The 57,492-nt window shown below is 66.0% G+C and carries 52 protein-coding genes and 2 pseudogenes (2 of these 54 cut by a window edge); 38 read left to right on the top strand and 16 right to left on the bottom strand.

Going from position 1 to position 57,492, the window contains the following annotated elements:
• From A5750_RS02165 to A5750_RS02175, 3 genes are all read left to right on the top strand, one after another.
• A protein-coding gene (locus tag A5750_RS02165) for an alpha/beta hydrolase (protein ID WP_067260964.1) crosses the window boundary here: on the top strand, positions 1 to 964 show its 3' portion. It extends 5 nt beyond the left edge of the window; only the last 964 of its 969 coding nucleotides appear in the window; its start codon lies off the left edge, out of view; the stop codon is at positions 962 to 964.
• A gap of 95 nt (positions 965 to 1,059) precedes the next feature.
• Positions 1,060 to 2,202, top strand: coding sequence for an acyl-CoA dehydrogenase family protein (locus A5750_RS02170; protein ID WP_067260966.1), 1,143 nt, complete (start codon positions 1,060 to 1,062; stop codon positions 2,200 to 2,202).
• A complete protein-coding gene (locus A5750_RS02175) occupies positions 2,199 to 3,443 on the top strand; it encodes an acyl-CoA dehydrogenase family protein (RefSeq protein ID WP_067260968.1) in 1,245 nt (414 codons plus the stop codon). The genes A5750_RS02170 and A5750_RS02175 overlap by 4 nt, the downstream gene beginning before the upstream one ends.
• Here A5750_RS02175 and A5750_RS02180 read toward each other — a convergent pair.
• Complete coding sequence (locus A5750_RS02180; RefSeq protein ID WP_066957172.1) at positions 3,440 to 5,410, bottom strand: SpoIIE family protein phosphatase; 1,971 nt, start codon at positions 5,408 to 5,410, stop codon at positions 3,440 to 3,442. The two genes, A5750_RS02175 and A5750_RS02180, sit on opposite strands and share 4 nt — an antisense overlap.
• Before the next feature lie 208 nt (positions 5,411 to 5,618).
• On the opposite strand from A5750_RS02180, the gene A5750_RS02185 reads away from it, so the two are divergent.
• From A5750_RS02185 to A5750_RS02195, 3 genes are read left to right on the top strand one after another with little or no spacing between them, the layout of a single operon-like run.
• On the top strand, positions 5,619 to 6,119 hold the full coding sequence (locus A5750_RS02185; RefSeq protein WP_067260970.1) for an oxidoreductase: 501 nt from the start codon (positions 5,619 to 5,621) through the stop codon (positions 6,117 to 6,119).
• A gap of 13 nt (positions 6,120 to 6,132) precedes the next feature.
• Positions 6,133 to 7,623, top strand: coding sequence for a molybdopterin-dependent oxidoreductase (locus A5750_RS02190; protein ID WP_066957166.1), 1,491 nt, complete (start codon positions 6,133 to 6,135; stop codon positions 7,621 to 7,623).
• Position 7,624: 1 nt separating this feature from the next.
• Positions 7,625 to 7,957 (top strand): hypothetical protein, encoded by a 333-nt coding sequence (locus A5750_RS02195; RefSeq protein WP_231989101.1) that lies wholly within the window; start codon positions 7,625 to 7,627, stop codon positions 7,955 to 7,957.
• A 6-nt stretch (positions 7,958 to 7,963) separates the two neighbouring features.
• On the opposite strand, the gene A5750_RS02200 is transcribed toward A5750_RS02195, so the two are convergent.
• Positions 7,964 to 8,350, bottom strand: a complete 387-nt coding sequence (locus tag A5750_RS02200) for a hypothetical protein (RefSeq protein ID WP_066957163.1) — start codon at positions 8,348 to 8,350, stop codon at positions 7,964 to 7,966.
• 275 nt (positions 8,351 to 8,625) lie between these two features.
• On the opposite strand from A5750_RS02200, the gene A5750_RS02205 reads away from it, so the two are divergent.
• Together A5750_RS02205 and A5750_RS02210 are read left to right on the top strand one after the other, a co-directional pair.
• On the top strand, positions 8,626 to 9,837 hold the full coding sequence (locus A5750_RS02205; RefSeq protein WP_066957288.1) for a PPE family protein: 1,212 nt from the start codon (positions 8,626 to 8,628) through the stop codon (positions 9,835 to 9,837).
• Between the two features lie 73 nt (positions 9,838 to 9,910).
• Positions 9,911 to 11,290: a PPE family protein gene (locus A5750_RS02210; protein WP_066957161.1), complete on the top strand. Its 1,380-nt coding sequence runs from the start codon at positions 9,911 to 9,913 to the stop codon at positions 11,288 to 11,290.
• Between the two features lie 59 nt (positions 11,291 to 11,349).
• Here the strand turns inward: A5750_RS02210 and A5750_RS02215 are convergent, their stop codons facing one another.
• Positions 11,350 to 12,354, bottom strand: a complete 1,005-nt coding sequence (locus A5750_RS02215; RefSeq protein ID WP_066957158.1) for a tellurite resistance/C4-dicarboxylate transporter family protein — start codon at positions 12,352 to 12,354, stop codon at positions 11,350 to 11,352.
• A gap of 209 nt (positions 12,355 to 12,563) precedes the next feature.
• On the opposite strand from A5750_RS02215, the gene A5750_RS02220 reads away from it, so the two are divergent.
• The 4 genes from A5750_RS02220 to A5750_RS02235 all read left to right on the top strand — a co-directional run bounded on the left by A5750_RS02220 (position 12,564) and on the right by A5750_RS02235 (position 16,441).
• A complete protein-coding gene (locus tag A5750_RS02220; protein ID WP_066957155.1) occupies positions 12,564 to 13,754 on the top strand; it encodes a phosphatidylserine decarboxylase in 1,191 nt (396 codons plus the stop codon).
• Between the two features lie 103 nt (positions 13,755 to 13,857).
• A complete protein-coding gene (locus A5750_RS02225; RefSeq protein WP_066957284.1) occupies positions 13,858 to 15,213 on the top strand; it encodes a NarK/NasA family nitrate transporter in 1,356 nt (451 codons plus the stop codon).
• Positions 15,210 to 15,749, top strand: a complete 540-nt coding sequence (locus tag A5750_RS02230; RefSeq protein ID WP_231989102.1) for a DUF421 domain-containing protein — start codon at positions 15,210 to 15,212, stop codon at positions 15,747 to 15,749. Before A5750_RS02225 ends, A5750_RS02230 begins: the two co-directional genes overlap by 4 nt.
• Positions 15,750 to 15,859: 110 nt before the next feature.
• A complete protein-coding gene (locus A5750_RS02235) occupies positions 15,860 to 16,441 on the top strand; it encodes a DUF4396 domain-containing protein (RefSeq protein ID WP_231989103.1) in 582 nt (193 codons plus the stop codon).
• Positions 16,442 to 16,512: 71 nt separating this feature from the next.
• Here the strand turns inward: A5750_RS02235 and A5750_RS02240 are convergent, their stop codons facing one another.
• On the bottom strand, positions 16,513 to 17,718 hold the full coding sequence (locus A5750_RS02240) for an amidohydrolase family protein (protein WP_066957282.1): 1,206 nt from the start codon (positions 17,716 to 17,718) through the stop codon (positions 16,513 to 16,515).
• Positions 17,719 to 17,884: 166 nt separating this feature from the next.
• Positions 17,885 to 18,916, bottom strand: coding sequence for a hotdog fold thioesterase (locus tag A5750_RS02245; protein ID WP_066957149.1), 1,032 nt, complete (start codon positions 18,914 to 18,916; stop codon positions 17,885 to 17,887).
• 184 nt (positions 18,917 to 19,100) lie between these two features.
• Between A5750_RS02245 and A5750_RS02250 the strand changes: the two genes are divergently transcribed.
• Positions 19,101 to 19,958 carry an SDR family oxidoreductase gene (locus A5750_RS02250; protein WP_067260972.1) on the top strand — a complete coding sequence of 286 codons (858 nt, stop codon included), beginning with the start codon at positions 19,101 to 19,103 and terminating at the stop codon, positions 19,956 to 19,958.
• 28 nt (positions 19,959 to 19,986) lie between these two features.
• Here the strand turns inward: A5750_RS02250 and A5750_RS02255 are convergent, their stop codons facing one another.
• The gene (locus tag A5750_RS02255) at positions 19,987 to 21,429 is read right to left on the bottom strand and encodes an aldehyde dehydrogenase (RefSeq protein ID WP_082959020.1); all 1,443 of its coding nucleotides are present in this window, start codon (positions 21,427 to 21,429) and stop codon (positions 19,987 to 19,989) included.
• A gap of 168 nt (positions 21,430 to 21,597) precedes the next feature.
• Between A5750_RS02255 and A5750_RS02260 the strand changes: the two genes are divergently transcribed.
• The 12 genes and pseudogenes from A5750_RS02260 (at position 21,598) to A5750_RS02315 (ending at position 30,452) form a co-directional block, all read left to right on the top strand.
• Positions 21,598 to 22,866, top strand: a complete 1,269-nt coding sequence (locus A5750_RS02260; RefSeq protein ID WP_066958664.1) for an aromatic ring-hydroxylating dioxygenase subunit alpha — start codon at positions 21,598 to 21,600, stop codon at positions 22,864 to 22,866.
• The gene (locus tag A5750_RS02265) at positions 22,863 to 23,201 is read left to right on the top strand and encodes a hypothetical protein (RefSeq protein WP_197505329.1); all 339 of its coding nucleotides are present in this window, start codon (positions 22,863 to 22,865) and stop codon (positions 23,199 to 23,201) included. Before A5750_RS02260 ends, A5750_RS02265 begins: the two co-directional genes overlap by 4 nt.
• Entirely contained in the window at positions 23,198 to 24,460 is a 1,263-nt protein-coding gene (locus A5750_RS02270) for an amidohydrolase family protein (RefSeq protein WP_066958662.1), read from the top strand. Before A5750_RS02265 ends, A5750_RS02270 begins: the two co-directional genes overlap by 4 nt.
• Complete coding sequence (locus A5750_RS02275) at positions 24,444 to 24,896, top strand: MarR family winged helix-turn-helix transcriptional regulator (RefSeq protein WP_066958660.1); 453 nt, start codon at positions 24,444 to 24,446, stop codon at positions 24,894 to 24,896. Before A5750_RS02270 ends, A5750_RS02275 begins: the two co-directional genes overlap by 17 nt.
• A 123-nt stretch (positions 24,897 to 25,019) precedes the next feature.
• A pseudogene (locus A5750_RS02280) lies at positions 25,020 to 25,292 on the top strand (2Fe-2S iron-sulfur cluster-binding protein); the annotation flags it as partial.
• Positions 25,293 to 25,327: 35 nt separating this feature from the next.
• Complete coding sequence (locus A5750_RS02285; RefSeq protein WP_066958656.1) at positions 25,328 to 26,071, top strand: SDR family NAD(P)-dependent oxidoreductase; 744 nt, start codon at positions 25,328 to 25,330, stop codon at positions 26,069 to 26,071.
• A 19-nt stretch (positions 26,072 to 26,090) separates the two neighbouring features.
• Positions 26,091 to 27,353: an aromatic ring-hydroxylating dioxygenase subunit alpha gene (locus A5750_RS02290; protein ID WP_066958718.1), complete on the top strand. Its 1,263-nt coding sequence runs from the start codon at positions 26,091 to 26,093 to the stop codon at positions 27,351 to 27,353.
• 4 nt (positions 27,354 to 27,357) lie between these two features.
• Entirely contained in the window at positions 27,358 to 27,693 is a 336-nt protein-coding gene (locus tag A5750_RS02295; protein ID WP_066958654.1) for a hypothetical protein, read from the top strand.
• Positions 27,694 to 27,720: 27 nt separating this feature from the next.
• The gene (locus A5750_RS02300; RefSeq protein WP_067260974.1) at positions 27,721 to 28,566 is read left to right on the top strand and encodes a TauD/TfdA family dioxygenase; all 846 of its coding nucleotides are present in this window, start codon (positions 27,721 to 27,723) and stop codon (positions 28,564 to 28,566) included.
• 9 nt (positions 28,567 to 28,575) lie between these two features.
• Positions 28,576 to 29,121 (top strand): carboxymuconolactone decarboxylase family protein, encoded by a 546-nt coding sequence (locus A5750_RS02305; protein WP_067260976.1) that lies wholly within the window; start codon positions 28,576 to 28,578, stop codon positions 29,119 to 29,121.
• A gap of 38 nt (positions 29,122 to 29,159) precedes the next feature.
• A pseudogene (locus A5750_RS02310) lies at positions 29,160 to 29,977 on the top strand (emopamil-binding protein).
• 52 nt (positions 29,978 to 30,029) lie between these two features.
• Complete coding sequence (locus A5750_RS02315; RefSeq protein ID WP_231989104.1) at positions 30,030 to 30,452, top strand: hypothetical protein; 423 nt, start codon at positions 30,030 to 30,032, stop codon at positions 30,450 to 30,452.
• Positions 30,453 to 30,470: 18 nt separating this feature from the next.
• Here the strand turns inward: A5750_RS02315 and A5750_RS02320 are convergent, their stop codons facing one another.
• From A5750_RS02320 to A5750_RS02340, 5 genes are read right to left on the bottom strand one after another with little or no spacing between them, the layout of a single operon-like run.
• On the bottom strand, positions 30,471 to 31,967 hold the full coding sequence (locus A5750_RS02320) for a class I adenylate-forming enzyme family protein (protein ID WP_067260979.1): 1,497 nt from the start codon (positions 31,965 to 31,967) through the stop codon (positions 30,471 to 30,473).
• The gene (locus tag A5750_RS02325) at positions 31,964 to 32,899 is read right to left on the bottom strand and encodes an acyl-CoA dehydrogenase family protein (protein ID WP_067260981.1); all 936 of its coding nucleotides are present in this window, start codon (positions 32,897 to 32,899) and stop codon (positions 31,964 to 31,966) included. Before A5750_RS02325 ends, A5750_RS02320 begins: the two co-directional genes overlap by 4 nt.
• A complete protein-coding gene (locus A5750_RS02330; RefSeq protein WP_197505330.1) occupies positions 32,896 to 34,053 on the bottom strand; it encodes an acyl-CoA dehydrogenase family protein in 1,158 nt (385 codons plus the stop codon). The genes A5750_RS02325 and A5750_RS02330 overlap by 4 nt, the downstream gene beginning before the upstream one ends.
• Positions 34,050 to 35,147, bottom strand: coding sequence for an acyl-CoA dehydrogenase family protein (locus tag A5750_RS02335; RefSeq protein ID WP_066958644.1), 1,098 nt, complete (start codon positions 35,145 to 35,147; stop codon positions 34,050 to 34,052). The genes A5750_RS02330 and A5750_RS02335 overlap by 4 nt, the downstream gene beginning before the upstream one ends.
• Entirely contained in the window at positions 35,144 to 36,217 is a 1,074-nt protein-coding gene (locus A5750_RS02340; protein ID WP_066958641.1) for an acyl-CoA dehydrogenase family protein, read from the bottom strand. The genes A5750_RS02335 and A5750_RS02340 overlap by 4 nt, the downstream gene beginning before the upstream one ends.
• A 77-nt stretch (positions 36,218 to 36,294) precedes the next feature.
• On the opposite strand from A5750_RS02340, the gene A5750_RS02345 reads away from it, so the two are divergent.
• Entirely contained in the window at positions 36,295 to 37,152 is an 858-nt protein-coding gene (locus A5750_RS02345) for an LLM class flavin-dependent oxidoreductase (protein WP_067260984.1), read from the top strand.
• Between the two features lie 3 nt (positions 37,153 to 37,155).
• Here the strand turns inward: A5750_RS02345 and A5750_RS02350 are convergent, their stop codons facing one another.
• A complete protein-coding gene (locus A5750_RS02350) occupies positions 37,156 to 37,875 on the bottom strand; it encodes an SDR family oxidoreductase (RefSeq protein WP_066958637.1) in 720 nt (239 codons plus the stop codon).
• A gap of 10 nt (positions 37,876 to 37,885) precedes the next feature.
• Positions 37,886 to 38,707 carry a FadR/GntR family transcriptional regulator gene (locus tag A5750_RS02355; RefSeq protein ID WP_066958635.1) on the bottom strand — a complete coding sequence of 274 codons (822 nt, stop codon included), beginning with the start codon at positions 38,705 to 38,707 and terminating at the stop codon, positions 37,886 to 37,888.
• Between the two features lie 99 nt (positions 38,708 to 38,806).
• On the opposite strand from A5750_RS02355, the gene A5750_RS02360 reads away from it, so the two are divergent.
• Positions 38,807 to 41,191 (top strand): CoA transferase, encoded by a 2,385-nt coding sequence (locus tag A5750_RS02360; RefSeq protein ID WP_066958633.1) that lies wholly within the window; start codon positions 38,807 to 38,809, stop codon positions 41,189 to 41,191.
• A 17-nt stretch (positions 41,192 to 41,208) separates the two neighbouring features.
• Positions 41,209 to 41,400: a ferredoxin gene (locus A5750_RS02365; protein ID WP_046185638.1), complete on the top strand. Its 192-nt coding sequence runs from the start codon at positions 41,209 to 41,211 to the stop codon at positions 41,398 to 41,400.
• 60 nt (positions 41,401 to 41,460) lie between these two features.
• On the opposite strand, the gene A5750_RS02370 is transcribed toward A5750_RS02365, so the two are convergent.
• Positions 41,461 to 42,699, bottom strand: coding sequence for a cytochrome P450 (locus A5750_RS02370; RefSeq protein ID WP_066958631.1), 1,239 nt, complete (start codon positions 42,697 to 42,699; stop codon positions 41,461 to 41,463).
• A gap of 152 nt (positions 42,700 to 42,851) precedes the next feature.
• On the opposite strand from A5750_RS02370, the gene A5750_RS02375 reads away from it, so the two are divergent.
• The 6 genes from A5750_RS02375 (at position 42,852) to A5750_RS02400 (ending at position 47,628) form a co-directional block, all read left to right on the top strand.
• Positions 42,852 to 43,985, top strand: coding sequence for an aromatic ring-hydroxylating dioxygenase subunit alpha (locus A5750_RS02375; RefSeq protein WP_156664245.1), 1,134 nt, complete (start codon positions 42,852 to 42,854; stop codon positions 43,983 to 43,985).
• A 21-nt stretch (positions 43,986 to 44,006) separates the two neighbouring features.
• Positions 44,007 to 45,593, top strand: coding sequence for an AMP-binding protein (locus A5750_RS02380; protein WP_066958627.1), 1,587 nt, complete (start codon positions 44,007 to 44,009; stop codon positions 45,591 to 45,593).
• 95 nt (positions 45,594 to 45,688) lie between these two features.
• Positions 45,689 to 46,114 (top strand): nuclear transport factor 2 family protein, encoded by a 426-nt coding sequence (locus A5750_RS02385; protein WP_067211385.1) that lies wholly within the window; start codon positions 45,689 to 45,691, stop codon positions 46,112 to 46,114.
• Between the two features lie 62 nt (positions 46,115 to 46,176).
• Positions 46,177 to 46,650 (top strand): MaoC family dehydratase N-terminal domain-containing protein, encoded by a 474-nt coding sequence (locus A5750_RS02390; protein WP_197505333.1) that lies wholly within the window; start codon positions 46,177 to 46,179, stop codon positions 46,648 to 46,650.
• On the top strand, positions 46,647 to 47,102 hold the full coding sequence (locus A5750_RS02395; RefSeq protein WP_067260988.1) for a MaoC family dehydratase: 456 nt from the start codon (positions 46,647 to 46,649) through the stop codon (positions 47,100 to 47,102). The genes A5750_RS02390 and A5750_RS02395 overlap by 4 nt, the downstream gene beginning before the upstream one ends.
• Entirely contained in the window at positions 47,083 to 47,628 is a 546-nt protein-coding gene (locus A5750_RS02400; RefSeq protein ID WP_066958621.1) for a maleylpyruvate isomerase family mycothiol-dependent enzyme, read from the top strand. Before A5750_RS02395 ends, A5750_RS02400 begins: the two co-directional genes overlap by 20 nt.
• A 153-nt stretch (positions 47,629 to 47,781) precedes the next feature.
• Here A5750_RS02400 and A5750_RS02405 read toward each other — a convergent pair whose 3' ends face one another.
• A complete protein-coding gene (locus A5750_RS02405; RefSeq protein ID WP_067260990.1) occupies positions 47,782 to 49,248 on the bottom strand; it encodes an aldehyde dehydrogenase in 1,467 nt (488 codons plus the stop codon).
• Positions 49,249 to 49,339: 91 nt separating this feature from the next.
• Between A5750_RS02405 and A5750_RS02410 the strand changes: the two genes are divergently transcribed.
• On the top strand, positions 49,340 to 50,701 hold the full coding sequence (locus A5750_RS02410; protein ID WP_066958617.1) for a lipocalin-like domain-containing protein: 1,362 nt from the start codon (positions 49,340 to 49,342) through the stop codon (positions 50,699 to 50,701).
• Here A5750_RS02410 and A5750_RS02415 read toward each other — a convergent pair.
• Positions 50,684 to 51,835: an SRPBCC family protein gene (locus tag A5750_RS02415; protein WP_067260992.1), complete on the bottom strand. Its 1,152-nt coding sequence runs from the start codon at positions 51,833 to 51,835 to the stop codon at positions 50,684 to 50,686. The genes A5750_RS02410 and A5750_RS02415 overlap by 18 nt on opposite strands.
• 40 nt (positions 51,836 to 51,875) lie before the next feature.
• Here A5750_RS02415 and A5750_RS02420 point away from each other — a divergent pair, with 40 nt between their 5' ends.
• The 3 genes from A5750_RS02420 to A5750_RS02430 form a co-directional block, all read left to right on the top strand.
• Complete coding sequence (locus A5750_RS02420; RefSeq protein WP_066958613.1) at positions 51,876 to 52,778, top strand: MerR family transcriptional regulator; 903 nt, start codon at positions 51,876 to 51,878, stop codon at positions 52,776 to 52,778.
• Between the two features lie 60 nt (positions 52,779 to 52,838).
• The gene (locus A5750_RS02425) at positions 52,839 to 53,561 is read left to right on the top strand and encodes a DUF1906 domain-containing protein (RefSeq protein WP_067260994.1); all 723 of its coding nucleotides are present in this window, start codon (positions 52,839 to 52,841) and stop codon (positions 53,559 to 53,561) included.
• 539 nt (positions 53,562 to 54,100) lie between these two features.
• Positions 54,101 to 57,492, top strand: partial view of a type I polyketide synthase gene (locus A5750_RS02430; RefSeq protein ID WP_067260996.1) — the start only. Its footprint extends 5,854 nt past the window's final position; the window shows 3,392 of its 9,246 coding nt (coding positions 1–3,392); its start codon is at positions 54,101 to 54,103; the stop codon falls past the right edge of the window.

Genomic DNA, 57,492 nt, shown 5'->3' on the forward strand with positions numbered 1-57,492 from the left:
ACAAACGAATCTGACGCGGCCACAGGGCCTTAACCGGATCGACCCGGTGCTCCGGGAGGCCGCCACCTCCTTGGGCGTCGAATTCCGCGTCGAGACACTGCCCGCCGAACGGGAGCACGCCAACCGGCTCGCAGCCGAGCGCGCCGCCGCGGCCGGCACCGCCGAGGTGGCCGTCGAAACGCGCACCATCGCCGGCCCGGGCGGGCATGAGCTGAACCTTCGCTTCTACCGGGGTCCCGACCTCGATCAAGCCGGGTCAGGTGCACCCCTTGTGCTGTACGCCCACGGCGGGGGATTCGTGACCGGCAACTTGGACACCGATCATGCACCGTGTGTAGAGCTGGCCAAGGAAGCCGGATGCCTGGTGGTATCGGTGGACTACCGGCTCGCGCCGGAACACCCGTGCCCGGCCGCGTTGGACGACGTCGAGGCCGGCCTCTACTACGCCATCCGCAATTGCGCCGAGCTGAAGGCGGACGTCAACCGCATCGCCGTGATGGGCCGCGACGCGGGTGCGGCGCTGGTCGCGGGCCTGAGTCAGCGCATGTTCGATGACGAAGGCCCACAGATTCTGGTGCAGATCCTGCACCAGCCGATGCTCGATTCCGACGCCACCCAATCCCGGCGCGAGTTCCAGCGCACGCCGGGCCTCAATGGGCCGGCCGTGAGCCGGGCGTGGGGCCATTACCTCGGTCATGCGAGTGCCAACGGCCAGCACGTCCCCGCGCACCGCGCGAACCTCGAGGGCCTGCCGCCGACGTTCATCAGCTGCGCGGAGATCGATCCGTGCCGCGACGAAGCCATCGACTACGCGAACAGGCTGTTGCACGCCTACGTGCACACCGAATTGCACGTCATCGCAGCGGCATTCAACGGGTTTGACTCGTTGGTTCCCGATTGGGTGGTTTCTCAGGAGAACCGGGCGCTGCACGCGCGATCGCTGCGCCGTGTGTTCGCCATGTAACGCTGAGCAGCGCTATCGACGGAACTCCGGTATCTCTTACCGTAGTGCTCGTTGCTACCATCGAAAACGCCGGAGAACTCGCCACGAGAGGCAGCATGACCACACTCGACTCTCCCGAAAAGACGCTGTTCACCTCGACCACCCAGGCTTTTCTGGAAAAGGAAGCGCCGCTGCGGCGCGTGCGGGAGTTGCACGCCGCGGGGGTGTCGTTTGATCCGGCATGGTGGCGGCGCGCCGCGGAGCTCGGCTGGACGGGCCTCTTGGTGCCAGAGGAATTGGGCGGCGGCAGCGTCTCGGACAGCGGTTTGGCGGATCTGGCCATGGTCGCCGAACAGCTCGGCAAGACCGTAGCGCCCGGGCCGTTGTATCCGGTCAGCGTCGTACTGACCGCGCTCGTCGAGTGTGCGGACCGGCAATCGCACGCGGACACCATCGAGGCGCTGATGTCCGGCGAAAGCGTGGCATCGTGGGCGGTTTCGGAGCCGGGCCAGGGGTGGGCGCCGCTGAATCCGTCGGTGACGGCCACCCCGACCGATTCGGGCTATCGCATCGACGGCACCAAGGACCGGGTCGAGGCGGGCGCGCAGAGCGCGGTGCTGCTGGTGGTGGCGCGCAGCGGTGATGAGCTCCGCCAGTTCTTGGTCCCCACGGACGCGCCCGGCGTCACGATCGAGCCCCAGCAGTCGGTCGACCTGGTCAAGCAATATGCCCGGGTGCGTTTCGACGGTGTGATGGTGGATCGAACGGCGGTGGTCGGCACCGCCGGCGAGACCGCCACCCTGATCGACCGGCAGAGCCAAATCGCGCAGACCCTGCAGTGCGCCGAGGTGGTCGGCGTCCTGCAGACGGTGTTCGACCTGACCGTCCAGTGGGCGTTGGACCGGCACACCTTCGGGCGCCCGCTGGCGTCCTACCAGGCCCTCAAGCACAAGTTCGCCGACATGAAGCTGTGGCTGGAAGCCTGCCGGGCCACCACGGCCGCGGCGGTCGCCGACGTCGCCGCCAACTCACCCGGGGCGGGCCTGTCGGCCAGCATCGCCAAGTCCTACGTGGGCGAGATGGCCGGCCAGATCGTCCAGGCCTGCGTGCAGATGCACGGCGGCATCGGCGTCACCTGGGAACACGACCTGCACCTCTACCTGCGCCGAATCACGTTGTATCGCTCCATGTTCGGAACGCCGGAGGACCACAACCTGCGCGTGTATGAGCACGAGAAGGCGGGGCGTTTAAACAAATGACGCCTACCGAATCCGTTGCCGAGTTCGCGGCCCGGGCCAGGGAATGGCTGGCAGACAACATGCCCCGCATCGATCCCGAGTGCCCGCCGCCCGCCCCGCGCGACGACGAACGATCCTGGCAGCGGGCCAGAGAATTGCAAAAACGGCTGTATGAAGGCGGATTCGCCGGGATCTGTTTCCCGCGCGAGTACGGCGGCCTCGGCCTGGACTACGAATATCAGAAGGCATTCGACGCGGAGACCATCGACTATGAGATGCCGCTGATCCTCAACACCCCCACGTTCACCATCTGCTGCGCCACGCTGCTCGACACCGGCAGTGAGGATCAGAAGAAGCAACACATCGCGGCGGCGCTGCGTGGCGATGAGGTGCTGGTGCAGCTGCTGTCCGAGCCGAGCGGCGGATCCGACCTGGCCGGCGTCCTGACCCGGGCCGAGCGCCAGGGCGACCGCTGGGTACTCAACGGCGCCAAGACGTGGAGCACCAGCGCGTTCGCCGCTGACTACGGACTGTGTCTGGCCCGCACCAACTGGGATGTGCCCAAACACGAGGGCTTGACGATGTTCCTGGTGCCCATCGCTCATCCGGGAATTACGTTGCGGCGCATCACCATGCTGAGCGGTTCCACCGAGTTCTGCGAGGAGTTTCTCGACGGGGTGGACGTCGGCGACGACGCCGTCGTCGGGGAGGTCGACGGCGGCTGGGCGGTGGCGTCGCGGCAGCTGTACCACGAGCGCCGGGCGGTGGGGCAGGGCTCCGAGTTCGCCAGTGGCAGCGGCAGCGAGGGCGGCAACGCGAATCCCGTTGACTACGTGGCCCTCATCGAGAAAACGGGTCAGGCCGGGAACGAACGCGTGCAGCAGATGGCCGGGCGCGCACTCGTACAACGTGCGGTGGCCGAGCAGTTGATCGGTCACGTCTACCGCAGCGTCCGAGATGGCACACTGCCGCCGGCCGCCGGCACACTCATCAGGCTGTTCCACGCCGAGACCGTGTTCGTGGATGTCGATACCGCCATGGCGATCGCGGGAAGTGCCGGCGTGGTCGGAGAACCCGGCGACGGCCTGGAAACCGGCCTGCGCTACCTGGCCCGCCAGACCGTCGCGATGGGCGGCGGCACCACGGAGATGGCGCGCAACGTCATCGGCGAGCGGGTGCTTGGCTTTCCGCGGGAATACGCAGCCGACCGGGGCGTGCCGTTCAAGGAGGTGCGGCACGGCCGGCGATCCGACCGGCCCTAGCCCTCGGCGACGAGATTCTCGGCGAGCCCGCCGGCCACCGGCAGTTGTACCAGAGACAAGACGTGGTGCGCCGGGCTCCCCGGCGGGGCCACCAGCACGTACTCACTGCCCTGTCGTTGTGCACGGTCGCGCGCGGCCGCCAGCGCACTGACGCCGGCCGACCCGAGCTGGGTAACGGCGCTGAGATCGATGGTCAACGGCGCTACGCCGGAACGGCTTTCGACCGCGATCTGGCGATCCAGTGTGGAGGCGGTAGTGGAGTCGACGTCGCCGCTGACGACGATGCGGCCCGGTTCGGTGACCACGGAGACGAATTCGGAGTTCGCCGACCGCTGCTGCTGATCGGCCCGGCTGATGAGTGTGTCCGTGACGAAATTGGCGGGCCGCGACAGGCGGTGCGTCAAGCTGGCGGTGGTTCCGCCGGGCCCGTGAGTGACTTGGGCACTGGATACCAGGGCTTCGGCCATGGCCAGGCCGCGGCCGCGACCCTGCTCGCCTTCGCGATGATCCTTCCACTGCCCATGGTCGATGACCGACGCGTACAGGTTGCCGTCTCCGGCCAGCGACGCCTCCACGACAACCCCGTCGGAAACCTCTGTGGCGTAACCGTGTTCGACCGCATTCTCGACGAACTCCGAGATCGCGTGCACGATGTCGGAAATGTCATCGGGGGCGGCGCCGACCTCGGAGAGCCACTGACGCAGGCGGGAGCGAACCGCGCGTGCGGCATGAATCGTGGCATCCAGCGTCATCTGGAGCGGTGGCGGCGGCGTACGCCGTTGCGCCGCAAGCAGTGTGATGTCGTCGCTGTAGCCGGTCGACCGCAGCAACAGTTCCAGCGTCTCCGAACAGATGCGGTCGATTGGCCGCCCCGAGGACTCGATCACGAACCCGCCCTGGCCACCGGCGATGTTGGCTGCCAATTCGGCGAATTCGGCGGTGCTGGCCACCAGCGGCCGGCCGGGACGTTCGATAAGACCGTCGGTGTAGAGCATGACCGCGTCGCCCACGCCCAGGAATTCGGTGCGCACCGGGAAACCCGTGCCGCTGCCCAGCGGCCCGGCGCCGGACGGCTCAAGGTAACGCGAATCGCTCTCCGAACCGACGAGCAGCGGCGGCGGGTGCCCGGCCGTGCAGTACTGGAATTCACCCGTGCCGAAGTCGAGCGACCCCACGCACACGGTGGCCGACCTCGAGCCGGGCACATGTTCGTGGAAGCGGTCGACCGCCGCCAGCGCCTCGGCGAGCGGGTACCCCGCCACAATCTGCATCCGCAGCGCCGTGCGCAATTGCGACATCACCGCGGCCGCCTCGACGCCATGGCCGACGACGTCGCCGACGATGAGCACCAGCCGATCCCCAAGGGGGATCGCGTCAAACCAGTCGCCACCGGCGGCCGTGTCCTCCGCGGCAACGAGGTATTCGGCGGCCACGTCGGCGCCGGGAACGACGGGTACCGAAGGCGCCAGCAGTGCCTGCTGCATGACGGTGGCCGAGTCGCGCACGTTGCGGTACCGCTCGGACAACTCCTCCATGCGCGACTCGGCGGCCAGCCGTGCCCGCACCCGGTCGGTCACGTCGACGAAGGCGAGCTGTACCCCCTCGATCGAGCCGTCGTCGCCGCGCCGCGCCGTGACGATGAAGTCGAAGAAGTGCTCTTGTGCCGTCCCCGAGCCCTCGAAGTCGGCTTGCACCCGCCACTCGGTTCCCGATTGCGGTTCGCCCGTCTCGTAGACCCGGTCGAACATTTGCAGGATCTGCTGGCTCTCCAGCTCGGGGTAAACCTCCCGCACCAGGAGCCCGATGCTGTCGATCGGCGGACTGAGCGCTCGGTAAGCGGCATTGACCGCGATGAATCGGTGGTCGGGCCCTTCGAGGCCAACCAACAGCGCGGGGACATTCTCGAAAATGCGGCGGACGTCGTCGGCCGCGCCCACGGTCTTGTCCCAGTTTCTTTCGGCCGCCATTGACCGTTCCTCCTACGGACCCATTCCTGGGCTGAGTCCCGCAAGCTGGTCCCAAAGCGCTGAGCACTCGCCAGGCACAGTCAGTAAGAGTATCAATGGCAGCCGCATGCTCAATGCAACAGTTTCCCAGCGTGGCGTGCGGGCCGGCTCGAGCCCGGCAATTTAACCAGGACGGTTTGTAATTAATCAGCGTGGGTACCACGCTCCCATGGTCGATGTCGTCCTGGGGCGGCTGATCTCGCTCTGGCGAAGCATCGTGTCGTCATCGGTGCTTACCCTCAATGGCTGGGTCGCCTTCAACCTGCCGCGAACGGTGACCGCATTGGGCGGATCGCTGCTGCTGGGCCTGGTGGCCCTGCATGCCTACATCTTGACCACGGAACCGGGGTTGCCCCTGTACTTCGCCGTCTACTCTGCTTTGCTGGGCGTCTGTTGCCTGGCGGCCGCTGGCGCCATGGTGTTCGCCACCAAACCGCGTGTGCCACAAGTGGGCTGGTACTCGGGGAGTCTGGTCTGCCTGACCTTCATCGTCATCTACGCAGTCAGCCGGTGGGTCACCCTGCCGGGGCTGGAAGCGCTGACCGGCCGATGGGACCTAGCGCCGGGCACGTTCGCTGTTGTGTTCGCCGCCGGCTTCATCGCGGTGCACACGACTGTGCTCTCCGGCATCAACGTGGCCTACCCGCAACGACAACAGTGGTACGACTGACTGGAGCTCAGGCATGACGACGCTCGACTACCCGGTGTGGCTGCGGGTGGACCATTGGCTGAACGTGCTGTTTCTGACGCTGCTCATTCGCAGCGGCATCGAAATCCTCTCCACCCACCCGAAGCTGTATGGGCAGGACGACAGCAGACCCGGCAGCGAATGGGCGCGCTTCACCCGCAAAGTCATGCCGCGGGACCGGTTATACGACACGCTCGACGAAGAAGAGGACTATCACCCGATCGTTGCGCTGCCCGGCCATGCGCAGTTGGGCATGGGGCGGCATTGGCACTTCATCTCCGTCATCGGCTGGATATTGGTGGGGCTGTCTTACTACATCCTGCTGTTCGCGACCGGGCAGTGGCACCGGTATTGGCCGTATTCCTGGTCCATCTTTCCTGAGGCATGGAACGACATCGTCACCTACATGTCGTTCAACCTGCCGCCGCTGCTCCCCGGAGAACCCTTGGATGCCATTCAGAAGCTGACCTATGCGGGTGTTGTCTTTCTGCTTGCACCCTTCCAGATCCTGACCGGTGCCGCCCAGTCTCCCGCGATCGAGGCGCGGTTTCCGTGGTATGTGCAAATGTTCGGCGGCCGTCAGAAGGCCCGCAGCCTCCATTTTTTCGGACTGCTCGCGTTCATTGTGTTCATCGCGATCCATCTGTCGATGATTTTTTTCTGGGGCTGGGGCAGGCTCACCGCCTTGATGATCTTCGGGTCGGTGCGCAACGCCTATTGGGCTACGGCGCTGTCCTTCGTGATTATCGGCGCCGTTGTCGCCATTCATTGGGCGGCCACCAGCTGGAGCCATCGCAGTCCCCGGTCGGTGCAGCGCGTACTCGGGGCCGTGACCACCGGTGCGCGGCTACTCCTGTTGCGGCCGCTCAACTCCCGGCAGAATTACCCGCCGAGCAAGATCTCTCCGCAACACCGAGTCAACGGCAAGCCCCCAACGGGCATCGACTTCAAAGTGATGGCCGCCCATAACTTCGTTGACTGGCGACTGCGAGTGGGTGGCCTCGTCGAGAATCCTGTGACGCTGGACCTGGCCGCTCTGCGGTCTCTGGCGGAGCCGGAGTCGCAGTGCGTCATGCATAACTGTGTACAGGGATGGACCAGCATCGCCGAATGGAAGGGCCTGCATTTGGGCCGACTCGTTGAACTCGTGCGCCCCCTGCCACAGGCAAAATACGTCTGCTTCCTCAGCATGCAAGACAACAGCACCGACGAACCGGCCTCACATGGCGGTGGCCAGTTCTACGAGGTCATCGATCTGGAGTTCGCCCGCAAGCCGCAGACGCTGCTGGCATACGAAATGAACGGGGCGCCACTACCGATCAAGCATGGTGCGCCGTTGCGGTTGCGGGTCGAAACTCAGGTCGGTTTCAAAATGACCAAATGGATCAACCAGATTGAGTTCGTCGAGGACTTCGCCGGCATCGGCTTCGGGACGGGGGGCTGGCGCGAGGACCGCGTCTTCTACGACAAGGACGTGGAGATCTGAGATGACCGACATGACCGAGGGAGCCAGCGAGCAAGTCGGTTTGCGTCCGGAGCTGATCGGTTTGGATGCCGTGGCGCGTCAGTGTGTGCTCGACCTGATCGCCGTCAAAGGCGGGCACTGCGAGGCCTGTGGCGCGACGGATTTCGCGGTCGGCGATGCGATGATCATGGGCTTTCTCTTTCTCGACGAGGACGCCGACGCTTTCCTGGTAGCGCTGACGTGTCGCAACCCCGAGTGCCCCAAGCCCAGGACCGCGATCAGGTTGAGCGGCAAGGATTTTCTGTCCGAGGAGCAAATGGCTCGCGCCGTGTCCCTCAGGTCCACAATCGCGTGACACCAGCTATGGGCGAAGGAGGCGTCGCCATTTCGCCGCGCGCCGCACCCGCCTGTTGGTCCCGCCCTCTCGCAAATCCGTGAGATTGGGCCGCGCCAGCTTGAATCTCTCGATCAGGGGCGACACCGCCCGAAATTCGTCACACAGCGATTGAAACCGGCGCTCGTCGGCGTCGGTGAGCAGACCGATGGAACTGTAGTGCGCCATCCGCGGAAGCCGTCCGGCGAGCGCCGTTCCCCATCGGACGCTGAGGTCGTAAATGTCTTCGTCGCTGAAGACGTCCTCCGCTTCCTTTTGCTCGCCGAGTTCCTTCAACCTCTTGAGTTGCTCGGCAAAGAACTCAACGTCGTCATCGATGCTGACTTGCACATGACCGTCCGGTGCCGTGCTCATGGGGCCCTCCTTTCCCGCACCCTGCAGCGTCCGACATCGCTATCGGTCGGGGAGTACCCCGCGGGCATCGCTTCAACATGCGATGCCCCAAATAATGCATCAGGAAACAGTTGCGCATAGTAATTGTTTTCAGGATATCGACAGGATTCGGTACGCCCACTCCCAGCGTATAAACGTCCAAACCGGGAAGTCGCCGAGGGATAAGAAGCAATGCACCGCGCTTGGGGTGGATTGTGGATCGATTTGCGGGCCTGGGTAGGAGGTATTGTGTGGCAATAGATTTCGGCGTGCTTCCGCCGGAAATCAACTCGACTCGCATGTATACGGGCCCGGGTGCCGGACCAATGTTGGCGGCGGCGGTGGCATGGGACGACGTGGCAGCGCAGCTGCACGCCACGGCGGCGAATCACACCTCGGTTGTCTCCGGGTTGACGGCCGGGTGGCGGGGTCCGGCGTCGATGGCGATGGCGGCCGCGGCCGCGCCCTACACGGCGTGGATGAGCACTACAGCCGGCCAGGCCGAGCTGACGGCAGCCCAGGCGCGGGCCGCGGCCGCCGCGTTCGAGACCGCGTTTGCGGCGACCGTGCCGCCGGCGTCGGTGGCGGCGAACCGTGCTCGGCTGCTGGCGCTGATCGCGACGAACTTTCTCGGGCAGAACACCCCGGCGATCATGGCCACCCAGGCCGAGTACCTGGAGATGTGGGCGCAGGATGCGGCCGCCATGTACGGCTACGCCGGCTCCTCGGCGGCGGCTGCGCAGGTGGCGCCTTTTCAGCCGCCGCCGCAGACAACCGACCCGGCCGGCGTCGCGGGGCAGGCTGCGGCGGTCAGCCAAGCCACCGGCACGGCGGCCGGCGCCCAGGCGACGCACCTGCCGCAATTGTTAGCCGCGACGCCCGAGGCGCTGCAAACCCTCGCCGCGCCCATGCAATCCGCGGCGCCCGCCGCGGCTGCCGATCCGCCATCCCTTGCTTCGGCGCTCGACGGGTTCATCACCGGGCCGCTGTCACCATTGTCGTTGTTCACCATTCCCGGTGTTCCTTATCTCCTTGGCACGCAAAGTTATCTGCTCCCGCAGGCCGCCGCGAACTTGACCAGGTCGGCGGAGAATTACTCCAAAGCACTGGCCAAGGCAACCACTGTAGGAGTGCCGCGCATGGTCAGCGCGCCCGTGTCGGCGGGCATTGGCCGCGCGGGCGTGGTGGGCGGATTGTCCGTGCCGCAAGGCTGGGCAACGGCCGCCCCCGAGATCAAGGCGGTTGCCGCGACATTGCCCCAGAGCAGCCTGGCTGCGGCCCCGGCGGCGCTTGTCGCCGACGGCCAGGGCACCCTCGTCGGCAACATGGCCCTGTCCGGGTTGGCCGGCCGCGCCGTGGCCGGAACCGGCGGGGCGGCAGCCCGTTCCGCCGGCATGGGGAGCGCCACCCCCGCCGCCGGCGAGGCCACCACGGCGAACATCTTTGTGATCCACGAGGCCGGCGAATGATGACGAACGGCGCGACGTCACCATCAGCGGCTGAAACCGCCAGCGCACTCCCGGCGAATCAAGGAGGCTAGCAATGGATTACGGGACATTGCCACCGGAGATCAATTCCGCGCGCATGTATGCCGGCCCAGGATCGGGATCGATGCTGGCCGCCGGCGCGGCGTGGGATGGGCTGGCCGCCGAACTGCGTTCGACCGCAGCCTCCTATTCGTCAGTGATCTCGGGGCTGACCACCGCATGGCTGGGTCCGGCATCGGCGAGCATGGCGGCCGCTGCCGCGCCATACGCCGCGTGGTTGAACGCCACCGCAGCGCAAGCCGAACAGACGGGAAACCAAGCCAGGGCGGCGGCGGCGGCTTACGAGGCCGCCTTCGCGGCCACCGTACCGCCGCCGGTGATCGAAACGAACCGCGCCGAGCTCGAGTCGCTCATTGCCACGAACACACTCGGTCAGAACACCGCGGCTATCGCCGCAAACGAGGCACGATACGCCGGCATGTGGGCCCGTGATGCCGCAGCAATGTACGGCTACGCCGGCCAATCCGCGGCGGCCTCCGCGGTAACGCCGTTCGATTCGCCCGCGCAAAATACAAACCCGGCCGGCACCGCGGCGCAGACCGCCGCCGTGAACCAGGGCGTCGGCACCTCAGCCGGAACGAACACTCAGTCCGCCTTGTCCCAGCTGACATCCGCGACTCCCACCGCGCTGCGAAGCCTTGCGGCTCCGGCGGCGGTGGATCCGCCGCCGTCCTCGTCATTGGCGAGCTTTCTCAGCAGCCTGAACTCTTCCCCGCTGGCGAAGCTCGCCGGTAACGTGGAGCTGATACCCAAGGCGGTCCTGCCGGCCAATGACGTAATGATCAGCACCATCATGGGTTTGGTGATCGGGGCGCGGCATCTGGGTGACCTGACGGTCGCGGTCAAGGCCGCGACCCCAAGTCTCGCGACCGGGTTGGGTTCGGCGGGAACGGCATTGGGAACGACCGTGTCGGCGGCTGTCGGTCAGGCCGGCCTAGTGGGAGGGCTAGCGGTTCCACCGAGTTGGGCCGTGGCCACTCCCGCGATCAGGACTGTCGCCGCGGTGTTGTCGGGCACTTCGGAGAGCGCCATCGGCGCGGCCGTGGTGAGCGAGGGCAGCTTTTTCAGCGGGTTGGCTGCGGCAGGCATGGTCGGAGGCGCGCTCGGCGCCGCACTGCCCAGGGCCGCGGCGGGCGCCGGCGGCAAGGGGCGTGACCGCTCGGCCAAAGACGGTGCAAGTCTCAAAGACAGTGATTCGCCTGAAAACTTGCAACGCGTTGTGGCTGACATGGCGGAGAACCCGGAAAGTGTGCAGCATTGGCACACCGATCCCGACCACCTTGATGGCTTACTGGACGAACTGCGAAAAAAACCGGGTACGCACGCGGTACACGTGAAGAACGGAAAGCCCAGGGTGACGCTGCCGGGTTCGTAACGGACGCAGGCCCGGACGAATACGGCTCCGGACAACCACTTGGCGGGGGCGGCGCGCCGTTATTGGCGCGCACCGGCGAGGGCTCGCGGGATGCGCAATAAACCGGCGATCGCCACTATCGACCAGGCCAACAGCGCGTCCCAGAAGAACACTAGTGCAACGGTGTGCAGCGATCGCATATTAGCCTCGCTGGCGATCATGTTGATGGCCACCGAATACATCCCCAGCGGGAACACGAGCGTCCACCACGAGCCGGTGAATCGCAAAAGCTTGGGCCGCTGCTCGACGCGGTGCAAACCGAAATAGATCAACGGCGGTATCCACAACGTTGCCGCTGCCCACGCCGTCAGCATGATCGCAAACACACCCGCCGCCAGCCAGTTTGGAGCTTGGACGTGAATTTCGTGGCCAGCCACCACGGCGATGGCAAGCGCGCCCATCAAAATCCAAGTGTCAGGCTGGAATCCTTCACGGTCCAGCCGCTCGTCGACGGCGCGCCACACAATCAATGCGGTCATCGCGATGTAGATGGCCAGTGCCAAAACCCACGTAACCACCGCGGCTATCAACCATTGACCGTGCCCGGTACTGCTTGCGAGCTTGGCGGCCACGATTGCCAGGCCGGACGTGGCTACGCTGAACAATAACCATGCGCCGTGGACCTGGTCGCGCGACGCAGTCAAGCGCTGCGTTGCCAGGTTGCGCAGGCTGGATAGAGCCAGGCCCAGCCAAGCCGAACCGGCAATGGCGCCAAGAACCGGAAGTATCAGCGGGTGGGCGGACGAAAGCCGGTTGCACAGCACGGCGCATGCGGCAACGAAAGTGAACAGGGGCAGCGAATTCTCGAGCTCCGCCAAGCCCCAGGGAAGTAGCCGGCGTTTGGCCGTGGCGAGCACCACCGCAAGTGCTACCAAGACCGCCCAAGCCAGCAGCGCGATCACACTGAGCGCGTTGCTGGTTGACGTGTACTGATGATCCTTGGCGGCGGTGGAGAGGATTCCGGTCGCCATCACCGCTGCGAACGCGTCAGGGGAGACGTTGATGCTACTCAGTCGAATCGCCATGCCAGGGCCTTCTTTACGTTTGAATCATCGCTCAGCTATGAGCCCGACCACAACCGCCGACTACCCATCACGGTCGAATGCAATCCGGAAAAGGACTCGCTCGCCGGTCCCCTTGGCCTGACCGCCGCACGGCGGCCTGTGTTATCTCGGCTTTGAGGGGGTACGCCTCACGAACGAAACATGTCGGGAATGACCGTGGGAGAAGTGAGATGAGCGATCCTGATGCGATCATCCGAAAGCTGCGCGATGTCATCGAGAAGGAACAGGGACTGGCGGACCTCCTCGAGCGGTCGTTGAAGCAGGCTCGCGAATCGGCCGAGGCCGAGTTGCGGCCGGAGTTGTTCGCCGCGCTGGAGTGGCCGGCCAACCTGGATGAGTACGAGGAGTATCTGAAGAGCTTCGTCAGATGGGTGCCCCGCCAGTCCGATGCGGAGGCATGGCAAGGGGCCGACCCCGCTGAACGACAGGCCCAAGAGGTCAGCGACCGGACAGCACACTTCTTCTTCCTCGTTGACCAGGGGGTGGACGGGGCCGCGCCGCAGGGCTCCAAGGTCTTTCGCGACTGGATGACCGAGTTCTCGCGGCAGTGGGGCAGCTTCTTGGACACCGCTGATTCGTTCAGCCCGGAGATCCTGCAGTCCTTCATCGATTTCGCGCCCGAGTATCGGGTGCATGAGTCGCTGGTCGACGGAAAGCCCAACATGCCCAGCGGTTGGTTGACGTTCAACCAGTTCTTCGGTCGTGAATTGAACGGGGGACTGCGCCCGATCGCCGAACCCGGCAGCAATTTGGTGGTGACCTCTCCCGCCGACTGCGTCTTCCAGCACGCCTACGACATCGACACCGACTCCAACATCCCGCCGGTAACCCTCAAAGGCGTCAACACTTTTGGGAATATTAAGCAGCTCATTGAGGGTAGCGCATACAGCGAGAGCTTCGGCGGAGGGACGTTTGTGCACTACATGCTGAAGCCCAACTCGTATCACCGTTACCACCTGCCCGTCTCTGGCCTGGTGAAAGAGACCTTCCTCATCAGCGGACAGGTATTCATGCAGGTGTCTCTCGACGGCCACGAGTTCAAGTCCAGCGATAGCGCAACCACCGGTTACGAGTTCTTTCAGAACCGCGGCGTGGTCACCATCGACACGTCGGCTTCCGACTGCGGCGACATCGGTGTCGTCGCGGTGATTCCGGTTGGTATGGCGCACGTATCGTCGGTGACGCTGACCGCAGTCGAAAACACACAAATGGCAAAGGGCGACGAGTTCGGCTACTTCCAATTCGGCGGCTCGGACATCATCATCCTCTTCCAGGAGGGGGTGGACCCGCAGATCGACACCGGCGAAGGGTACCGACTCTTCGGCACGCCAGCAGCCCGCTGCAAAGGCCGGGCCCGATGAGGATGGGATAGCTTGGTCACCTCACAACGACTTAATAGGTAAGTCACAGCCAATCATTCGGTGTGTGGGGTTTGCCAGAGGCGCGGCCGGGCACGCGGTCAACATGGCCCGCTCACACGACATCCTGCACTGGAACCCGGAAGACACCAAGGCCTGGGAGGACGGCAACAAAGCCGTCGCGCACCGAAACATGGCATGGTCGATCGCGACCGACCACGTGGCCTTCGGCGTCTGGTCATTGTGGTCGGTACTGGTGCTCTTCATGCCCGAATCGGTCTACGGGTTTTCGGCAAGCGACAAGTTCCTCCTGGTCGCCGTCAATACGCTAATGGGTGCGCTGATGCGCATTCCCTACACGGCCGCGATCGGCATCTTCGGTGGGCGCAACTTCACGGTGGTTTCCACTCTGGTGCTGTTGATACCCACCGCGGGCACGATCGTCCTGCTGGCCAATCCAGGCCTGCCGCTGTGGCCATATCTGGTGTGTGCGGCGCTGACCGGGCTCGGCGGCGGCAACTTTTCCGCGTCCATGACCAATGTCAACGCCTTCTATCCGCAGCGGCTCAAGGGGTGGGCGCTGGGGCTCAACGCGGGCGGCGGCAACATCGGTGTGCCGGCGATCCAGCTGGTAGGCCTGCTGGTGATCGCGGTGGCCGGCCACCGGCAGCCGTACTGGGTGTCGGGGCTCTACATGGTGCTGCTGACCGCGACCAGCATCGGCGCCTTCATGTTCATGGACAACATCAAGGAGTACCGGGTCAATTTCGTTGCCATGAAAAAGATGATCAAGCAGCGCGACTCGTGGCTCCTCTCGCTGCTCTACGTTGGCACCTTCGGTTCATTCATCGGATTCTCCTTCGCGCTGAGCCAAGTGCTGCACATGAAATTCACCGAAGCGGGGCAAAGCTCCGCCCACGCTTCGTTACATGCGGCCCAAATCGCTTTTGTGGGACCGCTGTTGGGGTCAGTGGCGCGGGTCTACGGGGGCAAGCTCGCCGACCGTTTAGGCGGTGGCCGGGTGACGTTGACCGTCTTCGGCGGTATGAGTCTCGCCGCCGGATTACTCGTCTTCGCCAGCACGCTCGAGGACAACAACGGCGGCCGCCTCACCGCCACGTCGATAGTCTGTTACGGCGTCGGCTTCGTCTGCCTGTTCCTTCTAGCCGGGGCCGGCAACGGATCAATATACAAGATGATCCCCTCGGTATTCGAGGCCCGCAGTAGGTCGCTCGATCTCAGTGACGACGACCGCAAGCAGTGGTCGAAAAACGTTGGGGGAGCGATGGTTGGGTTCGCCGACTCGATCGGCGCGTTCGGTGGATTCGCCATCGACATTGTGTTGCGGCAGTCCTACCTGACCGCTCGCACCGAGACGCCGGCCTTATGGATCTTCCTCGGGTGCTACATCGGGTTCGCGATCCTGACGTGGTTCTGTTATGTGCGCACCGATCGAGAGTGAAACGGGTGATCGTGATGCACGACCTATTACTCGAGCTGTACAACGGGTGGCGGCCGGCGCTGTACGCGGCCGTCAAGGCGTTAGCACTGTTCCTCACCGCCGCCGCGGCTTTCCGGCTGACGCTGCGGCGCACGATCGCTGAGTTCACGCCATTCGACTGGGTCACCGCCGTCGCGGTGGGTGCCATCGTCGGTCGCACAGCGACGGCCGCCGGCACCTCGTGGCTGACCGGAGCGGCCGCGCTGCTCACCCTGATCGCCGCGCACGACATTGTCGCGCGCCTGCGGTTCATTCCATGGGTGCGCAGACTCGTCGATCCGCCGGTACGGGTGCTCATCCGTGATGGCCAACTCGACGAGCGGAACCTGCTGCGTTGCAGACTGACTCACGAGGACATGGATGTGATCCTGCGCCAGCACGGTCACCGAACCGCTGCCGATGTCCACTTGGCGCTATTCGAGACCAAAGGGGTGGTCTCGGTCTTCGGCGGTCCCGACAGGACGCAAACGACAACCCCGCTGCGAGGTGATTCATAATGGTTCCACCTACCTGGTTGACCGCCGTCTCATGGGTCTCGTTGGCTTTGGGCTTCACAGTGGCGGCCGTAATTCTCGGCGACATCTACGCCCGCGGATACCGACAGCGGATGGGCATCATGGAGGCCGTCTGGCCGGTTACCGCGCTCTATTTCGGGCCGGTAGCGCTGTGGATGTATTGGCGCTACGGCCGTCCGAACAGCCGTCGCTGGTTACGCGAGCACGACCTCGACCGACCGCCCGATAAGCCGGATTGGGCTACCACCGCCATCGGGGTAAGTCACTGTGGCGCGGGATGCACGCTCGGCGACATCATCGCCGAATTCGCTGTCTTCGCACTCGGCTTGGAGCTGCTTGGGCGCGCCTTGTTGCCCGAATACATCGGCGACTATGCCGCCGCCCTGGCGTTGGGTGTCCTGTTCCAGTATTTCGCGATCGCCCCGATGCGCGGGCTGAGCTTCCGGAAAGGCATGCTCGCGGCGGCAAAGGCTGACGTCTTGTCGCTCACCGCATTTGAAGTTGGCCTGTTCGGCTGGATGGCCGTGATGTCGTTCGCTCTCTTTCCGTCGCCCCTGCATCCCGATTCGGCCGCGTACTGGTTCCTGATGCAGATCGGGATGATCATCGGGTTCGCAACGGCCTGGCCGGCGAATGTCTGGCTGATCCGACGAGGGATCAAGGAGGCGATGTAGTTCTTTCGTGTGCGCTTAGCAGGTCGGGCCCGCGACGGCACCGGGCATCGGAGTAGGTTCCGGCCAGCGCCCTAGGCCGAGACGGGTTTCTTCGCCGGCGCCGACACCTTCATCAGCTTCATCAGGTTGCCGCCCATGATCTTTGCGACGTCGGCCTCGTCGAAGTCGGCGAGCTCGTCGACGAAGGAGATGGGGTCCTTCAGGCCTTCGGGATGCGGCCAGTCCGAGCCGAACAGCACCCGGTCGGTACCCACCATCTTGACGATCTCGGTGAACCGGTCCTCCCAGAACGGGGTGATGTAGACGCAGCGCTTGAACGCCTCGATGGGATCCTCGCTGAACGACTGCGGCATCTTCTTGTAGACGCCCTTGAGGCCCTTGAAAAGGTCCGGCACCCAGTCGGCGCCGTTTTCGATCGACAAGATCCGCAGCTCGGGATTGCGGGAGAGCGCGCCGTGGCAGACCAGCGCACCCATCGCGTCCAGGATCGGCCGGTGGCCCATCGCGAAGCTCCGGAACGCGGTCGGCTTGAAAGGCAGGAACTCGTCGCCCGGCTCCCACACGTTCGCGAACTCCGAGTAGCCACTGTCCGAAGCGTGCATCGAGACCGGAATCTCGGCCTTGATGCAGGCCTGCCAGAACGGGTCGAACTCCTCGAGGCCGAACGACCGGCTGCCCTTGTAGCCGGGCACCGGCGCTGGGCGGACCAGCACGGTGCGCGCGCCGCGCTCCAGGCACCACTGAAGCTCTTCTAGCGCGCGGTCGACGATCGGCAGCGTGATCACCGGGGTGGCGAAGATGCGGTCCTTGTAGTTGAACGACCATTGCTCGTGCATCCACTGGTTCAGCGCGTGGATGACGTCGTGGGTCATCTCCGGGTCGTCCTTCATGCGCTCCTCGACCAGGCTGGCCAGGGTCGGGAACATCAGGGCGTAGTCGATGCCCAGCTCGTCCATGACCTCCAGCCGCGCGCCCGGCTCGCGGAAGGCGGGGATGGCCTTCATCGGCTCGCCCAGGATCTCCCGGTAGCTCTTGCCCTGCGCGCCGTTGCGGAAGTAGTCCTCCTGGGCGCCCGGCTTGGCGACCTTCTCGAAGGTCGGGTTCGGGATGTACTCGCTGATGTGGCCGCGTACCACGATCTTGGTGCGGCCGCGCACCTGCACGTAGTCGATGACGTTCTTGCGCTTCTCCGGGAGGAACTTGGTCAGTGCCTCCTGCGGCTCGTACATGTGGTTGTCCGCGTCGAAAACGGGGAAGGAAAGTTCGCGAGACGGCATGGCGATCTCCTTGCGGAAGTACTCGGGTTCTCGGTAGGTGGTAATGACGTTACCACTTTGGTCCCGCCGCGTGTAGCGCCACCGGGGCCCGGTCGTCGCGCTGGCCGTCACGCTGGCGTGACGTTCGATGGCAACTGCCACGCTGGCGTGACGCTCGTAGCCCCGGCTAAGCGTCTGGCCAGTTGGGAAGCTCCGGCGTCGTCCCGTTGATGACGGCGAAATTCACCGTCGCGGTCGCGGCGAGCTCGTCGCCGGCCTCGCCGTAGATGTCCACCTGCATCACCATCGCCCGTCGCCCGGCCCGCAGCATCCGGGGGACCGCGAAGGCGGAGCCCTGGCGGATCGGGCGCAGGTACCGAATGAAGAGGTCCGCCGTCGTCATCGTGGTGTCCGACTGCAGGTAGTCCAGCCCGAATTGTCCGCCCGCTACATCGACGAGCGTCGCGATCAGGCCGCCCTGCAGTGCCCCGGACGTGTTGACGACGGCCGGGCTGACCGGCATGGTCATCGCGAATTCGCCATCGCGGGTTCCCGGCCGCATGCCGATCTGCGCGAAAAGTTCGCTCAGCGACGGCGTGCTCGATTCTTCTTCGCCGTCCCGGATACCCAGGGCGCGACTGCAGAAGTCATACAGTTGACCGACGTCGACCGGAGCTCCGTTCAATTCCGTTCCCAGCCAATGCAATCGCTGTGCCCCCATCACCGTCTGCATGACGATGGCGGCCGCCGCCCCGACGTCCACTCCCGGGTTGAAGACGCCCTCGGTGATGCCCTGCCCCACGATGTCGCGAATGAGTCGATGCAAGGGTGAGAGCACCCGGGCGTAGTCGCGTGGACGGGTCTCGGCCAGATGTTGGTTGTAGAGGGTCAGTGCGCGATTGAGGCTGTCTTGGGTGCTCGATTCCGGTTGCTGGCTGACGCGATCGATCACCAGCTTCAGCGCCGCGGTGCTGTCCAACCCGTCGGTCTCGGTGCGCCAGGTTTGCACCGATTGGGCGATGGTCCGGTCGAACAGCGCGAGCAGCAGCTCGTCCTTGCTGCTGAAATGCTGGTAAAAGGCGCGCAACGACGTTTTGGAGCGGGCGACGACCTCCTGCACGGTGAAGTCGGTGCGTCCCGTCTCGCCCAATATCTCGACCGCCGTCTTGATGAAGCGGTCGCCGCGCGTCACTTCGACGTCGTCGCCAAGGTCGGTCATGAGCGATTCGTCCCCTTCCCTGGCGCGTTGCGCGCTATGAGAATGAGGTTACCGCGGGCACGTTGTGTATCCGAGAAACCGGCGATTCCGGCCGACACATGGTTCACAGAGACGTGGGTCGCCTCGGCGGCTTCGTTGTCACGATCCGCTCTACCAGCCGCGATTCAGGGATTAGGCTGCTGAAATGGCAGCGAGCATGTCCGGGAAGGTTGCATTCGTCACCGGCGGCGCGTCCGGCATCGGCGCGGCATTGACCACCGCGCTGGTCGACGGGCACGCCGAGGTCTGGATCGCCGATCGGCAGATCGGCCCTGCGCGGGAGTTCGCACAACGCCTCAACAGCGGCGGTGGTAAGGCGCACGCGATCGAACTCGATGTGCGCGACTACCCATCGTTTGAGCGCGCCGTCGCCGAGGCGGTGCAGCAGTCCGGGCGGATCGACTACCTGTTCAACAATGCCGGCATCGGAGTCGCCGGTGAGGTCGACAAGTACACGCTCGACGATTGGAACGACGTCTTCGACGTGAACCTGCGCGGTGTCGTGCACGGTATCCAAGCGGTGTATCCGATCATGATCCGGCAGCACTCCGGGCATATCGTGAACACGGCCTCCATGGCCGGTCTCATGACAACCGCGGGCCAGGCAAGCTACACCGCCACCAAACACGCCGTCGTCGCGTTGTCGAAATCGTTACGGCTAGAGGCCGAGCGCCACGGGGTGCAGGTCTCGGTGCTCTGTCCCGGAGTGATCCGGACCCCGATCCTTACCGGCGGCAAGTACGGACGGACGGAATTAGCAGGCATCAGCAACGAGGAAATCCTGAAAATGTGGGAGCTGATGCGCCCGCTGGCGCCGGAGAAATTCGCCGAGCGCGCCCTTCGCGCCGTGTTGCGCGGAGACGCGATCATCGTGGTGCCCGCATGGTGGAAGGTCTTTTGGTACCTTGAGCGGCTCTCGCCCGCGTTGTCGATGCGGGCCGCAAAAAGCATGCTCAAGCGCGCCCGTGAAATGGAACGGGCCTCGGCGCCGTCGGCGGGTTGACGATCGGTTTCGGTGCGGCTGACGACGATCAGGAAACCGCTATGGATTTCATCTCCAGGTAGCTGTCGATTCCCTCGGGTCCCAGTTCGCGGCCGTAGCCGCTGCCCTTGACGCCGCCGAACGGGGCGAACGGGTCCATGGTGTAGCCCTGGTTGATCCCGAGGGTGCCGCTGCGGACCCGGGCGGCGATGGACAGAGCCCGGTCGGTGTCAGCCGTCCATACCGATCCGGCCAGGCCGTAGTCGGAGTCGTTGGTCATCGCCACCGCATCGTCGTCATCGCGATACGGGATGACGGTGAGCACGGGGCCGAAAATCTCTTCACGGGCGATGCGCATGCCGTTATCGGCGGAAGCGAACAGGGTCGGCGCGACGTACCAGCCGCGGTCGAGCCCGTCAGGCATCTCGGCTCCGCCAGTGACAAGCTGCGCCCCTTCGTCCTGGCCGATCCGGATGTACTCGCGGACGCGCTGCTGTTGCCGGCGGGACACCAGCGGACCGAGCTGGGTGGCCGGATCGCTGGGATCGCCGACCCGCAGGGAGGCCATTTCGGCGGCGAGAGCATCGACGTATTCGTCGTGGCGGTGCCGGGGAACCAGCACGCGGGTCAGGGCGTTGCAGATCTGCCCGCTGTTCGACAGGCTGGCCGATCGCACGCCCGCTGCGACCGCTTCCGGTGCGGCGTCATCGAGGATGATGGCGGCCGATTTGCCGCCGAGCTCGAGACTAACCTTTGTGAGGTTCGCGGCGCAGGCGCCCGCCACCGCCCGCCCCGCGGCCGTCGATCCCGTGAACGACACTTTGTCCACCCCGGGGTGCGATACCAGAAGTTCACCGACGGCGCTGTCGCCGGGCAGGACACTGACCACGCCGGGCGGCAGGTCGATGTCATCGAGAATCTGCGCCAAAAGCAATGCGTCCAAGGGTGATTCGGGTGCGGGCTTGAGTACCACCGCGCAGCCGGCGAGCAGCGCGGGCACCAGTTTGGTGGCGATGAGGAACTGGGGCATGTTCCACGGCACGATCGCGGCGACGACGCCAACAGGCTCCTTGTAAACGTGCACATCGGCTCCGAAGAAGCCGCGGCGCGACTCCTTCCAGGTGTGGCGCTCGGCCAGGTCGCAGAATGCGCGCATCATCATCGCGGGCAGGCCGACTTGGGCGCGCTGAGCGAAGGAGATCGGAGCGCCGATCTCGGCCGTGATGAGGGCGGCCATCTCCGCGCGCCGCTGGTCGTAGACGTCGGCGAGTCGCCGGATCACAGCGATCCGGTCGGCAGGGCCGGTGCGGCTCCAGGCCCCCGAGTCGGCGGCGGCGCGCGCGGCGCTGACGGCCGTTTCGACGTCCGCGGCTCCGGCAGCGGCCACATGGGCGATGGGGTCCTCGGTGTGTGGGGATATGACCTCGAATACCTCACCGTGCGACAGCACCGAGCGGCCCGGCGCGATCCGCAACCCAAGGTCTTGCTCCATCGAAAGACTCCCATCGGCAATATCAACTACTTGCGATTATGTCGTGGAGCATATACCGTCGGCCCTGACGAGGTCCTGCGAAATCACTGAAACCGGTGGCTGCGCGGCCATTCGGAGTGAACCGGGCGTGGGGCGGCCCGTGTGACATCGGATCGGATAGGAGCGTTCATGGCTCGATTCCCCAAGCCGCCGGAGGGCAGCTGGACGCAGCATTATCCCGAGCTGGGAACCGGACCGGTCTCGTATGACGATTCCATCAGCCCGGAAATCCACGAGTTGGAACGAGAGGCCATCTTCAAGCGCGCCTGGCTCAATGTTGGCCGCATTGAACAGCTTTCGCGTACGGGTACTTACTTCACCAAGGAGCTCAAGGCAGTCAACACCTCGATCATCCTGGTGCGCACCAGATCCGGGGAAATCAAGGCGTATCACAACGTGTGTCGGCACCGCGGGAACAAGCTGGTGTGGAACGACATGCCGCTCGAGGAGACCAGCGGTGTGTGCCGCCAATTCACCTGCAAATACCACGCCTGGCGGTACGACCTGGACGGCAACCTGACGTTCGTGCAGCAGGAGGGGGAGTTTTTCGACCTCGACAAGAGCCGCTACGGGTTGGTGCCGGTGCATTGCGAGGTCTGGGAAGGCTTCATCTTCGTCAACTTCGCCAAGCAGCCCGAACAGCCGCTGCGGGAGTTCCTCGGGCCGATGGTCACCGCGCTGGAGGGGTATCCGTTCGACCGGATGACCTCGCGCTGGCACTACCGCTCGGAGGTCAAGGCGAACTGGAAGCTCTACATGGACGCGTTCCAGGAGTTCTATCACGCCCCCGTGTTACACGCGAACCAGTCGCCAACCGCTTACTCAAAGGCGGCCGCCGAGGCCGGTTTTGAGGCCCCGCACTATCGATTGGAAGGCCCGCATCGACTGGTGAGCACGTCGGGCGTGCGGGCGTGGGAGATGGCGGCGGAGATGCGCAAGCCGATCGAGGACATCTGCCAGAGCGGCCTATTCGGTCCCTGGGACAAGCCGGATCTTCCGGAGATGCCCGACGGGCTGAACCCGGCGAAATGCGATCCGTGGGGGCTGGACTCCTTCCAGCTCTTCCCCAACTTCGTAATCCTGTTCTGGGGCCAGGGTTGGTATCTGACGTACCACTACTGGCCAACCTCCTACAACTCCCACCTCTTCGAGGGCACGCTGTATTTCCCGCAGCCGCGCACGCCGCGCGAACGCGTCGCCCAGGAACTTGCGGCTGTCTCGTTCAAGGAATACGGCCTGCAGGACGCGAACACGCTGGAGGCGACTCAAAGCATGATCGAATCCCGGGTCCTCGACCGGTTCCTGCTCTGCGATCAGGAAATCCTGATCCGGCATCTGCACAAAGAGACCGCGGCGTGGATCGATCGGTATCGTCGCACGGCTACGGCGGGGGTGTGACCGCGATGTCTCCCATGCTGCCAGGCGAATTCGCCGACCTGGAGCAATTCGCGGACTGGTGCCTGCCTTCCGAACCGGAGCGCTACGCCAAGAGACTGGCGAGCACCATGCCGGAGATGAAGGCCTTTTACGACGCGATCACGCCCCGCGCGGAAGAGGCCCTCGCGTACTGCGACAAATTCTCCCTCGACGACCTGCCCGAAGACGTGCTGAATCTCATGCGCCTGATGTATTCGATGATCATGGTGTCGTTTCCGGTGGAGTGCTGGAAGCAACCCCGGGTGCCCGACTCCGGAGCGTCCACGCTGGATTGCGTGTCCGAGCCCGTTCCATGACCACCGTCCTGCGGGCGGCGCGGTGGTGTGACGTGGTCGACGGCCAGGTCCACTCACCGGCCGTGGTGGTGGTCGAGGGTGAGCGCATCGCCGCCATCAATCCCGAAGGCGGCGTGCCGGAATGGGCCACAGTCATCGACCTGGGCGACGTGACGCTGCTGCCGGGCCTGATGGATATGGAACTCAACCTGCTGATCGGCGGTCCCGGTGGTCCAGAGGGCTTGCCGTCGCCGATGCACGGTGTCCAGGACGACCCGGCCTATCGCACCTTGCGTGGTGCCGTCAACGCGCGCACCACCCTGGATGCGGGTTTCACCACCGTGCGCAACCTGGGACTGATGGTGAAGACCGGCGGTTACCTGCTCGACGTGGCGCTGCAGCGTGCCATCGACCAGGGCTGGCACGCCGGGCCCCGCATCTATCCCGCCGGCCATGCCGTCACCCCTTACGGCGGGCACCTGGATCCGACCGTTTTCCAGCGGCTCGCGCCCGGCATCATGCCGCTGTCGGTGGCCGAGGGCATCGCCAACGGTGTCCCGGACGTGATCGCCTGTGTCCGTTACCAAATTCGCCACGGGGCGAAGCTGATCAAGGTGTCGGCCTCCGGCGGGGTGATGTCCCACAGCACGGCCCCGGGAGCCCAGCAGTACTCAGACGCCGAATTCGCCGCGATCGCCGACGAAGCCCACCGGGCGGGCGTGCGGGTGGCCGCGCACGCCGTCGGTGACAGCGCGATCCAGGCATGCATCCGGGCCGGCATCGACTGCATCGAACACGGATTCCTGGCCAGCGACGAGACCATCCAGATGATGGTCGACCACGGTACCTTCCTGGTCTCTACCACGTATCTGACCGAGGCGATGGCGGTCGACCGGATCGCACCGGAGCTGCGCAAGAAAGCCGAAGAGGTGTTCCCGCGGGCAAAAGCCATGCTGCCGAAAGCGATTGCCGCCGGAGTGCGGATCGCGTGCGGCACCGACGCACCGGCGATTCCGCACGGCCACAACGCCAAGGAGCTTGGCGCGCTCGTGAAGCGCGGTATGACGCCCATGCAGGCGATCCGGTCGGCCACGCTCGTGGCCGCAGAGCTCATCGATGCCGACGACGAGCTGGGCCGGCTGGCGCCTGGCTACCTCGCCGACATCATCGCCGTGCCCGGCGATCCCGCGCTGGACATCGACGCCACGCTCGAGGTGCCGTTTGTCATGAAGGGCGGCGAGGTTTTCAAACAGGGAGGCAACCATGGAACTCACCGATAACATCCTGTGGTTGCTCAAGCAGGCTTTCTATTACTCGCTGACCACCATCAACGACGCCATGCGAGTGCACGGTGTCAGCACCGCCCAGATCGGTGTGCTGCGCCAACTCGCCAATGAGCCCGGCCTTTCCGGCGCCGAACTGGCCCGCCGCCTGTTGATCAGCCCGCAGGGGGTTCAGCTCGCGCTGACCGCGCTGGAGCGCCGTGGCCTGGTGGAACGAAAGCGCGATCCCCAGCACGGCCGCATTCTGCAGGCCTACCTCACAGGCGAGGGGCGCGACGTCGCCGCGACGGTCGTCAACGACGCGATCGCCGCCCACGAGGAGGTGTTCGGCGTCCTCAGCAAGCAGGAGCAGCAGACTCTGCGTGAACTGCTGGGCCGCGTTGTCGAAAAGGGCACCGGCCATGAGCTTTTCAACGACCGCGTCCAGGACTGACATGAAGGTCATCGGGACATCTCTAGTACTTGATATTAATGACAAGTAGTTGATATTGTCGGGGGGATGTCAGAACCCACTGCGGCCGCCGGGGCGGGGCCGCGCAACAGCGACGGGGTCGTGACCGAGGAAGTGACCATAGTGCTGGACCGGCGCGCCACCACGGTGCCCTACAGTGCGGGCGATACCTTGTTGCAGACCGCCCGGATGGCGGGTCTGGCCGCGCCGTCCTCGTGTGAAACCGGTTCCTGCGCAACGTGTATGGCTAGGCTGACGCAGGGGAGCGCCCGGATGCTCAACAACGACGCGCTGGACGAGGACGAGGTTGACGACGGCTGGGTGCTCACCTGCCAGGCGCTGCCGACCAGCCGCACGGTGCACGTCGTCTACGAGTGAATGGACGGGAGAGCAAACCAAATGGAGCGGACGCGATGAGCCGGGTGGCCGTGGTGACGGGCGGCGCCTCGGGCATGGGCGAGGCCACCTGCCACGAACTGGGCCGGCGCGGCCACAAGATCGCGGTCCTCGACGTCAACGAGCAAGCCTCGCAACGCGTTACCGAAGACCTCCGCGCCGATGGCGTCACCGCGATCGGCGTAAGCGCCGATGTCACCGACCGGCCGGCGTTAGAGCAGGCTTTCGCCAAGGTCCGCAGCGAGCTCGGTGCGGTCACGGTGTTGGTGACCAGCGCCGGACAGTTCGATTTTTCCGCCTTCGCCGAGATCACCGCCGAATCATGGGCGCGGATCATCGACGTCAATCTGACCGGCACGTTTCATTGCTGCCAGATCGCGTTGCCCGACATGGTCGACGCCAACTGGGGCAGGATCGTGATGATTTCGTCGTCGAGCGCTCAGCGCGGCTCACCGTTCGCAGCCCACTACGCGGCTTCCAAGGGCGGGGTGATCACCTTGACCAAGTCGCTTGCGCGCGAGTACGCGTCGTACGGGATCACAATCAACAACGTCCCGCCGTCGGGCATCGAAACACCGATGCAGCATCAGGGTCAGGCCGCCGGCTATCTGCCCTCCAACGAGCAGATTGCCGCCAACATCCCGCTGGGATACCTGGGCACGGGGGCGGACGTTGCCGCGGCGGTGGGGTTCCTGTGTTCGGAGGAGGCCCGATTCATCACCGGGCAGGTGTTGGGCGTCAACGGTGGAGCGGTGATGTGACGGCGATCAGGAGGTGCAGATGACGCGATCAGGACGGCCCGCTGAGGGCTCCTGGACCGAACACTATCCCGACCTGGGTACCGGTCCGGTGTCGTTCAGCGACTCCACGTCGCCGGAGTTCTACGAACTCGAACGCGAGGCGATCTTCAAACGTGCCTGGTTGAACGTCGCGCGGGCCGAGGAGCTGCCCCGCGCGGGCAGCTACCTGACCAAAGAGCTCGAGGTAATCGGCACGTCGGTCATCGTGGTGAAGGGGCGAGACGAGCGCATCCGCGCCTTCTACAACGTCTGCCGTCACCGGGGAAACAAGCTGGTGTGGAACGACTTTCCCAATCAGGAAACGCGAGGCACCTGCCGCCAATTCACCTGCAAATACCACGGATGGCGCTACGATCTCGAGGGCGCCCTGAAATTCGTGCAGCAGGAAGGCGAATTCTTCGACCTCGACCTGTCGGAGTACGGGCTGCGGCCCGTGCCCTGTGACGTCTGGAACGGGTTCGTTTTCATCAACTTCGATCCCGAACCGCGGCAGACCCTGCGAGAATTCCTCGGGCCCATGGTCACGGGCCTCGACGGGTACCCCTTCGACAAATTGACCGAACGCTACGAGTGGGTGGCACACAACAACAGCAACTGGAAGATCTTCGCCGACGCTTTCCAGGAGTATTACCACGTACCTTCGCTGCATCCGCAACAAGTGCCCCCTGACGTGCGGGACCCCAATGCCGGGTTCACCTGTGGGCATTTCCAGCTCGACGGTCCGCACCGGTTGGTGTCGACCGCCGGGCGTCGGCGCTGGCTGCTGCCCCCGGAGTACATGTACCCGATCGAGCGGGTTACCCAGAGCGGACTGGTCGGCCCTTGGCGCACACCGGATCTCGGCCCGCTGCCCCCTGGCCTCAACCCGGGCGGCATCGAGCCCTGGGGCATCAGCAATTTCCAGATCTTCCCCAACATCGAGATCTTGATCTACGGCGGCTGGTATCTGCTGTATCGGTACTGGCCCACCTCGCACAACACGCACCGCTTCGAGGCGTATACGTACTTCCACCCCGCCAGCAGTGTGCGCGAACGCATCGAACACGAAGTGGCGTCGGTGGTGCTCAAGGAGTTCGCGCTGCAGGACGCGGGGATGCTCGGTGGCACGCAGGCCGCACTGGAATACGGAATCGTCGATGAATTTCCACTCAACGACCAAGAAATCCTGGTACGCCACCTGCACAAGGTCGTCACCGACTGGGTCGACGCGTTCCAGCGCGAATCTGCTTCGGCAGGAGTGTGAACCCATGTCAGACGCCATGCTGCCCAGCGCATTCGCCGAATTGGAAAAGTACGCCCAAAGGTGGTGTCTGGCCACCGAAACCGAACGCTGGAACGCCCGAATCTCCAGCACGATGCCCGAGATGCACGAGTTCTACGACGCGTTCTTCCCGCGGCTCGAAGATGCCATCGAATACTGCGACAAGTTCCCGCTCGACAACCTGCCGGACGACGCGCTGAACCTGCTGCACATGATCTATTCGTTGATCATGGTCGCGATGGCGGTGGAGATCATGCACCAACCCGCGCCCGTCAGTGCCGCCGACGCGGTCATGATCCGCACCGTCGAGCCGATGCCCTGAGCGGGCATCGATCAGGAAGGACAGGCCATGAGTCTGCTCACCATCAACAAGCTCACCGCGTCCGTCGGCGCGGAAGTCACCGGCCTCGATCCCGGCCGCCTGGCTTCCGACGACCCGGTCGGTGAGGCAGTCCTGGATGCGTTGGAGGACAACGGAGTTCTGGTCTTCCGCGGTCTGCAGCTCGATCCAGAGGACCAGGTCAGTTTCTGCCGTCTACTGGGCGAGGTCGATCACTCCGCCGACGGCCATCACCCGGTCGCCGGCATCTATCCCATCTCACTGAACCCGGCCAAGAACTCCTCGGCGGAAATCTTGAAGGCCACGTTCGACTGGCACATCGATGGATGCACGCCGCTCGACGAGGAATGCCCGCAGAAGGCCACCGTCCTGTCGGCGATGCAGGTGGCCGAGTGGGGTGGCGAAACCGAATTCGCCAACTCCTATGCCGCCTACAACGAACTGACCGACGAAGAGAAGGATCGCCTGGGGCCGCTGCGCGTCGTGCATTCGCTGGAGGCCTCTCAGCGGCGCGCCCACCCTGACGCCTCGCCAGAACAGGTGGCCCGCTGGCGATCCCGGCGCACCCATGAACACCCGCTGGTGTGGACGCATCGCAGCGGCCGCAAATCGTTGGTGTTGGGCGCGTCGGCCGACTACGTGGTGGGCATGGATCTCGATGAGGGCCGAGCGCTGCTTGCGGAGTTGCTCGAGCGCGCCACCTTATCGGACAAGGTGTACAGCCACCACTGGTCGGTGGGGGACACCGTCATCTGGGACAACCGCGGCGTGCTGCACCGCGCGGCCCCCTACGACCCCGCCTCGCCGCGCGAGATGCTGCGCACGACCGTGCTCGGCGACGAACCCATCCAGTAGGGCAACCCCATGACCGACTCGCGCCCAGTTCGGTTGACGCCCTTGCCGGCCGAGGACTGGGATGAGCGCGCCCGCGCATCGCTGGCGTCGTTGATCCCGGCGGAGCGGGCGAATCCCAGCGGGGCCGGAAACGTGTTGTCGACCCTGGTACGTCATCCCGATCTGACACGGGCTTACCTGCCGTTCAACGCCTACCTGCTGAGGGGCTCGACGTTGTCGCCCAGGGTTCGAGAGGTCGCGCTGCTGCGAGTGGTGTCGCGCGGCGAGTGCGAATACCTCTGGGATCACCACATTCCGATCGCCGAGCGAGCCGGTTTGAGTGCACAGGACATCAGCGCGATGAGATCCGGCGTGGCCACCGACGGCGTGGACCGGATGGTCGTTGGCGCCGTCGACGAGCTGATGGAGCACCACACCATCACCCAGCCCACGTGGGACGCGCTGGGCAGCGCGTTCAGCGACCAGCAACGCATGGACCTGGTGTTCACCATCGGCGGTTACCTGCTGCTGGCGTTGGCCGTCAACACCCTTGGTGTGCAGAGCGAACATTCGTGAGCGTTCAAGCTCTCGTGGACACGCATCGGAGGCGACCTATGGCATCAACCCACCCCGAGTTGGCCCGGCCGTTTGCGCCACACCGCCTGAGGATCTATGTCGTCATGCTCTCGTTCGTCGGCGCGGTGTTCGTGTTCATGACGGTTGCCGCCGGCACCGGACTGGTGGCGCCGAGCCGGACTGTTGACGTGGTCGCGAACCTGACTTCGGCACCCCAGTCATCGTTTTGCCGTTCGTCTTGCTCTGGAAAGCGCGGGGTGAGCAACGCTCCCGGCTCGGACTGGCCGCCGAACTGGTCATGATCTACATCCCGCTGACCGCCGGCAGCCAACTCACATACGAGCTGCCGTTTCTGATCGGCCATCCGTTCAATCTCTGGGGCACGTTGTCGGATCCGGGATGGCGTTGGCTCTGGTGGCAATACGGTCTGGCCGATACCCGTTATCGCAGCGACGACAATTTCATCTTCGGCCTGGAGTTCGGAGCTGTCCTAGCCGGCATCCTGCTTTTCGTCGTATGGATGCGCATGCTGCGTCGCGACCTTCCCGACGAGTCTCGAATCCGTTGCCTATGGCTGAGCTTCTTCGGTATCGCGGTCTTGATCACCGGAACGACCGCCTACTACGTCGCTGAGATCCGGGCCGGGTTCACCGACATAGGCCAGGGCGCATTTGGGCTGTGGTTCAAGTTCATTGGGGAGAACGTTCCCTACCTGATACTTCCGTATTTCATCCTGTATGCCATCTACTACCTCGTCGACCACCTGACCCGCCAGGCCGGTGCGACGGCGGCGCTGGTCGACCCGGCAATCGCGACACCACCTTCGGCGCACGCCGGAGTTCGGCGGCAGGCCTAGCTCGAAGAGCGAATACGGCCCACGCCGCACCGCGCTATGGCAGGGTTGAAACGTGTTGAGAAAAGCGCTGACCGCCGCGGCAACCGTGCTGAGTGGCGCCGGTACCGTTCTTGCGTCGCAGGCGTTCATCCCCTTGGCCGTAGCGGATCAGGACAACTACGTGGCCTTCCTGTCGCCGTCGCGCAACATCAGCTGCGAGATCGACTACCAGCGCCGCGGCATCTCCGACGAAGCATTCTGCTTCACCCTCGCGCCACCGGCGTCGGTCCGGATGGACACCGGCGGGACCCTTACACGCTGCGCAGGGGAGAGCTGTCTGGCCAATCCGGCGGAGGGCACGCCGGTCCTCGGTTACGGGCAGACGATGGGAGCCGGCCCCTTCACATGCCGCTCGGAGACCGGTGGGGTGACGTGCACGGTCACCTCGGGTCGTGGCTTCACCATATCGAGCTCGGGAATCACACCGGTCGGGTAAGGGTTTCGGCGTCCACCTTCAGCCGCCCCGGGCCTCGATCATCGCCGAGCGATTGACCTTGGTCGCCGCGGTGCGGGGAATCGCGTCGACGAACTCGACGGTCTTGGGGGCCTTGTAGTGGGCGAGCCGGCTCTTCGCATACTCGATCACCTGCTCCTCGGTGAGCGCCGCGCCGCCGGCGAGTTGCACCACCGCGTGCACCCGGCGTCCCCATTGCGGGTCGGCAAGGCCGATGACGACGACGTCGGCGATGTCGGGATGTTCGGCCAAAGCCGACTCGACTTCCGCTGGAAAGACATTCGCGCCGCCGGTGACGATCATGTCGACTCGGCGGTCGACGATGTAGAGGTAACCATCCTCGTCCAGGTAACCGATGTCGCCGGCGGAGCGGAAGCCATCTTCGGTGGACGGTAGCGGCGCCGCGCCGCCCACATAGCGCGATCCCGCGCTCATCGGTGCGCGCAGGTAGATCTCGCCGTGTTCACCGGGGCCAAGCTGTTTCGTTCCGGCATCGAGGATCCGGATCTCGGTATCCCGGAAGCCGCGGCCGACACTGCCCGGATGAGCGAGCCACTCGTCGCCGCGTAAGGCCGTGAGCCCAAGGTTTTCGGTCATGCCGTATGCCGTCACGATCTGCTGCGGGCTCAGCAGTTCGAACCAGGTATGCATGAGCGACGGCGGCATCACGGCGGCGCCTTGCAGGATGAATACGATGCTGGACAGGTCGCGCTCCCGGACATCCGGCCGGGCCGCGATGCGCGCCAGCATGGTCGGCGTGGCGGTGAAGTTGGTGATCTTGAAGCGTTCGATCACATCCAGAACCAGTGCGGCATCGAACTTTTCCAGCACCACCAAACGGTCTCCGGCCAGCAGGAAGAAGAAGGTGGCGAAGCCGTTGGTGTGATACATCGGCGCGGGCACCATGATGGTCTGTGGCTGAGCGACCGGCGTCCAGTTCGACAGGAACGGCTCGCCGTGCTGGGGGGTCCAGAGCGACGGCGCCAGGCTGAGGATCACTTTCGGTACCCCGGTCGAACCGCTGCTGCAGATTCCGTTGACATTGGGGGAGACGGCCTCGGGCAGCGCGCTGTCGGGCTCGGCCGCCGCCTGCGCGTCGAGGCGCCACCGACTCGCCTCGTCGACGACCACGGCGGGGTTGATCACCTCGCGCACTCGGTCTCGCTCCCACTCAGGCAGGTCCCAGTGCATGGGGACCGGAACGGCGCCGATCTTCCAGCAACCTAGCGTGGCGAGAATTAGGTGCACTGAGTTGGGGATGGCCAGGGCGACAAGGGAACCGGTCTCCGCGCCGTAGGCGGCCAGTGCGCGGCCCCACTGGTTGGCGCGGGCGTCGAGTTCACCGAATGTCAGTGACTGCGCGGTGCCGTCGAGGGCGACGACGGTGACGCCGATGTCGTCACGACGCTGTTCGGCGAGCTGTTGAAGCTTGGTTCCGAACGGGATTCCGTCCGCTAACGGGTTGGCCGTCGCTTCGGCCGCGGCCGATTCCGTCACGCCGATACCGGCCCGCTGAACAGTGTCTCGAAGGAGCCGTCCGGGATGCCCGGGATGAGGCGCAACGCGAGCGCCTCGGCGCTCATCGGCAGACGGATCAGCGGCTGGGTATGCCGGTCGAGCACGCTGACATCGGACTCATCGCAGAAGCCCAGCGCGCCGAGCAGTTGGTGCGAGGTGCGTAGCACCTGTCGCGCGGTGTCGGACGCCTTGAGCCGAAGGATGAGCGCGTCGGCCGAACGAACCTCTATAGGTAGCGATTCCGGACGGCAGATGGTGAATTTCGCCAATTCGTGCAGTCCGCGCACCGCGACCGCGGCCTCCGCCACGGCGAACCGGACGGCCTGAAAGTCCGCCAGCGGCTTACCGAACTGGATGCGGGCGCGCACATGATCGGTGACGATCTGCAGCGCCTGCTGCACCGCTCCCAGAATCCGCCATGATCCCAGCACGAGATGAAGGTTAACGTCGCCGGCGGGAACAGTTCCATCGGGTTCACCGAGGGAAGCGGGCACCAGGAATGGGCCGAGCTTGGCGTTGGTCCGCGAAGCGGGCCGCGGGTGGTACCGGGTGCCGTCCAGGTCGGCGGCGACCCACTCACCCGGCAGGTCACCATGGTCGATGCGCGGCGCGCCGGGGTCGACCAGGGCAAGGCGGGCGCCGTCGATCGCCAGCAGCTCCTCGACGAGGGGATAGGGCAACGCGGTTGCGCCGGCAGCGCGGCACAGCACGGCCGCGGCGAGCAGGTCGTCGGGCGCCGATCGAACATCGAGCTCGAACGCGCCGACCTCGCTCAGGGCGGTCCGGGCCGCGTCCCGGATGCCATCGTCGGTTTCGGCGCGCAACGCCGCCTGTGGCCCGCCCAGCCGGCCCAACCGCTTGGTCGTGACCGCAGCGAAGTCGCTGATGTCTTGTGGCAGCTCAGTTTTCACCGGTGTTCTCCCAACACGTCCCGGGCCACCAACATCTTCTGCACTTCGATGGTGCCCGATGCCACGGTGGCGGCCTGCGCGTAACGCCAATGGTCTTCGATCGCCCCGTGCAGCGCGGCGCCGGCGCCGCTGTCCAGCGCGACCGGGCCCAACACGTCGAAAAGTAGCTCGGCGACCTGCTGGTCGCACGTCGTGGTGGCGATGCGGGCCGCACTGGCCGCCGCGCCCGCCGCCGGGTCATCTTGCAGCGACACGGCTCGATAGGCCAAAAGCCGGGCCACCCGTAGATCGACGAGCGCCCGCACCCACCGCGAGCGAACCGATTCGGGAAGCGCGCCCCAATCGTCGCCGAGCTGGGTGCTCATCCGGTCGAGCAACGATTCGCAGCGCGCGTAGCGGGCGATGCCCACCCGCTCGAATGCGAGCGCCTCGCGCATGACCCGCCAGCCGTCGCCGACCTCGCCGAGAACATCACCGGGGAACGCCTGCACGTCGTCGAGGAACATCTCGTTGAGGTGATGCGGCCCCAGCATCGACCCGATAGGCCGGACCGTGAAGCCGGGCCGATCCATCGGAATCAGAAAAATCGTGAGCCGCTTGGGCTTTGGGGCCTCGGGGTCGGTGCACGCCGCCAGCACACACCAGGACGCCATCAACGCATACGACGTCCACACCTTCTGTCCGGTGATGCGCCAGCCGTCGCCGTCCGGCACGGCGCGGGTACGCAATGAGGCAAGGTCGGTACCGGCCTCCGGCTCGGAAAAACCCTGGCACCAGATAACGTCGCCGGCGGCGATAGCGGCCAGGTGCCTGGCCTTCTGTTCGGCGGTTCCGTAGCGCATCAGTGCCGGGCCCACCCAGTTGATCCCCATGTATTGGGGACCGCGGGGCTCGTGCTGGGCCCACATCTCCTCGCGCAGTACCGTCTGCTGCCACACCGAACCACCGCCGCCGCCATGCTCTTTCGGCCACGCCAGCGCCAGCAGGCCCTCGGCGGCCAGCAATTTGCAGAACGTCTCGGTGGTGGCGAGATCTTGCGGGTTCTCGGTACAGGCGCCCAGGAAGTCGGCGGGGATATGGTTGGATACCAACTCGCGCAGGTGGTTCCGCAGTTGGGCGGCGTCGTCGCCGAGGTCGTAATCCATCGTCGTCATCCCTTCGGCAGCCCGAGCAGCCGCTCGGCGATGATGTTGCGCTGGACCTCCGAGGTTCCGCCGTAGATGGTCGCGGCCAGCGCGTCCTGGCGTTCGAACAGCAGATCCCGGTCGCTGAGCGACTGCGTCCCTTGGGCAACGGCAGCAAGCTCCCAAACCCGCTGCAACGTAATCGATCCGAGCAGCTTCATGGTGTCTGCTTCGGGGCTCGGTCGGCCCGCCAGTTCGTTGCCCAGGGCGCGGTATCCGGTGGCCCGCAACGCTTCGGCGTCGGCCAGCAGGGAACCGAGCTCGGTGCAGATATCCGCGGTCGGCTGTGCCATGCGTACCGTCTCGAGTCCACGCTTGATCTCGACCCAGTTCATGATCCAGATCATCTGGCGCTCGTGGTGCAACGACGACAGCGCGACGTTCCACCCACCGTGGAGCGGACCCAGCAGGTTTTCCATCGGAACTTCTACATCGTCGAGGAAGACCTCGCAGAATGTCTCGTCGGAAATCGACGCCATCCGGATCGGCTCGATGCGCACGCCCGGCGAATGCAGATCGAGGATCAGGCAGGAAATGCCCCGGTGTTTCGGCGCCTCCGGATCGGTGCGGGCATACAGGGTGCACCACCGCGACTCGTGGGCTTGGGTGGTCCAGATCTTGTGGCCGTTGACCCGAAACACGTCTCCGTCGCGCTCGGCTCGCGTGCGCAGGCCGGCGAAATCGGATCCGGCTTCCGGTTCGGACATGCCCAGCGCCCACCACTCGTCACCGCGCAGCAGGGGAGCCAGGAGGCGGTCGATTTGGGCGGCGGTGCCGAACTGACGGATGCCGGGTGCGGCCACATTGGGGCCCGCGATGTTGGGCAGCTTGGGCGCGGACCGCAGCGCCGCCTCGAGCCGGACCTCCATCGCATCGCGCAGACCCAGCGATCGGCCGCCGTGTTCGCGCGGCCAGGTTGGCTGTATCCATCCAGCCTCGAAGGCCGCTCGCTGATAATCGCGCCGCAGCGCCAGGTCCCAGCGGTACTCGCGATAATTCTCGTAATAGTCCTTCGGCAGGAACTCGCTTAACCAGGTGCCGAATTCGTCGAGGACCGCGGTCATGCCGCACCTCCCGCGAACCGGCGGCCCACCTCGTGATAGAGCACGCGACTGTCGCCCAGCATCGCGGCGACCTGCCAGGCGTGGCGGACATAGAGGTGGGCGTCGTGCTCCCAGGTCTGCCCGAGCGCTCCGTGCACTTGGACCGCGGTTCTCGCACAATTGGCGGCCGCATCACCCGCCGCCGCCTTGGCGAGCGCCGCAGTGGTCCAGGCATCCGCGGGCGTCGTGGCCGGATCGCCGAGCCGGGCGGCTGCGGCGTAGGTGAGGCTGCGGGCGCGCTCCAGGCCGACGTAGTTGTTGGCGAGCGCGTGCTTGATCCCCTGGAACGCACCGATCGGGGTGCCGAACTGACGACGCGTCTTGGCATGCTCCACGGCGCGGTGCAGGGCTGCGCTCGCCGTGCCTACCAGGTCGGCCGCCGCGGCCACCAACGGCGCCGTCAACGCGCTTTCGATATCGACGGGCGCGATAGCCACCGGCTCGGCGTCGACCTCGACCTCTGCCAGCGGCTGCGCGGGATCCGTCGATTCGCCCGCGATCACGGTCATCCCGTCGCCGCAGCGTGCGACCGCCACCACCGTGCCATCGGGGCCGCTGTCGGCGCGCGCCAGCGTGACGAGCAGCTCGGAGCGGGTCAGGTTGGGGACCGCGACCGCGCGTCCGCGCAGGCGTCCGCCGCGCAGGGTCATCGGCACCCCGGGCAGCCGAGATCCCCTGGCGTGCACGGCCAGGGTGGCGACGGCGCCGCCGGCGATGTCATCGAGAACCGCGTCGAGACCCGTGCCCCGCAATGCACCGGCGGCCAAGCCGACACTGCTCAGCAACGGGATCGGCGCGATCGCGGCACCGCATTCCTCGAGCACTAGGGCGAGTTCGACCGGTCCGTAGTCGCCGGCCCCGGGCGCGGCCAGTTCCGTCCAACCGAGATCGACCACCGTCTTCCACAGCGTGCGCCACCGTTCCGGATCCGTCATCGCCTGGCGGGCGGCGTCGGGCGGGCACTCGGTGCGTAGGACGTCGCGCACCGTGTCGCGCAGCGACAACTGCTCCGAATTCAGTCCGACATCCATAAGACCCCTAACATAATAAAAATAGTAAACTAGCGGCCCTGTCGCAATCGCACAGGAACAAACGCATAGGTGGGCGCATGGTCGAGTGGTATCTGTTCCTGCCGCAGGTGCGGCTGTCGGCGACGGAAATCGTGGAGCGGGCCCGCCACGCCGAGGCCAGTGGCTTCGACGGCATCGCGTTCATCGATCACCTCGAGGCGCCCGGTCTGCCCGATGAAAGCATTTGGGAAGCAATGGGCATTGCGAGCTGGGTGGCGGCCAAGACGGAGCGGCTCCGCATCGGCCATCTGGTGCTCTGTGATGCCTTCCGCCATCCCGCCGTGCTGTCCAAACAAGCCGTCACCCTGTCGGACGCGTCGGAGGGCAGGTTCGACCTGGGCCTCGGTGCGGGGTCCTGGCCCGCAGAGTTCGCCAGATTCGACGTCGGCCAGCAGGACGCGGTCGCCCGGGTCGAGCAGCTGGATCGGCACCTGGCGTTGCTGCGGCAGTACTGGGGTGACGATCCGGGCGCCGGCTCAGCTCCGCAAGCCCCGCCGAGGTCTCATCCGATACCGCTGGTCCTGGGCGGCACCGGGCGCCGGATGATGGAACTCGTTCGCAGATACGCGGATTGGTGGAACCTGCCGGCGAACCACCTCGACAAGCTGCCCTCGCTGGCCCCGGCGGCCGGCACGGCCCGGCTTTCCGTTCAGCAGATGGTGGGGTTCGTACGATCGGGTACCGACCCCGACACCGTGCGCGAGGTCAGCACGCGGCGATTCGGCCACCTGGGCGCGGGGCTGGTGTGTGGCGATGCCGACGAGCTCATCGGCCACTTCAGCGGGCTGGCGTCCCAGCGCGTCGAGCGGTTCTACGTGTGGTTTGCCGATTTCGCCGTACCCGATTCCCTGCGTGAGTTCGGCGAAACGGTGATCAAGGCTTTCCCGGCGCCGTAGCCGTCAACCCCGTTGCTCGGCGCGCCGCCGCGCTTCCGTGGGAACGACCGGCGGCCGGGCGAACGGCCCGCGCTGGACCGCGCTGAGCCGGATCTCCGGCAGGTCGACCGACGGGTCGACGGTGTCCAGCCAGGCCACCGCGTCCGCCACGTCCGAGACCTGGATGGCGTACATCTCGAAGGGAACGTCGGAAAGCATCTCGGTTTCCACCGGGCCCGGGGTGACGATGTGGACGCTGATGCCGTCACGGTCGACTTCCAGCGCCAAGGCCCGCGCGAAGGCGTTCATCCCCGCTTTCGATGCCGAGTAGGCGGTTCGCGCCATCATCGGTTCGTGCGCCGCCGACGACGAGATGAACACGAACCGCGAACCCGCGCGCATCCTGGGCAGCGCGGCGGCGGTCACCACGAAGCACGAATCCAGATTGGCCGAAATGATGGTCCGCCACTGCTCGAACGTCTGCTTGCGCGCGTACGTTCCACCCAGCGTGCCGGCGGCGTGCACGACGAGGTCGATGGTCTCCAATGCGCTTGTCGCAGCGGCGAATCCGTCCGGATCCGAGGCATCGGCCACGATGTGGCGCGCGCCGATCTCCTCGGCCGCTGCGCGCAACGGGGCCTCGCGTCGCGCCACCAGCACCACGTCGTAACCCAGCTCGGCCAACTTGCGACCGCACCCTTTGCCGATCCCGCCGCTGCCGCCGGTGACCAATGCCGTTCTCACGGGCTGCCTCTCAGGTTTGACGGAAATCCCGCGTCCGCGACAATGCCTGCGGTGACAGCGCGTGAATTCGTTGATCGTGCCGACCGGAGAGTACGTAGGTCTGGGTGTCGGCGAGATGGCGGCCCGCGATGCGGCGGGCCCGGTCGACGTCGCCCTCCGCGATGGTCTCGGTCAGCTTGACGTGCGTGCTGAGCACCGCGCGGCGTTGGGCCAGCGAGGGGTAGGTGCCTCGCGCCGCGCTCTCGTCCGCCCACTGTTGTTCGTGGCTGGTCCACAGCGTCTCCAGGCTGCCGACCACCGCGATGATGGTGTGGTTTCCACAGCCACGGACCACGAGATCGTGGAATTCACGCCCGATTTCGGTGAACAGCCCGCCGTCCTCGATGTTCTCGGCCATGGAGTCGTTGACCCGGTTGAGCTCTGGGACCAAGGTGTCCGCCCGGTCCGGCCGCCGGGCGGCCAGCGCGGCGCACGCGGGCTCGAGTTCCTGCAAGGCCATGCCGAGGTCGGCGACCGCTACGGACTCGCTCTGCAGTAACAGCCCGAGCATGTACGCGGCGCTGGTCTTCGCCGGGGCGTGCACAACGGCGCCACCACGGTTGCCCCGTCGCACCGAAACCAGGCCCTCGGTCTCCAGAATCCGCAGCGCTTCGCGCAGAGAAACCAGACTCACGTTGAACTGCTCGACAAGCACCTCTTGACGCGGCAAGAGATCGCCGTCGGCGAGGTCACCGTTGATGATCTGGCGGCGCAACTCGTCGGCTACGATTTCTGCGATCCGCGGCGCCGACAATCGGCGACGGGCGTCGCTCCCAATTCCCAAGGCGGTCATCCGATCCTCGATGCATAGCAACTCGCTGGCTTAGCTATTTTAGCAGTAATGGTATAAATAGCTTCTTCGATCGCGTGTCGATCGGGAGGGCGGGTGTAAGTGAGCGAGCGGTCCGACAGCCGGCCCACACCGCTGCACGACCTGCGTGTCGTCGAGATCAGTGACCGGATCGCCGGCAGTTATTGCGGCAAGCTGCTGGTCGATGCCGGGGCGCAGGTGTGCAAACTTGAACCGCCGCAGGGGGATTGGCTCCGCCGTTATTCGGCGACCGGATCGCCCGTGCCGGACGGAAAGAGCTCGCCGTTCTTCGCCTACCTCAATGCGGGCAAGCGCAGCATGACTTACCGGCCCGACGCCGGGCGCTTGTCCGCCGAGCTGTCCGCCGCGGACGTGGTGGTGGTGACTGCCGGCCGGGAGCAGGCCGCGGCGTTGGGTGTCGACCCGCAGCGGCTGCTGGCACAGTGTCCGCGCGCAATCATCGTCACGATCTCCGACTTCGGCTGGACGGGACCGTACGCCGATCGGGCAGCCAGCGAATTCACCCTGCAGGCGTGGGCGGGCTCGCCCGGCTTCCGGGGCGATCCCGCGGGGCCGCCCATCGCGATCGGCGGCGACCTGGGGGAGTACATGGGCGGCGTCTACGCCGCGTTCGGCGTACTGGCCGTGCGCCGCCGCGTCGAGCGTGGTGGCCCCGGTGAGCACCTCGATCTCTCCATGCTCGAGGCGTTGACCGCGATGCAGAGCAGCGAATGGCTGCATTCGCAGCTGCTTCGCGTGCCCCCGATCCGCCGCACGCTCGAAGTGCCGTCGATCGAGCCCGCCAAGGACGGCTACGTCGGGATCACGATGGTCACCGGCCAGCAATGGCTCGACTTCGTTGCCATGGTCGAATGCCCGCAGCTCGAAGAGATCGAACAGCTCCGCTTCCAGATCGGCAGGTGGGCCTATCGTGACCTGATCCGCGAACAGATCGGCCCATGGCTGGCCGAACGCACGGTCGAGGAAATCGTCGAGCTCGGCCAACTGTTTCGGCTCCCGATCGCGGCGCTGGGCAACGGCTCCACGATCCGGGAGATGGAATACGTGACCGAGCGCGGGGCATTCGTCCGCAACCCCGCGGGCTTCCACCAGCCCCGGCCACCCTGGTTGATGTCAGCGTGCGCGCCCGCCCCGCCGCGGGCGACGCCGGCCCTCGGCGAGGCCAATGACGAGATCCCTTGGTCCCGAAGGGAAGCCATGGAAGCCTCCGCCGCGGTCGGGCTGCCCCTGGCCGGTGTGCGCATCGTCGACCTGACCGCGTTCTGGGCCGGTCCTGCGGCCACCCACCTACTGGCCGCGTTCGGTGCCGACGTCATCAAGGTGGAGTCGATACAGCGACCGGACGGCATTCGATACTCGGGCGGCATGCGCACCGATGTCGACGATTGGTGGGAGTACGGCTGGGTTTTCCACGCCATGAACACCAACAAGCGTTCCGTCACACTGGATTTGGGCTCCGAAGACGGGCGCCGCCTGTTCAGCGAGCTGGCCGCCGGCGCTGACGTGGTGATCGAGAACTTCTCACCGCGGGTGATGGACCAGTTCGGCCTGACGGCCGATACGCTGCTGAACGTCAACCCCAGGCTCGTCGTCGCCCGGATGCCCGCGTTCGGGCTGGACGGACCGTGGCGGGACCGTGTCGGATTCGCCCCCACCATGGAGCAGATCGCCGGCCTGGCCTGGGTGACCGGATTGCCCGAGACCCCGCCGGTCACGCCGCGCGGGGCGTGCGATCCGCTGGCGGGTGTGCACGCGGCGTTCGCGGTGCTGGCCGCGCTGAATTTCGCCGAACGCACCGGCTCGGGGCAGCAACTCGAGCTGCCGATGCTCGAAACGGTGCTGAACGCTACCGCGATCCAGGCGATCGAATCCGAGGTCTTCGGGATAACGCTGACCCGGCGGGGCAACCGCGGTCACGGCGACGCGATCCAAAACATCTACCGGTGTGTGGGCGACGACGACTGGATCGCGGTCACCGTGCGCGACGACCGGCACTGGCGTGCCCTGGTCGAGGTGATGGATCGACCGGCGTGGTGCGACGAGGAGCTGTCCACCGTCGCCGGACGGCGACAGCGGGCCGACGACGTCGATCGCCGGCTGGCGGACTGGTTCGCGCGCCAACCCCTCGACTCGACGGTGGAGCAATTGGCGGCCGCCGGCATCCCCGCCGCACCGGTGGTGTCGCCGTCGTTGGTGATCGAGAACCCCCAACTGAGTCATCGGGGATTCTTGGAGACCCTGGACCACCCCAGCACCGGCGCCGGCCGCTATCCCTGCCCGCCGTTCGCCCAGCTGGCCGGCCAGGACAGGTGGCTGCTGCGGCCACCGCCGCGGCTGGGCGAGCACAATGAAGAGATACTGCGTGAGCGGTGCGGGCTGACCGAGGAAGAGCTGACACGCCTCGCAACCAGCGGGGTGATCGGGACCCGACCCAAGGGCCTGTGAGAAGTGGAGGGCATCTGATGCGCGTGACAGTTGACGAAAACCTTTGTGAGGCCAACGGCTTCTGCGAATCGCTGGCACCGGAAGTCTTCGAGCTGGGGGACGAGGACGTGGTGCAGATCGCGGACGGGCCCGTGCCGCCGCGGCTGGAGATCGACGTGCGCGCCGCGGTGGACCAATGCCCCAAGGCCGCGCTGCGACTGATCGACTGAGGGATCAGCGCCTGACGACGGCGAGCGCCGGGACGGCGCGAATAAGAAGTCGGGCAATCCTCATCTGCGTTCGCCCAGTGAGATCGACATTTCGTCGTAGATCGACATGTTCGTGGTCAGGTTCGGATAAGCCACTTTCGCCGGGCCGAGGGCGATGTTGTCGCAACGCAGCAACAGTTCATCGAACACCGCGCGCAGTTCCGCGCGCGCCAGCATGGCGCCCAGGCAGTGGTGGGGTCCGCCGCCACCGAAGGCCACCTGGGGGTTCGGCTGACGACCGATGTCGAAGGTGAACGGAGACGCGAAGACCTCCTCGTCGCGGTTGGCCGAACGCAGCATCGACACCACCCGCTCGCCCTTCGCGATGCGCTGGCCGTCCATCTCGACGTCGACCTTCGCGGTGCGCGTCCAGTACGCGACCGGTGAGGCCCAGCGCAACACTTCCTCGATGGCGCTGGGCCGCACTGCTTCCTGCTCGCGATAGCGCTCGATCTGCTCCGGGTTCGTCACGAACGCCTGCAGCCCGATGGCCAGCGCATTCTTGGTGGTGTCGCTGCCGGCGAACGCCAACACGAAGAAGAAAAATTCGAGTTCGTGCGGTGGCAAGCTGAAGTGATCACCGTCTTCGCCGGTGATCACCGCGGTCGCCAACGTGCTCCAGATGTCGTCGGTGGGATTGCGTCGTTTCTCCGCGGTGAGGTCCATTGCGTACCCGAAGATGTTGGCGTAGAGGTCGGTTTCGTCCTGCCGGCTCAGCTGCACCTCCGGCGAGTTGGCCTTCAAGATGCGGTCCAGGCCGTCGAAGATTCGGGGCCGGTCGTCCTCCGGTATGCCGATGATGTCGCCGATGACTGTCATCGGCAGGGCGTCGGCGACGTCCTCGATCCAATCGCCGCCGCCCTCGGCGAGCAGGCGGTCGATCATGCGCGCGGCCCTCGCCCGGATGCCGTCCTCGAGCTTGGCGATCGCCCGCGGATTGAACGCGTTCGAGATCAGCTTGCGGCGCTTGTTCAGCCCGGGCGGGTCCATGTTGATGATGGTGGGGTACGACGAGAACATCCCGACCGGCTGGATGAGCGGGCCGTCGACCGCGGTGAAGGACTCGACATCGCGATGCAGCCGGATTGCGTGCCGGTGCTTGGTGGCCACCCAGAACTGGCGCTGGACCGTCTTGGCTACGCCCGGGGTCAGGTCGTGGCGGAAAAGTGGCTGGCTGTGCCGCAACTCCGTGAACAATTCGTCGGGAAACCCATTGCGCCACAGGGAGAAATCGGAAAGATCCACTGCCGCCGCCGTCATCTGATACTCCGCTCTGCCCGGGCTCGTCTGGTGCCGCGTTGACGTTCAATGCTTAAAATAGTAAAAATAGACCTTGTCGTCGAACCGCGGTGAGTGAAGGGCGGCCAAATTGCGCTCCGCTCGCCTTGGTCTGGGCGGGATATGGAGAGTTCGTGACGCACACAATTTCTGACCCGGCGTCGGATTCGGCCGGGGATGGGGATCCATCGGAACGCGAGTTCGGGCAGTCGGGCATTGCGCTGTCGACCTATCGGTTCCCGACGGGCTGGTTCATCGTCGCGTTCGGCTCCGACCTGGCCGCCGGTGAGGTCAAGCGCCTGCACTACTTCGGTGAGGAGCTGGTGCTGTTCCGCACCGCTTCCGGCAAGGTCAACGTGCTGGACGCCTACTGCCAGCACCTCGGCGCCAATATGGGCGTCGGCGGTACCGTCGAAGACGAGAACATCGTCTGCCCCTGGCACGGCTGGCGGTGGCGCGGCGACGGCTCCAACGCGCTGATCCCGTACAGCAAGATCGGCTGCAAGAACAACGTCCGCATCCGCACCTATCCGTGCATGGAGTGGTACGGCTTCATCCTGGTCTGGCACGAACGCCACGGCCGGGCGCCGTACTGGCAGCCGCCGACGCTGCCCGAGCTGGAAACGGGCGAGTACTACCCGCTGCACCCGCACAGTCGGATGCTCAACCGGGTCAAGGTGCACGCGCAGATGATCATCGAGAATGCGGCCGACCCGTATCACGTGCAGTACGTGCACAAGGCCGCCAACCCCGCCAATACCGCCTCGTTCGAAGTGGCTGGCTATCACCTGCACGCCACCGTCAACGCCCACTTCGGTGGGGGCCGAGCAAAGACGTGGTTGACCCCCAACGGGCCGGTCGACGCCAAGATCATCTACGACAACTACTCGTTGGGGCTGGGGCTGGTCCGGTTTCCGAGTGACCTGGTGGCCACCATCGAGGTCACCGGGCAGACTCCGGTCGACGAGGACTACACCGATTACTTCTACACACAGGCGTCCGTCCGCGAGCCGGGCGACACCGGTGACGCGCCGACCGGTCGCGCGGCCAAATTCCTGGCGCTGCAGCAAGAGGTGATCAAGCAGGACTTCTTCACGTGGGAGAACATGAAGTACCTGGAGAAGCCGAACCTGGCTCCCGAAGAGGCGCACGACTATGCGGCCCTTCGCCGCTGGGCCCACCGCTTCTACCCGGGCCCGCAGCCGTCCCCGTCCGACTTCGGGTACACGGCCGACGGTAAGCCCGACCCGGCGGCCGCGAAAGCCTGAGCGAAAGCCCCTGGAAGCCCCATGAGTCCCGACCGGAGCGGACATCTCGGGCCCGCCGACTTCGGCGTCGAAAGTTTCACGGTCGCGGCCGTGCTCGATCGGCGGGCCGAGCAATATCCCGACCGGGTGATGATGTCGATCGCCGGCGTTGACGTGACCTTCGAGCAGATGCGGCAGCGCTCCGGCGCCGCCGCGAACATACTCACGGAGTTGGGCGTCGGCCGCGGCGATTGCGTGGCGTTGTTCACCGGAACCTGCCCGGAATGGGTCTACTTCTGGCTGGGGGCGGCGCGTATCGGCGCGGTCAGCGCCGCCGTCAATGCCGCGAACAAAGGGGACTTCCTGCTGCACGCCCTGCGGCTGTCGCAGGCCAAGGTGATTCTGGCCGACGTTGAGCGTCGGCCCCGGGTGGACGAGGTTGCCGGGGCGTTGGAGATCGCGCCGACCATTGTGCTGCAAGGTGATTCACTTGACGCGGAGTTGAGCCGAGGCGGCGCCCGTCCGGTCGCAGGCGTCGGGGCGGCGGCGGACGACGTGGGCTGTCTCTTCTACACGTCGGGCACCACCGGGTCGTCGAAAGCGGTTGCCACGACCTGGCCTTACCTGTTCACGGTCGCCGCGACGGTCGCGTCGGCCTGGGAATTGCGCGCGGGGGAAGTGCTGTGGACGGCGATGCCGCTGTTCCACCTGAGCGCGGCACCCAGCGTGCTCGCCCCGATGCTGCTCGGCGCGACGACTGTGCTGGCGCAAGCGTTTCACCCCGCCGAGGTGTGGGACGACATACGCGCCCGCGGTGCCGTCGGCTTCGCCGGCGCCGGCGCGATGGTGTCGATGTTGCATAACCTGCCCCCGGATCCGCGTGATGCCGAGCTGCCGCTGCGGTTCATCTCGGCGGCTCCGATCGACGCCAAGGCGTATCGCGACATCGAAAAGCGTTACGGCTGCCGCATCGTCACGATGTACGGGATGACCGAGGCGTTTCCGATCGCCGTCAAGGCCCTGGCCGACGAAGGGGTACCCGGAACATCGGGCCGGCCGAATCCGAATTTCGACGTGCGCATCGTCGACGAAGGCGGCGACCCGGTGCCCGCCGGCGCGGCCGGGGAAATCGCCTGCCGGCCCCGGTGCCGGCACGTGATGAGCGAAGGCTATGTCGCGCAAGGCATGCGGGTCATTCCACACCCGGAGTGGTTTCGCACGGGCGACGTCGGACGGCTCGACACGGACGGAAACCTGACATACGTCGACCGCAGGAAGGATTCGCTTCGCCGGCGCGGCGAAAACGTTTCCTCGGTCGAGGTGGAAACCGTGGTTGCGAGCCATCCCGCCGTGGCGGAAGCCGCCGCGGTCGGGGTGCCCAGCGATCTGGGCGAAGACGACATCCTGGTGGTCGTGACGTTACGACCTGGGGCCACAGTGAATTACGCCGAGCTGCTCGATTTCTGCTCGGCCCGGATGCCGTACTTCTGCGTGCCGCGATACGTGGAGACCGTGAGCGAGCTGCCGAAGACTGTCATCGGGCGGATACGTAAGGACTTGTTGCGCGAGCGGGGGGTGACTAGAGAGGCGTGGGATCGTGAAGCTCAGGGCTATATCGTTAGCCGGTAAGTTACGTTAATGTTACGTGCTAGTCGGCAAGTGACTTTACCGTTACATCCGTCCGCTCGTTGGCAGTCGTTTCCCGGGAGAGGCTGGAGACCGAAATGACCATGTCCTATCAGGAACAGCAAATGCTGCAGGCCGCCACGGGCCGCGCTGCCATCCTCAATCTGAACGCCCGGCACAACCGGGCGTACTCGGAGGGCGACCGCGAGCGCTGGATTGCCACGTTCCGCCACGCCGGCGCCACCTACCAACGTGATGGCGACACGTTCGACGATCTGCGTGCGGCGTTCGACGGCGGCGACGGACAACGGCTGGTAACGGTCGACCACGAGATCCGGGTCGACGGGGTCAACGCCGTCCAGCGTTGCGTCGTCTTGCTTTTCGCCAGCATGTACGGCGACACCACGCTGCGTGCCACGGGGATCTTCCGGGACACGTTGATCTATGAGCGTGGTGGCTGGTACTTCACTTCCCGTGCGCTGCAATGGGATTCGGTGCCCAGTCGGCACCCGCTCGTTATGTGAGCCGCGTGGACCCGGATCTCAGTTACCAGCTGGCCTTCGGCACCTATGAAGACGCGCTGCGCATGGTCGGCGCGACGAGCGAGCCGCGCACCGCGGCGACGGCGGTCAGCGGTGCGCGAATCCAGCTGTTCGCCGCGACGGTCCACGATGGCAATCGGTCCTACTGGGACGCCGAGTTCGCCCACCGGAAATGGGGAGGTCTGCTGGCGCCCCCGGCCTTGCTGATGGGGTGGCTGATCCCTCCGCCGTGGCAGCCACACGGCAGGCCGCCGACGGCATCGCTGGTGCTGCGAGTGCCGCTGCCGGGCACCACGTTCATCAACGCGGCCAACGATGTCGAGTTCCTGGTGCCCATCGTCGAGGGCGACGTCCTTACCGTCGTCGAGGAGCTGGTGTCGGTGTCGCCGGAGAAGCGGACCCGGCTGGGCGTGGGTCATTTCGTCGAGACGCTGGAGACCTACCGCCGCCAGGACGGAACGGTGGTCGCCACCTGCCGGAACACCTTGTTCCGCTTCACGCCCGGAGCATCCCCGTGACCGGCGACGGCCTGGACTTCGACGACATCACCGTTCCCGTCGACCTGCCCGAGGTGGTCGACCACATCAGCTACCAGCGAGTGGTGGAGAACGCGGGAGCGACGTGGGACTACTTCCCGGGCCACTTCGATCCCGAATATGCGCGGCGCCAGGGCAACCCGACGATCTACGTCAACACGATGCACCTCGCCGGCTTCGCCGACCGCATCGCGACCGATTGGGCGGGCCCGAGCAGCCGGGTGGTGCGGCGCTCCTTGCGGCTGGCGGGCTCGGTGTATGCCGGTGACACGATGATCGGCCGGGGACGCGCGGTGGCCAAGCGGCGCGACGCCTCGGTGGACCCGCCGCGCTGCCTCGTCGACATCGAGATCCAGGTGACCAATCAGCACGGCGCGCTGTGCTGTCCGGTCGAGCTCACCCTGCAGATGCCGCATGGCGCAACCGAGCGATGACGAAGTAGCCGCACTGCATCTCGCGGTGTGCCGACGGTTCGGCGAGGCCGTGTGGTCCGCCGATGGCAGATGGGATCGTCGCTCGCCGTGCGATCAATGGGATGCCCGGGCGGTGCTCGAGCACGTGATCGGTTTTCATGACGTACTCATCTTGCGCCCCTTGGGATTGAAGCCCGACCGGTCACGAGAGGACCCGCGGGCACGATGGCAAGTGACTTATGACTCGCTGACCGCGGCCTTCGAACCCGACAAGGCCACCCAACTCGATGCGTTCAAGCTGGTACCGAACCTCACGCGCGACGTTCTGGTGCACACATGGGACCTCGCCCGTGCGGTAGGGGCAGACGACCGGCTTGACGCCGCGTGGTGCCGGTTGTTTTACGACACCCTGCCCACGGACGCGCTCGCGTTGACTTCCTCGGGGATGTTCAATCCACCCGTCGCAGTACCGGACGAAAGAGATTCGCAGGGAAAGCTTCTCGCGCGGCTCGGGCGCGATCCTGCATGGCGGCCGGATATTTCATAGGGCGGTTCAGCGCCGGGTGCCGGGACGCGAGCCCGTGCCCGACCGTCCATCGGCAGAATTGCGATCCCGATATCGCCGGCGATATCCCAAATGGAAACCGGCTTATGGTCCCGCTCTCGGGACGGGCGTGGCCGATGCGATCACCTGCGGCGCCTACAGGGGCGGCAGCTGCCCTTTGCATACCAGCGTCTGCAGCTCGACGTACTCGTGGAGGCCCTCCGGGCCGAACTCGCGCCCGATGCCCGACTGCTTGAACCCACCGAACGGGGCGCCGATGTCAAGCGTGTACATGTTGATGCCGTAGGTGCCGGTGCGCACGCCCGCCGCGATTTCCAGGCCGTGTGTGATGTCGGAGGTCCACACCGAACCGGCCAGGCCGTAGTCGCTCTCGTTGGCGATTCGGATGGCGTCGTCCTCATCGCGGTAGCGCAGCACGGTCAGGACCGGACCGAAGATCTCCTCCCGGGCGATGCGCATGTCGTTGGTGGCGTCGGCGAACAGCGTTGGCTGCACATACCAGCCACGTGTTGACGGGCTGTCCTGGCCACCCAGGACGACGCGGGCGCCTTCGGCCTGGCCGGACTTGATGTAGTCCTGGACACGGCGTTGTTGTCGTTGCGCGACAAGGGGTCCGATGTCGGTGGCGTCGTCCGACGGGTCGCCGACGTTGAGGGCCGACATCATGTCGGCCAGCGCGTCGACGACCTCGTCGTGCCGCCGATCACTGACCAGGATGCGGGTCTGGGCGACGCACGCCTGGCCGTTGTTCATCAGGCCGGCTGTTTTCAATCCGGCGACGGTCTTGCCGATGTCGGCGTCGTCGAGAATGATCGCCGCGGACTTGCCGCCGAGTTCCAGGCTGACCCGCTTGAGCTGTTCACCGCACAGGGCCGCGATGCGGCGCCCGACGGCGCTGGAGCCGGTGAACGCGATCTTGTCCACCCCGGCATGGCGCACCAGCGCCTCACCGATCTCCGGTCCACCGGGCAACACCGAGACCACCCCGTCGGGCAGGTCCAGCTGCTCGATCATCTCCGCCAACCACAAAGCGTCCAAGGGGGTTTCGGGTGCGGGCTTGATGATGACCGTGCAGCCCGCGATCAGCGCGGGGATCAGCTTGGGCATGATCAGGAACTGTGGAACGTTCCACGGAACGATCGCGCCGACCACGCCGACCGGGGCCCTGCGCAGGTGCACTTCGCCGAGCACGCCCTGGCGCCGCTCCTCCCAGGGAAACTCGCGCGCGGCGGCCAGCGCCAGATGGATGAGCGACGCCGCGGCAGCCGCTTGGCCCATTCGGCTGAAACTGCGCGGCGAGCCCATCTCATCGGTGATCAGGTCGGCCATCTCTTCGATGTGGCCGGCGTAGATCGCGGCGAGCTGTTCGACCTTGGCCATCCGTTCGGCATGGGTCATCCGCGGCCACGGCCCGTGGTCGAAAGCGTGTCGCGCGGCGGCGACGGCGGCGTCCACGTCCTCGGGCCCGGCCAGCTGAACATGGCCGACCGGTTCTTCGGAGTGTGGGGAGATGACGGCGAGCTGTTGGGGGTTGGCGGGCTTGCGCCACTGACCCCCGATGAAGAGTTCGTCATAAGACCGGTGGCCAGAGTTTTCTGTCATCGGGCACTTCCTCGGGGGTTGGGCGCAGGTAGCCAGTGACCGGGATTTCTCTATTGACGCTAACATAGCGAAAAAAGCAGCGAGGGCCGATATGACCAGCGATTGGCGTAGTTATCCGTTCCAGTTGGTGCCCGGCGACAGCCAACTGGATTTCCCCTCAGCCGAGGGCGAACACCCGGATCAGGAGTCGGACACCTGGTTCATCGCCGGGCAGCTCGATGCCGCCGAGACCGACCGGTCGTTTGCCTTCCTGACCATCTTCAACAAGAACCGGCCCGGCGGCACCGTGGTCGCCGATTTCTACACGATGGCGCTCTTCGATCTGGACACCGGCGATTACGGCACCTTCACGGATTACGACATGCCGCCGGCGAACATGGAACCCGGGGCGCGGCGCAAGCTGACATTGGCCCCGGGTCATCTCGACATCCACTACTCCAGCGCGGCGGGCACCGCGTCGTGGACCACCTGCCGCGACGGCGACGGAGAGCTGCTGCCCTACACGTACCGCGTCAGCCTGGTCGGCGAGGACCAGTCGGGTCGGCCCATGCGGCTGGACCTGGCCGTAACACCAACGCGCGCACCGACACCGGTAGGTGCGTCGACCTACAACGGGAAGATCTGCTGCTTCGGCCAGACCGAAACCTACTCGTATTTCCAGACCGGCATGGCGATGACGGGCACCCTGCGCTGGGGAGACCTCGTCCAGCAGGTCTCCGGCAGCAGCGGACACATCGACCGGCAGTGGTTCCCGAAATACGCCGGCGGCGGGGGGACCGGGGGGGACCCCCGGGCAAGATCCCACGAGTGGCGCACCATCAACTTCGACAACGGCGTGGACCTGAGCATCTGGCGGCAGTTCGACCGCACCAATGGCAATGCGCTGCAGCCATTTACGGGTGTGACGACGAGCCATCCGGACCCGGGCATGCCGCCGGAGTGTGCCGAAGACGTCGAGGTGACGGTCAGCAGCTACGTGCGGTGGCCGGACGCGGTGCAACCATTGGTGCGGCCGCAGGCGGCCGCCCGCTACATGCCGGACCGGCACCGGATCACCTGCCGCACCATGCAACTCGACATCGTGGGGGAGCCGCTGGTGCCCGCCCCCGCGCACGGCCTGCCCATCGAATACATGGAGGGCCCGTACCGCTACCGCGGAACCCTCTGGGGCCAGCCAGTGACCGGCTTCGCGTTCAACGAGCGCTCGCTGGCCCTCTACCGGGACTGGGAGCTGGCCGAGGTGCTGGCCACCACCGTCGGGAACATGGAACCGGCCGACCGAGACCTACAGATGGCGGCGGGACTGCTCGTGCAGCTGCTGGCCCGCGGCCGCCGACGCGAAGCGGTCGGGCTGTTGACCACGGTGCGCCCCGCGCAAACCGACCCGCTGGCAACGCTGTTGGACGACCTCGTGGCGGTGCTGTCCGCCGACGCGTCAACCGAGAGCGGCTGACTCGCCAAGCGCCCGGGCCCAGGCGCTGTGGCGATGCTGCAGGCCGGGCTCGTTGCGGCCGAACAGCAGATGGTCGCGGGCACCGGACTCGAGGTTGGTCTGCAGGCGTTCGACCAACCGGTAGTCCTCGTCGCGCACCGTGGCGTGGGCGTAGTCGAACACGGCCTGCGCGCCGGCGGCGACCGATTCGTCGGAAATGTCCAGCGGTGTCGAGTTCTGGTGCACGGTGATCGATCTCCCGGGCCGGTCGGCGGGGTAGATCCGGAACAGCTCGCCGTTGGCGATAGTCACCGACAACACGATGTTGGGGAACAGTGCGTAGATCACCACCATGTTCTGGAACGGATCCCACCGTTCCTCGGGGACGTCGTCCAGTGCCAGGATCGTGTTGAGCGGGAAGATCAACCGGTGATGCGGGCCGAACGCGTCGAACACCGTGCAGTTGCTACGGGCGATGGTGGCAAACGTCTGCTGATGCACGGTGGCGAAATGGTAGTTCTCCGAGAAGGTGTCGACCGCGAGCTTCCAATTGATCGGGCAGTCGAGCACCTTCTCACCCAACGGCGCCCACCGCCCGATGCCCCACGAATCGAGCTCGTCGGCCAGGGGGCCCAGGTGTGCGGCGACATCCAGGCTGGCTCCGGGATCCAGTGCGACCCAGAGGAATCCGGCGAATTCGGCGGCCGGAAGTTCGGTCAGGCCGTCGGCCTTGACGGTCACGCCGCTAAACCCCTCACGGCCGGGCAGGCCGACCAACCGGCCGGTGTTGTCGTAGGTCCACGCGTGATACGGGCAGGTGAACCGCTTCGCGCTGCCGCAGCCGGTTGCGACCTGCGACTGGCGATGCAGGCAGACATTGTCGAACGCCTTGACCGATCCATCGGCCGTTCGGGTCAGCAGGATTGACCGGCCCATTACCGTCTTCGTGCAGTACGTGCCGGGGGCGGGCAGCTCCGAGACGTAGCCGACCAACTGGGGGCTGGCCAGGATCATGGCCCGGTCTCGCTCGTGGCGCTCGGCCGACGTATAGGACGTCGCCTCCACGCGGTGCTCGGCGGGGGCGAGATCGGTGGTCTTGTCGCGCGCCAACTTCAAGGCGCGGCGGGTGAGGTCGATCAGCTGCTCGCGTTCCATCCGCTCAGTACAGACCTTGCGACAGTTGTAAGGTCAAGGAGTGGCTGAGCAGTTGCTGATCGGCGACGTCACGGCCCTGACAGGGATCGCTTCCGGTCGCATCCGCCATTACGAGAAAATCGGTTTGCTGCGCGCCGAACATCTGTCCAACGGCTATCGGGTCTTCGACGTGGAACAGGTGCTCGACCTGCTGCGCATCGATCTGATGAGAAGTCTCGGCGTGAGCATCAACGACATCCAGCGCCTGATCGCGGGTGGGCGCACGACGCTGGCGGGTGTTCTCGACGAGCACCGAACGTTGCTGATGCGCCAGCGGGACCGGTTGGACGAGTTGATCGCGGCCATCGACCAATCCCGCGCGGCCACCGACTGCCCCGACTCCGACGTCAGCGAGGACATCCTGCGCCGGCTGGCGACCACCCACCGCGACAGCATCGGGGTAATGGGGCGGCTCACCGCGCCGCTGGCCGCGCCCATCGCCACCATGTATGCCGACCTGTTCGACGAATGGGACTTGCCGGTACCGGTCTTGTTCGGGCAGATGGTTCTACCGCCGGCGGCCAGCACCCTGCTGGCGCAATTGGCCGAGACGCCGGGGCGTCAAGTGCTGTTCGATCGGCTGCGCAAGCTCGCCGGCGACGTGATCGGGCTGGGCGACGACCGGGCGGCCGCAACGGAACTCGCTCAGAGCTGGATCGACCGGCAGCTCGCCGACCCGTTGCCCGACGACGTGGTCAACGTGCTTCGGGGGGTGCAGCCGTCGCTGGAACGTGACCCCGTGATCGTGCAGGGATTCCGTGCTTGGGCGGGATCGATCAACACGGCGGCCGCCCACTTCCTCGACGAGATCGCCCGTCAGGCCGCTCGCCGCGGCCTGGAGGCCGTGAGCGTCATCGTGCTGCCCGCTGCGGTGCGGACCCAAACCAAAAATCCGCCACTGTGATGCAGATGTGACCTGTGTGGTCCATGTGTCTGGTGGTGTTTCTGTCGTACCCTGGCGCTTGTGTCATCGGTTTCGCGACGCGACGTACTCAAATTGGCTGCGGCGGCCCCTGCCTTAATGGGGTTGGGCGTTGCCGGTGCGTCGCTGCGTCCGGCACCGGCATCGGCGTCACTGGGCACGCTGTTGGACTACGCGGCCGGGGTCATCCCAGCCAGCCAGATCAGGGCCGCCGGCGCCGTGGGCTCGATCAGGTACGTGTCGGACCGGCGCCCCGGCGGCAATTGGATGCTGGGCAAGCCGATCCAGGTTGCCGAGGCGCGTGACCTCGACAGCAATGGACTGAAGATCGTCTCGTGCTACCAGTACGGCAAGGGCAACACCGCCGATTGGCTCGGCGGAGCCAACGCCGGTCTCCAGCACGCGCAACGCGGAATGCAACTGCATGCCGCCGCGGGCGGGCCCGCCAGCGCGCCGATCTACGCCTCGATCGACGACGACCCGTCCTATGACCAGTACAAACAGCTGATAGCTCCCTATCTGCGGTCGTGGGAGTCGGTGATCGGTCATCAGCGCACAGGTGTGTACGCCAATTCGAAGACCATCGACTGGGCGCTGCACGACGGTTTGGGCTCTTATTTCTGGCAGCACAACTGGGGTTCACCCAAGGGGTTCGCCCACCCGGCCGCCCATTTGCACCAGGTCGAGATCGACAAACGCAGCGTCGGCGGGGTTGGCGTCGACGTCAACGAGATCCTCAAGCCGCAATTCGGGCAGTGGGCCTAGCCTCCCCGCACCCGCTCCGGCCATCGGCCGGCCGCGACTCTTAGAGATCCCAGCAAACACTCGTTCGCTCATTCTCCGGCGCGGCGGGTGCGAAGCGTGTCTCGACGACGCCGCGGAAGCGCGTCTGACGCGACTCCACGGCTCGAAATTTTTACATAACGATTACATAACAAAACTGCTTTGATCAGGGCAGTTATAGCTACTCGACCGTAACCACCTGCATGCAGCAGGTTTGTTCGCGGCGCCCGCGCCGCGGATTAAACCCGGTGTTATCCGCGACACGGTTACCCATGCGTAGAACTCATCAGTAACCGATCACGACACAAAACGGGGGTCCGTCCTTATGACACTCTTAGTACAGCCGATGCAGTCCGCCGCGCCGCTCAACCCGGGGGGTCCGCCGACAACGCACCAGCCAGACAGATTTTCGGTCGCGATTCGATGCGGAATCGACGGACTCCGTGAGTTCCTGTCCCCGTCGGACCGGCTGAACGCACTGATACGTAAGACGTACATGACGCATTGAGGGAGACACAGACGTGACGATCCACGAGCATGAGCGGGTGTCCGCTGGCCGCGATGGAAAAGGCCCCCACGCGGCAGCCGGTGACACCCACGCTCTGGTCGACCGACTGACGGCCGGCGAGCCGTACGCCGTTGCGTTCGGTGGCCAGGGCAGTGCCTGGCTGGAAACGCTCGAAGAACTCGTGTCGTCCGCCGGCGTCGAATCCGACCTGGCGACGCTGGCCGGTGAGGTCGAGCTGCTGCTCGAGCCGGTCGCCAAAGAGTTGGTGGTGGTACGGCCGATCGGGTTCGAGCCGCTCGCCTGGGTGCGCGCGTTGGCGGCCGAGGATCCAGTGCCCTCGGACAAGCACCTGACGTCCGCCGCGGTGTCCATCCCCGGCGTGCTGCTCACCCAGATCGCGGCCGTGCGTGCGCTGGCCCGTCAAGGCATGGACCTCAAAGCCACCCCGCCGGTGGCCGTCGCCGGGCATTCGCAGGGCGTGCTCGCGGTCGAGGCGCTCAAGGCCGGGGGCGCCCGCGACGCAGAGCTGCTGGCAATGGCCCAGCTCATCGGCGCGGCCGGGACGCTGGTCGCCCGCAGGCGCGGCATCTCCGTGCTCGGCGACCGCCCGCCCATGGTGTCGGTGACCAACGCCGACCCCGAGCGCATCAGCCGGCTGCTCGACGAGTTCGCGCAGGACGTCCGCACCGTGCTGCCGCCGGTGCTGTCCATCCGCAACGGCCGGCGCTCGGTCGTCATCACCGGCACCCCCGAACAGCTGTCCCGGTTCGAGCTCTACTGCCAGCAGATCTCGGAGAAGGAGGAGGCCGACCGCAAGAACAAGCTCCGCGGCGGGGACGTCTTCTCGCCGGTCTTCGATCCGGTGCAGGTGGAGGTCGGCTTCCACACGCCCCGGTTGGCCGACGGCATCGACATCGTCGGCGGCTGGGCCGAGAAGGTCGGGCTCGATGTCGCGCTGGCCCGTGAGCTGACCGAAGCCATCCTGGTGCGACGTGTCGACTGGGTCGAAGAGATCAGCCGGGTGCACGAGGCCGGTGCGCGCTGGATCCTCGACCTGGGACCCGGCGACATCCTGACCCGGCTGACCGCGCCGGTTATCCGGGGCCTGGGCGTCGGCATCGTGCCCGCCGCGACCCGCGGCGGGCAGCGCAACCTCTTCACCGTCGGGGCCGTCCCCGAGGTGGCGCGGGCGTGGTCGACCTACGCCCCCACCGTGGTTCGCCTTCCCGACGGCAGGGTCAAGCTCTCGACTAAGTTCACCCGGTTGACGGGACGCTCGCCGATCCTGCTGGCGGGCATGACCCCGACCACCGTCGACGCCAAGATCGTCGCCGCCGCGGCCAACGCCGGGCACTGGGCCGAGCTGGCCGGCGGCGGGCAGGTCACCGAGGAAATCTTCGCCGGTCGCGTCGATGAGCTCGCCACGCTGCTCGAGCCCGGCCGCACGTATCAGTTCAACGCGCTGTTCCTCGACCCGTATCTGTGGAAGCTGCAGGTCGGCGGGAAGCGGTTGGTGCAGAAGGCGCGTCAGTCCGGCGCGGCGATCGACGGTCTGGTGATCAGTGCCGGCATCCCGGATCTCGAGGATGCCGTCGAGCTGATCGAGGAATTGAACGACGTCGGCATCAGTCACGTCGTGTTCAAGCCCGGCACGGTCGAACAGATCCGCTCGGTCATCCGCATCGCGACCGAGGTACCCACCAAGCCGGTGATCATGCACATCGAGGGTGGTCGCGCCGGTGGCCACCATTCGTGGGAAGACCTCGACGATCTGCTGCTGGCAACGTATTCGGAGTTGCGGTCGCGCCCCAACATCACCGTCTGCGTGGGTGGTGGCATCGGCACGCCCGAGCGAGCGGCCGAGTACTTGTCCGGGCGGTGGGCGCAGGCCTACGGCTTCCCGCTGATGCCGATCGACGGCATCCTGGTCGGCACCGCGGCGATGGCGACCAAGGAGGCCACCACGTCGCCATCGGTCAAGCGGATGCTGGTCGAGACGCAAGGCACCCAACAGTGGGTCGGCGCCGGAAAAGCCGTGGGCGGCATGGCTTCCAGCCGCAGCCAGCTGGGTGCCGACATTCACGAGATCGACAACAGCGCTTCGCGGTGCGGCCGGCTGCTCGACGAGGTCGCCGGTGACGCCGAGGCCGTCGCCGAGCGTCGCGACGAGATCATCGCGGCGATGGCCAACACCGCCAAGCCGTACTTCGGTGACGTCGCCGACATGACGTACTTGCAGTGGTTGCGGCGCTACGTCGAGCTGACCATCGGTGAGGGCAACTCCACCGCCGACACCGCCGCACCGGGCAGCCCGTGGCTGGCCGACACCTGGCGTGACCGGTTCCAGCAGATGCTGCAGCGCGCCGAAGCCCGTTTGCACGCAAACGATTCCGGCCCGATCGAGACGCTGTTCGATGACCCTGCGCTGCTGGAAAGCCCCCAGCAGGCCATCGCCACGCTGCTTGCGGAATACCCCGACGCCGAGACCGTGCAGCTACACCCGGCCGACGTCCCATTCTTCGTCACCCTGTGCAAGATGCTGGGTAAGCCGGTCAACTTCGTGCCGGTCATCGACAAGGACGTGCGGCGCTGGTGGCGCAGCGACTCGCTGTGGCAGGCGCACGATGCCCGCTACGACGCCGACCAGGTGTGCATCATCCCGGGCACCGCGGCCGTAGCCGGCATCACCCGCATGGACGAGCCCGTAGGTGAACTGCTGGACCGCTTCGAGCAGACCGCTATTGACGAGGTGCTGTCCTCCGGTGGTCAGCCACGGGACGTCGCGTCGCGTCGGCTGGGTCGCCCGGACGTGACCGGGCCGCTCGCCGTCGTGCTCGACGCTCCCGACGTGCAGTGGGCCGGCCGCACCGCTATCAACCCGGTACACCGAATCGCCGACCCCGCCGACTGGCTCGTGCACGAAGGCTCTGAACGCCCCGAAAGCCGTCGCGCTACGCACTCGTTCACCGGGGCGCGGCTTGAGGTCGACGGCGACCGAGTGGTGCTGAGTGTCCCGGTGTCGGGCATCTGGATCGACATCCCGTTCACGTTGCCCCGCAACACGATTGACGGTGGCACCCCGGTGGTGTCCACCGAAGACGCCGCGACCGCCATGCGCGCGGTGCTGGCGATCGCCGCCGGAGTCGCCGGGCCGGAATTCCTGCCGGCCGTCGTCGACGGGACCGCCACGGTGGCGGTGGACTGGGACCCCGAGCGGGTCGCCGACCACACCGGAGTGACCGCCACCTTCGGGGAGCCGTTGGCGCCCGGTCTGACCACCGTGCCCGACGCGCTCGTCGGCCTGTGCTGGCCCGCGGTTTTCGCGGCGATCGGTTCGGCGGTCACCGACGCAGGCGTCCCCGTCGTGGAGGGCCTGCTGAGTCTGGTCCACCTCGACCACGCCGC

Origin of the sequence: Mycobacterium sp. 852002-51613_SCH5001154 (assembly GCF_001667425.1) — a bacterium.
In the GTDB taxonomy this organism is placed as follows: domain Bacteria; phylum Actinomycetota; class Actinomycetes; order Mycobacteriales; family Mycobacteriaceae; genus Mycobacterium.

Bases quoted from the DNA above. Each gene is read 5' to 3' on its own strand.
- A5750_RS02170 (WP_067260966.1), top strand. From the start codon at position 1,060: ATGACCACACTCGACTCTCCCGAAAAGACGCTGTTCACCTCGACCACC.
- A5750_RS02175 (WP_067260968.1), top strand. From the start codon at position 2,199: ATGACGCCTACCGAATCCGTTGCCGAGTTCGCGGCCCGGGCCAGGGAA.
- A5750_RS02180 (WP_066957172.1), bottom strand. From the start codon at position 5,410: ATGGCGGCCGAAAGAAACTGGGACAAGACCGTGGGCGCGGCCGACGAC.
- A5750_RS02185 (WP_067260970.1), top strand. From the start codon at position 5,619: ATGGTCGATGTCGTCCTGGGGCGGCTGATCTCGCTCTGGCGAAGCATC.
- A5750_RS02190 (WP_066957166.1), top strand. From the start codon at position 6,133: ATGACGACGCTCGACTACCCGGTGTGGCTGCGGGTGGACCATTGGCTG.
- A5750_RS02195 (WP_231989101.1), top strand. From the start codon at position 7,625: ATGACCGACATGACCGAGGGAGCCAGCGAGCAAGTCGGTTTGCGTCCG.
- A5750_RS02200 (WP_066957163.1), bottom strand. From the start codon at position 8,350: ATGAGCACGGCACCGGACGGTCATGTGCAAGTCAGCATCGATGACGAC.
- A5750_RS02210 (WP_066957161.1), top strand. From the start codon at position 9,911: ATGGATTACGGGACATTGCCACCGGAGATCAATTCCGCGCGCATGTAT.
- A5750_RS02215 (WP_066957158.1), bottom strand. From the start codon at position 12,354: ATGGCGATTCGACTGAGTAGCATCAACGTCTCCCCTGACGCGTTCGCA.
- A5750_RS02220 (WP_066957155.1), top strand. From the start codon at position 12,564: ATGAGCGATCCTGATGCGATCATCCGAAAGCTGCGCGATGTCATCGAG.
- A5750_RS02225 (WP_066957284.1), top strand. From the start codon at position 13,858: ATGGCCCGCTCACACGACATCCTGCACTGGAACCCGGAAGACACCAAG.
- A5750_RS02235 (WP_231989103.1), top strand. From the start codon at position 15,860: ATGGGCATCATGGAGGCCGTCTGGCCGGTTACCGCGCTCTATTTCGGG.
- A5750_RS02240 (WP_066957282.1), bottom strand. From the start codon at position 17,718: ATGCCGTCTCGCGAACTTTCCTTCCCCGTTTTCGACGCGGACAACCAC.
- A5750_RS02245 (WP_066957149.1), bottom strand. From the start codon at position 18,916: ATGACCGACCTTGGCGACGACGTCGAAGTGACGCGCGGCGACCGCTTC.
- A5750_RS02250 (WP_067260972.1), top strand. From the start codon at position 19,101: ATGGCAGCGAGCATGTCCGGGAAGGTTGCATTCGTCACCGGCGGCGCG.
- A5750_RS02255 (WP_082959020.1), bottom strand. From the start codon at position 21,429: ATGGAGCAAGACCTTGGGTTGCGGATCGCGCCGGGCCGCTCGGTGCTG.
- A5750_RS02260 (WP_066958664.1), top strand. From the start codon at position 21,598: ATGGCTCGATTCCCCAAGCCGCCGGAGGGCAGCTGGACGCAGCATTAT.
- A5750_RS02270 (WP_066958662.1), top strand. From the start codon at position 23,198: ATGACCACCGTCCTGCGGGCGGCGCGGTGGTGTGACGTGGTCGACGGC.
- A5750_RS02275 (WP_066958660.1), top strand. From the start codon at position 24,444: ATGGAACTCACCGATAACATCCTGTGGTTGCTCAAGCAGGCTTTCTAT.
- A5750_RS02285 (WP_066958656.1), top strand. From the start codon at position 25,328: ATGAGCCGGGTGGCCGTGGTGACGGGCGGCGCCTCGGGCATGGGCGAG.
- A5750_RS02290 (WP_066958718.1), top strand. From the start codon at position 26,091: ATGACGCGATCAGGACGGCCCGCTGAGGGCTCCTGGACCGAACACTAT.
- A5750_RS02295 (WP_066958654.1), top strand. From the start codon at position 27,358: ATGTCAGACGCCATGCTGCCCAGCGCATTCGCCGAATTGGAAAAGTAC.
- A5750_RS02300 (WP_067260974.1), top strand. From the start codon at position 27,721: ATGAGTCTGCTCACCATCAACAAGCTCACCGCGTCCGTCGGCGCGGAA.
- A5750_RS02305 (WP_067260976.1), top strand. From the start codon at position 28,576: ATGACCGACTCGCGCCCAGTTCGGTTGACGCCCTTGCCGGCCGAGGAC.
- A5750_RS02330 (WP_197505330.1), bottom strand. From the start codon at position 34,053: ATGACGACGATGGATTACGACCTCGGCGACGACGCCGCCCAACTGCGG.
- A5750_RS02335 (WP_066958644.1), bottom strand. From the start codon at position 35,147: ATGACCGCGGTCCTCGACGAATTCGGCACCTGGTTAAGCGAGTTCCTG.
- A5750_RS02340 (WP_066958641.1), bottom strand. From the start codon at position 36,217: ATGGATGTCGGACTGAATTCGGAGCAGTTGTCGCTGCGCGACACGGTG.
- A5750_RS02345 (WP_067260984.1), top strand. From the start codon at position 36,295: ATGGTCGAGTGGTATCTGTTCCTGCCGCAGGTGCGGCTGTCGGCGACG.
- A5750_RS02355 (WP_066958635.1), bottom strand. From the start codon at position 38,707: ATGACCGCCTTGGGAATTGGGAGCGACGCCCGTCGCCGATTGTCGGCG.
- A5750_RS02365 (WP_046185638.1), top strand. From the start codon at position 41,209: ATGCGCGTGACAGTTGACGAAAACCTTTGTGAGGCCAACGGCTTCTGC.
- A5750_RS02370 (WP_066958631.1), bottom strand. From the start codon at position 42,699: ATGACGGCGGCGGCAGTGGATCTTTCCGATTTCTCCCTGTGGCGCAAT.
- A5750_RS02380 (WP_066958627.1), top strand. From the start codon at position 44,007: ATGAGTCCCGACCGGAGCGGACATCTCGGGCCCGCCGACTTCGGCGTC.
- A5750_RS02385 (WP_067211385.1), top strand. From the start codon at position 45,689: ATGACCATGTCCTATCAGGAACAGCAAATGCTGCAGGCCGCCACGGGC.
- A5750_RS02390 (WP_197505333.1), top strand. From the start codon at position 46,177: ATGGTCGGCGCGACGAGCGAGCCGCGCACCGCGGCGACGGCGGTCAGC.
- A5750_RS02400 (WP_066958621.1), top strand. From the start codon at position 47,083: ATGGCGCAACCGAGCGATGACGAAGTAGCCGCACTGCATCTCGCGGTG.
- A5750_RS02405 (WP_067260990.1), bottom strand. From the start codon at position 49,248: ATGACAGAAAACTCTGGCCACCGGTCTTATGACGAACTCTTCATCGGG.
- A5750_RS02410 (WP_066958617.1), top strand. From the start codon at position 49,340: ATGACCAGCGATTGGCGTAGTTATCCGTTCCAGTTGGTGCCCGGCGAC.
- A5750_RS02415 (WP_067260992.1), bottom strand. From the start codon at position 51,835: ATGGAACGCGAGCAGCTGATCGACCTCACCCGCCGCGCCTTGAAGTTG.